The organism is Streptomyces sp. NPDC003379 (assembly GCF_053589195.1).
Window position 1 is genome coordinate 1 of the sequence record NZ_JBSFRK010000052.1, and the last position, 55576, is coordinate 55576.

46 protein-coding genes and 1 riboswitch are annotated in these 55576 nt (G+C 71.8%); of the genes, 17 read left to right on the forward strand and 29 right to left on the reverse strand.

Features of this window, described 5'->3' with window-relative positions; genetic code table 11:
• Positions 1-69: 69 nt before the first annotated feature.
• On the reverse strand, positions 70-1731 hold the full coding sequence (locus ACWDVB_RS34165) for an amidohydrolase (RefSeq protein WP_451612019.1): 1662 nt from the start codon (positions 1729-1731) through the stop codon (positions 70-72).
• Between the two features lie 82 nt (positions 1732-1813).
• Positions 1814-2254: an Lrp/AsnC family transcriptional regulator gene (locus ACWDVB_RS34170; protein WP_451518538.1), complete on the reverse strand. Its 441-nt coding sequence runs from the start codon at positions 2252-2254 to the stop codon at positions 1814-1816.
• Positions 2255-2465: 211 nt separating this feature from the next.
• Here ACWDVB_RS34170 and ACWDVB_RS34175 point away from each other — a divergent pair, with 211 nt between their 5' ends.
• Positions 2466-2894, forward strand: coding sequence for a hypothetical protein (locus ACWDVB_RS34175; RefSeq protein WP_451518539.1), 429 nt, complete (start codon positions 2466-2468; stop codon positions 2892-2894).
• Between the two features lies 1 nt (position 2895).
• Here the strand turns inward: ACWDVB_RS34175 and ACWDVB_RS34180 are convergent, their stop codons facing one another.
• On the reverse strand, positions 2896-3996 hold the full coding sequence (locus ACWDVB_RS34180) for a phosphotransferase family protein (RefSeq protein WP_451518540.1): 1101 nt from the start codon (positions 3994-3996) through the stop codon (positions 2896-2898).
• Between the two features lie 29 nt (positions 3997-4025).
• Positions 4026-5153 (reverse strand): hypothetical protein, encoded by a 1128-nt coding sequence (locus ACWDVB_RS34185; protein ID WP_451518541.1) that lies wholly within the window; start codon positions 5151-5153, stop codon positions 4026-4028.
• Positions 5154-5804: 651 nt separating this feature from the next.
• Between ACWDVB_RS34185 and ACWDVB_RS34190 the strand changes: the two genes are divergently transcribed.
• A complete protein-coding gene (locus tag ACWDVB_RS34190; protein ID WP_451518577.1) occupies positions 5805-6008 on the forward strand; it encodes a hypothetical protein in 204 nt (67 codons plus the stop codon).
• On the opposite strand, the gene ACWDVB_RS34195 is transcribed toward ACWDVB_RS34190, so the two are convergent.
• A complete protein-coding gene (locus tag ACWDVB_RS34195) occupies positions 5971-7143 on the reverse strand; it encodes an acyl-CoA dehydrogenase family protein (protein WP_451518542.1) in 1173 nt (390 codons plus the stop codon). The two genes, ACWDVB_RS34190 and ACWDVB_RS34195, sit on opposite strands and share 38 nt — an antisense overlap.
• 240 nt (positions 7144-7383) lie before the next feature.
• Positions 7384-8007 (reverse strand): TetR/AcrR family transcriptional regulator, encoded by a 624-nt coding sequence (locus ACWDVB_RS34200; RefSeq protein WP_451518543.1) that lies wholly within the window; start codon positions 8005-8007, stop codon positions 7384-7386.
• A gap of 140 nt (positions 8008-8147) precedes the next feature.
• Here ACWDVB_RS34200 and ACWDVB_RS34205 point away from each other — a divergent pair, with 140 nt between their 5' ends.
• Genes ACWDVB_RS34205 through ACWDVB_RS34215 form a run of 3 tightly spaced genes read left to right on the forward strand, consistent with a single transcriptional unit; the run spans position 8148 to position 10670 of the window.
• On the forward strand, positions 8148-8762 hold the full coding sequence (locus ACWDVB_RS34205) for a DUF6230 family protein (RefSeq protein ID WP_451518544.1): 615 nt from the start codon (positions 8148-8150) through the stop codon (positions 8760-8762).
• The gene (locus tag ACWDVB_RS34210) at positions 8753-9748 is read left to right on the forward strand and encodes a DUF6114 domain-containing protein (protein WP_451518545.1); all 996 of its coding nucleotides are present in this window, start codon (positions 8753-8755) and stop codon (positions 9746-9748) included. The genes ACWDVB_RS34205 and ACWDVB_RS34210 overlap by 10 nt, the downstream gene beginning before the upstream one ends.
• Positions 9749-9758: 10 nt before the next feature.
• A complete protein-coding gene (locus tag ACWDVB_RS34215) occupies positions 9759-10670 on the forward strand; it encodes a hypothetical protein (protein ID WP_451518546.1) in 912 nt (303 codons plus the stop codon).
• On the opposite strand, the gene ACWDVB_RS34220 is transcribed toward ACWDVB_RS34215, so the two are convergent.
• Entirely contained in the window at positions 10648-10794 is a 147-nt protein-coding gene (locus tag ACWDVB_RS34220; RefSeq protein ID WP_451518547.1) for an SCO1431 family membrane protein, read from the reverse strand. The genes ACWDVB_RS34215 and ACWDVB_RS34220 overlap by 23 nt on opposite strands.
• A 178-nt stretch (positions 10795-10972) precedes the next feature.
• Between ACWDVB_RS34220 and ACWDVB_RS34225 the strand changes: the two genes are divergently transcribed.
• On the forward strand, positions 10973-12451 hold the full coding sequence (locus ACWDVB_RS34225) for a M1 family metallopeptidase (RefSeq protein ID WP_451518548.1): 1479 nt from the start codon (positions 10973-10975) through the stop codon (positions 12449-12451).
• A gap of 16 nt (positions 12452-12467) precedes the next feature.
• On the opposite strand, the gene ACWDVB_RS34230 is transcribed toward ACWDVB_RS34225, so the two are convergent.
• Positions 12468-12734 (reverse strand): hypothetical protein, encoded by a 267-nt coding sequence (locus ACWDVB_RS34230; RefSeq protein ID WP_451518549.1) that lies wholly within the window; start codon positions 12732-12734, stop codon positions 12468-12470.
• Between the two features lie 37 nt (positions 12735-12771).
• The gene (locus ACWDVB_RS34235) at positions 12772-14181 is read right to left on the reverse strand and encodes a peptidase C39 family protein (RefSeq protein ID WP_451518550.1); all 1410 of its coding nucleotides are present in this window, start codon (positions 14179-14181) and stop codon (positions 12772-12774) included.
• A 223-nt stretch (positions 14182-14404) separates the two neighbouring features.
• Here ACWDVB_RS34235 and ACWDVB_RS34240 point away from each other — a divergent pair, with 223 nt between their 5' ends.
• Positions 14405-15070, forward strand: coding sequence for a uridine kinase family protein (locus tag ACWDVB_RS34240; protein ID WP_451518551.1), 666 nt, complete (start codon positions 14405-14407; stop codon positions 15068-15070).
• Positions 15071-15514: 444 nt separating this feature from the next.
• Positions 15515-17452, forward strand: coding sequence for an AAA family ATPase (locus tag ACWDVB_RS34245; protein WP_451518552.1), 1938 nt, complete (start codon positions 15515-15517; stop codon positions 17450-17452).
• Between the two features lie 28 nt (positions 17453-17480).
• Here the strand turns inward: ACWDVB_RS34245 and ACWDVB_RS34250 are convergent, their stop codons facing one another.
• The 10 genes from ACWDVB_RS34250 to ribD all read right to left on the reverse strand — a co-directional run bounded on the left by ACWDVB_RS34250 (position 17481) and on the right by ribD (position 25973).
• Positions 17481-18569, reverse strand: coding sequence for a hemolysin family protein (locus ACWDVB_RS34250; protein WP_451518553.1), 1089 nt, complete (start codon positions 18567-18569; stop codon positions 17481-17483).
• A complete protein-coding gene (locus tag ACWDVB_RS34255; protein WP_451518554.1) occupies positions 18566-19915 on the reverse strand; it encodes a hemolysin family protein in 1350 nt (449 codons plus the stop codon). The genes ACWDVB_RS34250 and ACWDVB_RS34255 overlap by 4 nt, the downstream gene beginning before the upstream one ends.
• A 198-nt stretch (positions 19916-20113) precedes the next feature.
• A complete protein-coding gene (locus tag ACWDVB_RS34260) occupies positions 20114-20554 on the reverse strand; it encodes a PH domain-containing protein (RefSeq protein ID WP_451518555.1) in 441 nt (146 codons plus the stop codon).
• A gap of 21 nt (positions 20555-20575) precedes the next feature.
• On the reverse strand, positions 20576-21424 hold the full coding sequence (hisG, locus tag ACWDVB_RS34265) for an ATP phosphoribosyltransferase (protein WP_451518556.1): 849 nt from the start codon (positions 21422-21424) through the stop codon (positions 20576-20578).
• A 56-nt stretch (positions 21425-21480) separates the two neighbouring features.
• On the reverse strand, positions 21481-21753 hold the full coding sequence (locus tag ACWDVB_RS34270) for a phosphoribosyl-ATP diphosphatase (protein ID WP_451518557.1): 273 nt from the start codon (positions 21751-21753) through the stop codon (positions 21481-21483).
• A gap of 35 nt (positions 21754-21788) precedes the next feature.
• Positions 21789-22274 (reverse strand): 6,7-dimethyl-8-ribityllumazine synthase, encoded by a 486-nt coding sequence (gene ribH, locus ACWDVB_RS34275; RefSeq protein WP_451518558.1) that lies wholly within the window; start codon positions 22272-22274, stop codon positions 21789-21791.
• 31 nt (positions 22275-22305) lie between these two features.
• Positions 22306-23604, reverse strand: coding sequence for a bifunctional 3,4-dihydroxy-2-butanone-4-phosphate synthase/GTP cyclohydrolase II (locus ACWDVB_RS34280; protein WP_451518559.1), 1299 nt, complete (start codon positions 23602-23604; stop codon positions 22306-22308).
• Positions 23601-24188: a nicotinamide mononucleotide transporter family protein gene (locus ACWDVB_RS34285; RefSeq protein WP_451518578.1), complete on the reverse strand. Its 588-nt coding sequence runs from the start codon at positions 24186-24188 to the stop codon at positions 23601-23603. Before ACWDVB_RS34285 ends, ACWDVB_RS34280 begins: the two co-directional genes overlap by 4 nt.
• A gap of 56 nt (positions 24189-24244) precedes the next feature.
• The gene (locus ACWDVB_RS34290; RefSeq protein ID WP_451518560.1) at positions 24245-24865 is read right to left on the reverse strand and encodes a riboflavin synthase; all 621 of its coding nucleotides are present in this window, start codon (positions 24863-24865) and stop codon (positions 24245-24247) included.
• 1 nt (position 24866) lies between these two features.
• A complete protein-coding gene (gene ribD, locus ACWDVB_RS34295; RefSeq protein WP_451518579.1) occupies positions 24867-25973 on the reverse strand; it encodes a bifunctional diaminohydroxyphosphoribosylaminopyrimidine deaminase/5-amino-6-(5-phosphoribosylamino)uracil reductase RibD in 1107 nt (368 codons plus the stop codon).
• 212 nt (positions 25974-26185) lie between these two features.
• Positions 26186-26316: riboswitch (FMN riboswitch) on the reverse strand.
• Positions 26317-26651: 335 nt separating this feature from the next.
• On the opposite strand from ribD, the gene ACWDVB_RS34300 reads away from it, so the two are divergent.
• Positions 26652-28967 carry a chitinase C-terminal domain-containing protein gene (locus tag ACWDVB_RS34300; protein ID WP_451518580.1) on the forward strand — a complete coding sequence of 772 codons (2316 nt, stop codon included), beginning with the start codon at positions 26652-26654 and terminating at the stop codon, positions 28965-28967.
• A 12-nt stretch (positions 28968-28979) separates the two neighbouring features.
• Here the strand turns inward: ACWDVB_RS34300 and ACWDVB_RS34305 are convergent, their stop codons facing one another.
• A complete protein-coding gene (locus ACWDVB_RS34305) occupies positions 28980-30179 on the reverse strand; it encodes an ROK family transcriptional regulator (RefSeq protein ID WP_451518561.1) in 1200 nt (399 codons plus the stop codon).
• Positions 30180-30276: 97 nt separating this feature from the next.
• On the opposite strand from ACWDVB_RS34305, the gene ACWDVB_RS34310 reads away from it, so the two are divergent.
• The 5 genes from ACWDVB_RS34310 (at position 30277) to ACWDVB_RS34330 (ending at position 36306) form a co-directional block, all read left to right on the forward strand.
• The gene (locus ACWDVB_RS34310) at positions 30277-31485 is read left to right on the forward strand and encodes an MFS transporter (RefSeq protein WP_451518562.1); all 1209 of its coding nucleotides are present in this window, start codon (positions 30277-30279) and stop codon (positions 31483-31485) included.
• A 77-nt stretch (positions 31486-31562) separates the two neighbouring features.
• Complete coding sequence (locus ACWDVB_RS34315) at positions 31563-32957, forward strand: uracil-xanthine permease family protein (RefSeq protein WP_451518563.1); 1395 nt, start codon at positions 31563-31565, stop codon at positions 32955-32957.
• Between the two features lie 261 nt (positions 32958-33218).
• Positions 33219-34406, forward strand: a complete 1188-nt coding sequence (locus tag ACWDVB_RS34320; protein ID WP_451518564.1) for a Cmx/CmrA family chloramphenicol efflux MFS transporter — start codon at positions 33219-33221, stop codon at positions 34404-34406.
• 134 nt (positions 34407-34540) lie between these two features.
• The gene (locus ACWDVB_RS34325) at positions 34541-35305 is read left to right on the forward strand and encodes a DUF5995 family protein (RefSeq protein WP_451518565.1); all 765 of its coding nucleotides are present in this window, start codon (positions 34541-34543) and stop codon (positions 35303-35305) included.
• A gap of 71 nt (positions 35306-35376) precedes the next feature.
• A complete protein-coding gene (locus ACWDVB_RS34330; protein WP_451518566.1) occupies positions 35377-36306 on the forward strand; it encodes a TIGR03619 family F420-dependent LLM class oxidoreductase in 930 nt (309 codons plus the stop codon).
• A gap of 101 nt (positions 36307-36407) precedes the next feature.
• Here ACWDVB_RS34330 and ACWDVB_RS34335 read toward each other — a convergent pair whose 3' ends face one another.
• Together ACWDVB_RS34335 and ACWDVB_RS34340 are read right to left on the reverse strand one after the other, a co-directional pair.
• Positions 36408-38102 carry a flavin monoamine oxidase family protein gene (locus ACWDVB_RS34335; RefSeq protein WP_451518567.1) on the reverse strand — a complete coding sequence of 565 codons (1695 nt, stop codon included), beginning with the start codon at positions 38100-38102 and terminating at the stop codon, positions 36408-36410.
• A 49-nt stretch (positions 38103-38151) separates the two neighbouring features.
• The gene (locus ACWDVB_RS34340) at positions 38152-38949 is read right to left on the reverse strand and encodes a carbon-nitrogen hydrolase family protein (RefSeq protein ID WP_451518568.1); all 798 of its coding nucleotides are present in this window, start codon (positions 38947-38949) and stop codon (positions 38152-38154) included.
• 334 nt (positions 38950-39283) lie between these two features.
• Here ACWDVB_RS34340 and ACWDVB_RS34345 point away from each other — a divergent pair, with 334 nt between their 5' ends.
• Positions 39284-39937 carry a Repetin gene (locus ACWDVB_RS34345; RefSeq protein ID WP_451518581.1) on the forward strand — a complete coding sequence of 218 codons (654 nt, stop codon included), beginning with the start codon at positions 39284-39286 and terminating at the stop codon, positions 39935-39937.
• Positions 39938-39986: 49 nt separating this feature from the next.
• On the opposite strand, the gene ACWDVB_RS34350 is transcribed toward ACWDVB_RS34345, so the two are convergent.
• The 3 genes from ACWDVB_RS34350 to ACWDVB_RS34360 form a co-directional block, all read right to left on the reverse strand.
• Positions 39987-40442 carry an Lrp/AsnC family transcriptional regulator gene (locus tag ACWDVB_RS34350; RefSeq protein ID WP_451518569.1) on the reverse strand — a complete coding sequence of 152 codons (456 nt, stop codon included), beginning with the start codon at positions 40440-40442 and terminating at the stop codon, positions 39987-39989.
• A gap of 24 nt (positions 40443-40466) precedes the next feature.
• Complete coding sequence (locus tag ACWDVB_RS34355; RefSeq protein WP_451518570.1) at positions 40467-41939, reverse strand: amino acid permease; 1473 nt, start codon at positions 41937-41939, stop codon at positions 40467-40469.
• A gap of 325 nt (positions 41940-42264) precedes the next feature.
• A complete protein-coding gene (locus ACWDVB_RS34360) occupies positions 42265-43731 on the reverse strand; it encodes a GuaB1 family IMP dehydrogenase-related protein (RefSeq protein ID WP_451518571.1) in 1467 nt (488 codons plus the stop codon).
• A 459-nt stretch (positions 43732-44190) separates the two neighbouring features.
• Here ACWDVB_RS34360 and rfbA point away from each other — a divergent pair, with 459 nt between their 5' ends.
• Both rfbA and rfbB read left to right on the forward strand, forming a co-directional pair.
• Positions 44191-45060, forward strand: coding sequence for a glucose-1-phosphate thymidylyltransferase RfbA (gene rfbA, locus ACWDVB_RS34365; RefSeq protein ID WP_451518572.1), 870 nt, complete (start codon positions 44191-44193; stop codon positions 45058-45060).
• Positions 45061-45070: 10 nt separating this feature from the next.
• On the forward strand, positions 45071-46048 hold the full coding sequence (gene rfbB, locus ACWDVB_RS34370) for a dTDP-glucose 4,6-dehydratase (RefSeq protein WP_451518573.1): 978 nt from the start codon (positions 45071-45073) through the stop codon (positions 46046-46048).
• Positions 46049-46134: 86 nt separating this feature from the next.
• Here the strand turns inward: rfbB and ACWDVB_RS34375 are convergent, their stop codons facing one another.
• The 4 genes from ACWDVB_RS34375 to ACWDVB_RS34390 all read right to left on the reverse strand — a co-directional run bounded on the left by ACWDVB_RS34375 (position 46135) and on the right by ACWDVB_RS34390 (position 55565).
• On the reverse strand, positions 46135-47697 hold the full coding sequence (locus ACWDVB_RS34375) for a hypothetical protein (RefSeq protein ID WP_451518574.1): 1563 nt from the start codon (positions 47695-47697) through the stop codon (positions 46135-46137).
• The gene (locus tag ACWDVB_RS34380) at positions 47694-50063 is read right to left on the reverse strand and encodes a hypothetical protein (RefSeq protein WP_451518575.1); all 2370 of its coding nucleotides are present in this window, start codon (positions 50061-50063) and stop codon (positions 47694-47696) included. Before ACWDVB_RS34380 ends, ACWDVB_RS34375 begins: the two co-directional genes overlap by 4 nt.
• Entirely contained in the window at positions 50060-51847 is a 1788-nt protein-coding gene (locus tag ACWDVB_RS34385; RefSeq protein WP_451518576.1) for a carbamoyltransferase family protein, read from the reverse strand. The genes ACWDVB_RS34380 and ACWDVB_RS34385 overlap by 4 nt, the downstream gene beginning before the upstream one ends.
• Positions 51848-51917: 70 nt before the next feature.
• Positions 51918-55565: an alpha/beta fold hydrolase gene (locus tag ACWDVB_RS34390; protein WP_451518582.1), complete on the reverse strand. Its 3648-nt coding sequence runs from the start codon at positions 55563-55565 to the stop codon at positions 51918-51920.
• Positions 55566-55576 lie beyond the last annotated feature (11 nt).

The window sequence follows — 55576 nt, forward strand, 5'->3', positions numbered from 1 at the left end:
TGGTCGCTTCTTCGCGTGCGGCGGCGCGCGGGGGGGGGCGGCGGCCGGCCCCCCCCCACCGCCGTGACATCACTCGTCCGGCCCCACGTACACCGGCTGTCCGGCCACCACGGTGCGCAGGCAGGCGGGCAGCGGGGCGCCCGGCGACAGGTCGGGCAGGCCGGGCGTGCCCGAGCGCGGGTCGGTGGACCAGCGGGCCACGCGGTCGTCGGGGGCCTGCACCACCAGATCGGAGGTGCGCCACACGGCGTAGTCCGCGGGTGCGCCGGGCACCAGGACGCCCGCGTCGTCGCGGCCGACGGCGCGCCAGCCGCCCCGGGTGTGGGCGGTGAACGCGGCGCGCACGGAGACGCGGTGCTCGGGTGTGCGGTGGAAGGCGGCGGCGCGGACCGTGCCCCAGGGGTCGAGCGGCGTGACGGGGCTGTCGGAGCCGAAGGCGAGGGGCACGCCGGTGCGCAGGAGGGCCGCGTACGGGTTGAGGGTGCGGGCCCGTTCGGCGCCGAGGCGCTGGGCGTACATGCCGTCCTCGCCGCCCCACAGGGCGTCGAAGGCGGGCTGGACGGACGCGGTGAGCCCGAACTCGGCGAACCCCGCGATCGTCTCGGGGGTGAGCATCTCCGCGTGCTCCACGCGGTGCCTGGCGGCGCGCACGCGGGCCAGGCCGACCTTCTCGGCGGCCAGCCGCAGCCCATCCACCACAGAGCTCACCGCGGCGTCCCCGATGGCGTGGAAGCCCGCCTGGAGGCCCGCGTCGGTGCACGCCACGACGTGGGCGGCGACGGCGGCGGCGTCCAGGTGGGCCGTGCCGGTGTGGGCGGCGTCGGTGTACGGCTCGTGCAGGCAGGCGGTGTGCGAGCCGAGGGCGCCGTCCACGAAGAGGTCGCCGGCGGCGCCGACGGCGCCCAACTCACGGGCGCGGGCCACGCCTTCGTCGCCCTGCTCGGCCCAGTAGCCGAGGACGCGCGGTCCCGGCTCGTCGGCGGCGAGCCGCAGCAGCCCGGTGAAGTCGTCCTCGCCGGAGATCTCGGGCCCCCCGCACTCGTGCACGGAGCCGATGCCGAGCGAGGCGGCGCGCCGCAGGGCCGCGCGCTGGGCCTCGGTGCGCTGCCGGGGCGTGATCGCGGCCAGGGCGGCGGCGCGCACCCCGTGGTGGGCGTCGGCGGTGAGCGGGGCGTCCGGGTGGAAGCCCGCGCGCTCGGTGATGCCGGGCACCAGGTCGAGCAGCGCGGTGCTGGCCACGGCCGAGTGGACGTCGATGCGGGAGAGGTAGAGCGGCCGGCCGCCGGTGGCTTCGTCGAGCTGCACGCGCGTGGGGGGCCGGCCGCCGGGCCAGCGGGCGGCATCCCAGCCGTGGCCGAGCAGGACGGTGTCGTGCGGACGTGCGGCGGTGTGTTCGCGTACGAGAACGAGCGCGTCGTCCAGCGACCGGGCCCCGGACAGGTCCAGGCCCGTCAGGGCGAGGCCGGTGGCCGTGGTGTGCACGTGGGCGTCCGTGAACGCGGGGGTGACCAGGGCACCTTCGAGATCCACGACCTCGTCGACACCGTCGGCGAAGGCGTCCGCGGCGCCCTCGGAGCCGACCCAGGCGACGTGGCCGCGTTCGACGACCATCGCGGTGGCGAACGGATCGGCGGGGCTGTGGACGTCGCCGCCGCGCAGCAGCACGGTGCGGTGGTTCTGGGGGGCCTCGGGGTCCTGGGCGTCGTTCCAGGGGGCGGTGCTCTGGCTCATGGGTCCAGTCTCACCCCTGTGGGCGGGCGCCCGGCGCGGGGGGCACCGGGTACGGCCGTACGTCCGTAGAAAGCGCGTGCGCTCAGAGCTGTGGCGGGCGGGCCTCATAGGGCGTGGAGAGCACGACGGTCGTACGCGTGGAGACACCGGCGAGCGCGCGCAGACGGCTCAGCAGGTGCTCCAGTTCCAGTGGTGTGGCGACGCGCACCTTGAGGATGTAGTTCTCGTCGCCCGCGACGCTGTGGCACGCCTCGATCTCCGGGACGCCGGCGAGGCGTTCGGCGATGTCGTCGGGTGCGCTGGGGTCGAACGGCTTCACCGAGATGAACGCCGTGAGCGGGAGCCCCACGGCCTCGGGGTCGACGACCGCGGCATAGCCGCGGATGACTCCTCGCTGCTCAAGGCGGCGCACCCGCTGATGCACGGCCGACGTGGACAGGCCCGTGGCCTTGCCCAGGTCGGTGTAGCTCGTCCGCCCGTCCTTGACGAGCAGCTGCACGATCTGTCGGTCCAGCTCCTCCATGCGCCGAACCTACAGGGCTCTTGATCCCCCCGGATACCCGAGCGCCCGAAGGGTCCGTGCGGAGGAGCAACTCCCCTGGGCATGTGACGAACACCACACCCCCTTGCCCGTGTCCGATGGGATGCCACGATTACCTCTACGACGGGACGGGAAGTGCTTGCTGTGGTCGAGGCCGCAGCGCCTTGTCGGCCCACCCAAGGGGGAGAGTCCCATGCAGAATTTGAAGCGCCCCGGCAGGTCCACTCGCGCCAAGCAGCAGCAGGTCGCCGAGCCCGAGCCGGAGGGCGTCGAACCGGCTGACGCCCTTCTCGACGCGTACGACACCTTTGAGATGTACCGCGTGAACTGCCCCGACTGCGGGCAGCCGATCGCACTCCTGGCCGACGAGGACGTCCTGCCCGAGCACGCGCTGTGCCCCAATCCGTGGAACCCGTTCGGGCTCACGGTCTGTGGCGGTACCGGCCGCGCCGCCACGGACGCCACACCCACCGACGAGTCGATGGAGGCTCAGGAGCAGGACACCGCCCTGCTGTTGACGCTCCCTCAGGGACTCGACTGGCGGACGAAGCCGTTCTCGCACGCGGGCGGCGCGGACTCGCGCCCCATCCGCGTGCCCGGACAGCAGCGGCCCGCCGCCTGATTCACCAGTAGCTGCCCTGCACCATGGCCGCGAGGCTGCCGTGGTGCAGGATCAGCGTGTCCGCGTCCTCGGGAGCCGCGGGCGCCGCGGCCTCGCCGAAGTGGACCTGGCGGTAGGCGACGCGCAGCATGACGATCGCGTGCCGCAGCGCCGCGTACAGCGTGTAGAAGTCCATGGCCCGCGGGGTGTGGCCGGTGAGCCTCGCGTACGCCTCCTCGACGCGGTCGCGGCGCAGGAAGTCCGGCAGCCCCGGCTGGCCGGAACTCACCGTCAGATCCTGGAAGAAGCGGTGCAGATAGACCGTCCAGCCGAGGTCGACCTCGCGCGGGGCGAGGGCCGCCATCTCCCAGTCGAGGACGGCGGCGGGCTCGAAGCCGTCGTAGACGATGTTGCCGATGCGCGCGTCGCCCCAGTTGAGCACGGGAGCGCCCTCGGTGTGCGGCCACAGTTCCTCAAGGCGGTCGAAGGCGCTCTCGATCAGGGGTGAGCGGGGCAGTCCGCGCACCACCCATGCGTAGTAGGCGCGCTGGGCCCGGACATGGCGGCGCAGCGGGCCGCCCTCGCCGGGCAGTGCGAGGAACCGCGCCTCGCCGACCGGGACCTGGTCGTGCAGCCGGGCCACGATCCGGACCGAAGCCTCCTCCAGGTGCGCGCGTTCGCCGTCCGTCGCGGCGTGCAGCCAGTTTCCCTCGTACGTGTAAGGCATGACGTCCGGCGGGACGCGGCCCTCGACCCGCTCCATGACGAAGAAGGGCGCACCGAGCGGCCCGGGGTCCTTCTCCAGCCACAGCACGCGCGGCACCGGCAGGTCCGTGCGGTCGGCGACGAGCCGCATCGTGCGGTACTGGCGGGGCATGTCGTAGACGGGGAAGATCGTGTACGCCGCCGGGTCGGCCGCCAGCCGTAACGCGCAGGCCCGCAGGGGCGGTTCGGGGTGCTCGACGGTGAAGAGCAGGGTCTCGCTGGACATGCCGTTGGACGCGGGGACGCTCACGTCGACCGCTTCGGCGCCGGGCAGGCGGGTGTCGAGCCAGGCGGTGAGGCGGCGGGCGAGTTCCTCCGGGTCGCGTGTGGTGGTGCGGGGGCGGGGCGCCGATGCCATGTCCGTACTCCTTCCTCCTGCCCGTGTCCTCAGGGCGCCACGGAGTCGAATCCCGTGAAACCGCTCGGGTCGTGGCGGCCGAAGCTGCCGTGCTCGAAGATGCCGTATCCGGTGCGCCCACCCAGGGTGAAGCGCGCGGCGTGGTCGATGACGCCGTACGCGGCCAGGGCGTGGGCCGCGGGGTCCGAGAGGTCGTAGGTGCGCCGGTCGGTCCAGTCGCGGCCGCGCCAGGTGCCGTGCTGCCAGTCGTCGGCGGGCGGATAGCCGGCGCCCACGGCCAGCGGGAGCGAGGCCAGGGTCTCCACGCCGAGCTCCAGGGGCTTGCGGTCGTCGGGGTCGGTGAGGTGGATGACGGCGTGTTCGGGGTGGCGGGTGCCGGAGCGGTAGGTGATGTCGGCCCGGGGCCAGCCGAGTTGGCGGTCGCGCAGGCCGGGGCGGACGAGGGTGGCGTCGTTGAGCGTGCGGTAGCCGTCCGCGTCCTCCTGGGCGATGACCATCAGGAAGCGGTCGTCGAAGCGCACCGGGCACCAGATCCAGTGGAAGCCCTCGGTGGCGAACTCCTCCTCCAGGCGCCCGCGCTCCTCGCCGGGGATGGGCCGCACCCCCCAGCTGCGGTCGCGGGTCGCGGTCCACTCCCCCGCCGCCACGGGTATCTCCGCGCCGCCCGCGCGGATCACTCCGGAGGGGCGGCCCGCCTGGACGAAGCGGCGCCCTTCGAGGGTGAGCCGGGCGCCGCGCCGCTGGATGTGGTGCGGCTCCCACAGGGCGGGGAAGTCGGCGGTCCAGGTGAGGTCGTACGACAGGGCCGCCGGGTCGTCCGGATCGGCGGCGCACCGCAGACGCAGGCGGCGCAGCGGTTCGTCGACGGTGATGCGCAGCGGCCCGACGGAGAGGTTCGTCCGGTCGTCACCGAGGGCGTCGCTGGCGCGTACGGCGTGGAGCGTGTCGCCGGTGCGGAGGGTGGCGTAGGCGTCGATGACACCGGTGTTCGGATAGACGCCGAGGCCGAGGATGAGCAGGGCGTGGCCCGTGTGGTCGAAGAGGTGGAAGATGCACCGGTCGTAGGCGTTGCGGTCGCCCGTCGCGACGTGCTTCATCGACAGGGGGACCTGGTGCACGGGGTACTCGTCGAGCGGTACCGGACGGTCGTCTTCCACGGCAGACCTCCCTGGGCGCACGGCAGTTCAGGGTGGCGGGAGGCGGTGGGCCCTCCGGCGCGGGGATGACGGTACGTCAGTTCGCGGAACGGAGCCATACGCGTGTCGGCCGGGTTCCTGGGCGTCCGCGCGGCCACACCCCAGGACCGTCCGCGCGACCACGCCCCAGGACCGTCCGCGTGACCGTGCTCCGGCGCACGCCGCCCGACACGCGGACGCCGTGGACTGACGCCCTAATCCGCGGGGCGGTGACTTCGGCGCCGCGGTGGGCGTTGGCCCGGCATGACCCCCACGGACATGGGCCCCACGCACGTCCCCACCGCCCATCGGCGGCGCACCCTGGTGACGGTGCCCGCCTCCGCAGAATCGGTTTCCCAGCGGTCTCAGCCGGTCGACCCGCGCCAACAGCCGTATCAGCAGCCGCGCCAGCATCCGTATCAGCAGCCACGCCAGCCCCCCATGCACCAGCCTGCGATGCACCAGGCCGCGGTGCACCCACCCGCGAGGCACCAGGCCCCGGTGCACCAACCCGCGGTGCACCAACCCGCGAGGCACCAGCCCCCGGTGCACCAGCCGCCCCAGCACCAGCCGCCCCAGCACCAGCCAGCTCCACCGCAGGCATACCAGCAGCCACGCCGGCCCCAAACGCACCTGCCACCCCACCCGCAGCCGCCACGCCCCCAGCAGCCCCAGCCCCACGACCCGCCGATCTACCGCGCCCTGCTCCGCCACTGGGCCGACCGCGGCCGGACGCTGCCCGGGCGGCACGACCCGGAGTGGGTCCGGCTCGTGTCGCCGACCGTGTCCCGCGGCCAGTTCAGCGCGTTTCGGGACCCGCGAGGTGACGGGCGATGACCATGCGCTGGATCTGATTGGTGCCCTCGACGATCTGCAGCACCTTCGCCTCGCGCATGAAGCGCTCCACGGGGAAGTCGGCGGTGTAGCCGTAGCCCCCGAGGACCTGCACGGCGTCCGTCGTCACCTTCATCGCGGCGTCCGTGCACAGCAGCTTGGCCATGGCCGCCTGCTTGGCGAACGGCCTGCCCGCGTCGCGCAGCCTGGCCGCCGACAGATAGAGGGCACGGCCCGCCTCGATCTGCGTCGCCATGTCCGCGAGCATGAACCGCAGACCCTGGAAGTCCGCGATCGGCCGGCCGAACTGCCGCCGCTCGGTGGCGTACGCGAGCGCCTCGTCCAGCGCCGCCTGGGCCACGCCGATGGCGCAGGCCGCGATGCCGAGGCGCCCCGAGTCGAGCGCGGAGAGCGCGATGGCGAAGCCCTGGCCCTCGTCCCCGATGCGGCGGGAGTCCGGGACGCGGACACCGTCGAAGTGGATCTGGGCGGTGGGCGAGCCCTTCATGCCCATCTTCTTCTCGGGCGGCGCGGCGCTCAGCCCCTCGGCGTCGCCCGGCACCAGGAAGGCCGTGACGCCTCGGGCGCCCTCGCCGCCGGTGCGGGCCAGCACGGTGTAGAAGTCGGCGACTCCGCCGTGCGTGATCCAGGCCTTGGTACCGTCGACGACCCAGTTGTCGCCGTCCCGCACGGCCTTCGTGCGCAGCGACGCGGCGTCCGATCCCGACGCGGGCTCGGAGAGGCAGTAGGCGCCGAGGAGGCCGCCGCCGAGCATGGCCGGCAGGTGCTCGGTCTGCTGCTCCTTGGTGCCGTACCCGGCGAGCGCGTGGCAGGACAGGGAGTGGACGCTGACGCCGAGGCCGACGGTCAGGCGCGCGGCGGCGAGCTCCTCAAGGACCTGGAGGTACACCTCGTAGGGCTGATCGCCGCCGCCGAATTCGGAGTCGTACGCGAGTCCGAGCAGGCCGGACTCGGAGAGCAGGGTGAAGACCTCGCGCGGGAAGCGGCCGGCTTCCTCTTCCTCGGCCGCCCGCGGGGCGATCTCACGCCGGACGAGGTCCCGGACGAGCGAGAGCAGATCCCTGGCCTCATCCGTGGGCAGCTGACGGTCCACCGGCTGCGGGGCGTGGTCGGGCATGACGCTCTCCTCCCTGTGGGGCTACGGCGGACGCCCGCGCAGGGTGAGGCGGCGACGCCGGAAACAGTGCCGAGCCAGGGTCCTCGTTCCGGGTCACGGAAGCGGCTGACCAGCGGCTGCGGCGCGTTGAGTATGCCCGATCGGCGGCACCCCGTCACTAGTTAACGACCGCTTACTCGAAAGATGTCTCCGGATCGACACGCGCCGCCGAGTTGGTACGAACCATTGCTCCGGGCCGCTTCATGGGCGCGACGGCGCCGGGTAGGACGGCTCGAAGTCCTCGATGACGCGCAGCGTGTCCCCGAGCGTGCGCACGAGCAGTTCGCGGACCGTGTTGCGCGGCAGGCCCCGGTGGGCGATCCAGTCGAGCGTGATGCCCTCGACGCTGCACAGCCAGCCGAGCAGCGCGGTGCGGGCGAGACACGGGATGTCCTTGCGGCCGTACGTCCCTTCGGCGATCGTCCCGATCATCGCCTCCCGCACGCCGTCCCGTATCGCGAGCACCTCGGCGTCGAAGCCGACGCCGCCGCTGACGATCGCGCGGTAGGCCGCCTGGTGGTGCTCGGCGTAGCGCAGATAGCCGTCGATGGTGCGCTGGACGCGCTCCACGGGCGGGAGGTCGTCGTGGCGCCCTGCGCGCGCGACGAGGTCGGCGACGGAGTCCTCGATGATGGCGAGGTAGTAGCCGCGCTTGGACTTGAAGTAGTAGTAGATCAGCCCTTTGGCGACGCCCGCCTGCTTCGCGATGTCGTCCATCGACAGCGCGTCGTAGGACGTGTCGGCGAACAGCTTCCGGCCGGTGGCGATGAGTTCGGCGCGCCGCGCCACGGAGCGGTCGGTGCCGCGCTGTTGACTATTATTCAATTTCGGCCCTAGTCTCCAACTGCCTCGGGATGTCCGCAGTATGGCAGAACCGCGCCACCCGCCGGCCGGCTCCCGCAGGCGCTTCACGCACTCCCCTTACGCACGCTTGACGACGCGGAACGACGTACGGGAGGAAGACAGTGAGCGCAGCACGCGACGCGTTACGCGAGGGCAGAACCTCCTGGAAGAAGACGGCCGTGGTGGCCCTGCCGGCCGTCCTGGCCGTCGGTGTGATGGCCTCCGTGATGGCCGAGGGGGCGCTCGCCGCGTCCTTCGCCGTGTCGGGCACCAGCTTCCAGGTCTCGTCGGGCAAGCTGACCAGCGACGGCTTGTCCTCGTACGTCCAGACGGACCGGGACATCGACGGCAAGGGGCACCCGGTGGCGCTCCTCGGGATCGGTGACGCCACCCTCTCCGACATCTGCCAGGCCGCCGAGGTCAAGACGCCCGTCGGCACCGTCGTCTTCAAGCTGACGGCGGGCGGCGACGCGGGCGAGGTCACCGCCAGCAACCTCATCATCGACGGCGAGGACCTGGTCGGCGACGCCCGTTTCGGCACCGCGCAGATCGGCCGGGACGCCTCGACGCTGGACGCGGTGCCCGGGGTGAAGGGCGAGCGGGGCAAGTTCGGGCTCCAGGCCGGGGACATCACGGTCTCCGGGGTGAAGTCGCACGCCTGGTCGGCGACCGGCGGGAACTTCCGGCTCAAGGGCATGCGGGTCGACGTCAGCCTCGGCGGCAAGAAGTGCTTCTGACCGGCGGCGGCAGAGGCGGCGTCAGACCCTTCCGCAAGGACGGCGGCGGCCCGCTCGACCGGCGGCTGCCCTGGCCCGAGCAGCGGCGGACCGTCCGCAGGTGGCGGCGGACGCGGCCCTTCTGGGGCGGGCTGCTGCTGATCCTCGGCGGCGCCGAGCTGCTGCTCGTGCCGCTCTCCCCGCTGACGGTCCTGGTGAGCCTCGGGCTCGGCGGGATCGCGGCGCTCGGCATCGGGATCGCGCTGGTGGTGGCGGGCCTGTTCCTGTGGTTCCTGCCGCACACGCACCACTACGTGAGTCTCAACGCCCTGATCCTCTCGGTGCTGTCGTTCGCGGCCACGAACCTCGGTGGGTTCCTCGTCGGCATGCTCCTCGGCATCGCGGGCAGCGCCATGGGCTTCGGCTGGACGCCGGTGCCCGAGGACGCCGAGGAGGACCCGGCGCGGCCGAGGGCCCGGGACGGGCAGGGCACGCGGACGCTCGCCGTGCTGCTGCCCGTGGTGATCGTCGCGGGGATCGCGAACGGGAGCCCCGCGAAGGCCGTTCCGCGCGCCGCCCCGGGCGCCGCCGAGTCGATCGTGGCGCCGAGGACCCCGCCGACCGTCACCACCACGCTCTTCGCGCCGCAGGGCTTCACGCTGGCCGGTGTCACCGAGATCCGGACCGCGGACGGCCCGCTGAAGGTCATGGTGCTGCGGATGAGGGCCGCCTCGCTCACCGACTACGAGCTGAGGACACGGGACGGAGGCGAGGAACTCGCCCTGGGGGCGGACACGTTGGACCTGAGCGGCTCGGTCACGCTCTATCTGACCAAGTTCAAGGGGTGCCTCGAAGGTCTCCTCTGCCTGACCTTCACGCCCGACAAGCTGCCGGTGCCGCCCATCATTCCGCCGTTCGTCTTCATGACGGACGTGAGCGCCGAGCAGGCGCTGGTCACCTCGGACTCGATCGTGGCGGGCGGTCTCTCCCTCAGGGCCTCGGCATGAGGGGCGCGACATGATCCAGATCCAGGCCGCCCTCTTCTGGGCGTACGCGGTCGGCGCGACGTTCGCGCTCTCCGCGGGGCGCCAGTTGCAGGTGTGGGAGCGGATCAACGCGGGCGAGGGGCCGCGCACGCGCAGCCGGGCCGCCAATCCGTATCTGGCGCTGACCGCGCTGTTCGCCGCCGTCCTGATGGTGCCGACGGGGCTCTTCCTGCTGTGGCAGAACCCCGCGTGGGCGACCATGCACGTCGCGGACGGCCAAGAGGGCGTGTGGGCGGGGTTCGTGCTCTTCTACGCGGGCGGGATCCCGGTCGCCGCGATCCTCGGTTTCCTCGTGGCGCAGGCGCTGGTGCTCGTGGGGGCGGGCTACTGGGCGTACCTGAACTGCGTGGGCGGGTACTTCCTGCTGTTCGGGACGCTCGTCCACGGCTGGGACGGCCGGGGGTACGAGCGTCTCCTCTCACCCGGCGCCGAGGACTTCGCGGACTGGCGAAGGGACAGTGTCGTCAATCACGTACTGGACTTCCTGACGTCCGGGACGTTCCTCGCGCTGCTGCTCTTCGGGGCCGCGGTGATCGGCACCATGCTGATGACCGAGATCGGCTGGCTCATGGAGGGCTGGTCGCTGCCGGGTGCCGACGAGGACCGCAAGGTGCCGAGGATCCTCGGCATCGCCATCGCGGCCGCCGGCGTCTACGGCCTGCCGTTCGTGGGCGCGCTCTTCGCGAGCGTGCTGGTGCGCCTGGTCGGCGGGTGGCTCGGCCTGCCGCTGTTCGCGGTGGTGGCGGGGCTCACACTCCTGCACGGGCGGTCGCCGGTGCGGTGGCTGTACGGCCTGGTGGGCGTCCCGCACCGGCACTGGCGGGCCGACGCGGACGACACAGGGGGTTACGGGAGCGGGGTCACAGCAGACCGGCCTGCGTGACGAGCATCGCGAGGACGACGACGAGGGTCCAGCCCGCGAGGTGTTCCAGGATGGTGGGCCCGTCTTCCTTGGGGCCGCCGGTGCGGGCGCCCGCGCGGATGGCGGTGGCAGAGGTCGCGGTCATGTCTTCTCGCTGACGTTCGGCTGGCAGTGGGTCTCCCCCACTCGGCCTCTCCACCATGCCAGCCGGACGCGGCCTTGTGGGAGAGAGCTTGGTCACCCACAACTCGGGCGGAGCGCCGTGCGTCCAGGACGGGACACGACGTACGTCCGTGCAGCAGCATCCGACCGAGAGGTTCTTGATGAGCACCAACCGGACGACCCACCGCCGGGCGCGGTTCTCCCTCGTGGCCGCGATCACCGCGGCGGCCGCCCTCACCGCGCCCGTCTCGCAGGCCGCCCCGGCCGCCACCGGGAAGCCGTCGCCGGGCGCGCCCGGCCTCGGCGACCCGATGTTCCCGCTGGACGGGAACGGCGGGTACCGGGTCGACCGCTACTACCTGGACTTCGACTGGCAGGCGCCGAAGACGCCGTTCGAGGCGACGACGACCATCAGGGCCACCTCCACGCAGGCGCTCTCCCGCTTCAACCTGGACTTCGCGGGCAACACCCTGCACGCCGTGACGGTGAACGGCTCGAAGGCCGGCGCGTCCCGTGAGGGCGACGAGCTGACCGTGACGCCCAAGTCCCCGATCCGGGAGGGCGTTTCCTTCACGGTCAAGGTGACCTACACCGCCGACCCGACCCAGACCCGGCACCGCGACGACGCGATCGAGGACTACGGCTGGATACCCACGCCCGACGGCGCGGTGGTCTACCCCCAGCCGAACGGCGCCCGGCTGATCTTCCCGGCCAACGACCACCCGAGTCGGCGCGCGCCGATCACCTTCCGCATCACCACGCCGGGCGACCGCACGGCCGTCGCCAACGGCAAGCTGGTCTCGCGCACCCAGGCCCCCGGCGGCCGGGTGCGCTGGACGTACGACTCTGAGCAGCCGCTCTCCACGCAGCTGGTCCAGCTGGCGGTGGGGAAGTTCGAGCTCGTCGACAGCGAGGGGCCGGGCGGGCTGCCGCTGCGTGACGTCGTCCCGGAGGCCCTGGTCGAGCCGACGGCCGAGTACCGAAAGCTCACCCCCGACCACCTGAAGTGGCTGGAGGAGAGGCTCGGCCCCTACCCCTTCGACCGCTACGGCGTCCTGGTCGGCGACACCGACCTCGGTGTGGCCCTGGAGACGCAGACGCTCTCCCTCGTCCCCAAGGCCGATCTGCTCGGCACGAAGGTCGACGCCGAGCGGAACCTGGTGCACGAGCTGACCCACCAGTGGTTCGGCGACAGCGTGGCCCTCAAGAGCTGGTCGGACCTGTGGGTGAGCGAGGGACACGCCCGCTTCTACGAACGTCTGTACTCCGAGGCGAACGGCGGCGACAGCTTCGAGGCCGCGATGAAGACCGCGTACGCGGCGCACGACCAGTGGCGCGAGGACTTCGGCGCCCCCGCCGAGCCGACCGAGCCCAACCTCTTCAAGCGCATGCGCTACGACGGCTCCGCGCTCGTCCTGTACGCGCTGCGCGAGCAGGTCGGCGACGCGGCGTTCCAGAAGATCGAGCGCGCCTGGGTGAGCGGCTTCAAGGGGCGCGCGGCGAGCACCCAGGACTTCGTCGACCTGGCGTCGAAGGTCGCCGGCGAGGACCTGGAGGGCTTCCTGCGCCCCTGGCTGTACGGCGCGAAGACCCCGCCGATGCCGGGGCACCCGGACTGGGTGGTCGATCCGGTGACGTGAGCGGCCCCTGTCGGGGTCAGAAGTCGTTGTAGCCCCGGGTGTGGTCGTAGATGTCGACCTCCACGATGATCACGGCGTACGTCGTCGCCACGTACTCCACCATGACGTGGTCCTCGCAGACGGAGCGGGTGATCGAGTCCGCGATGTTGGCGAGGTCGGTACCCGGGCCCTCGGGGTCGGCGACGATCCTGTCGACGATGCGCAGGAGCTTCTCGCGGTCGCCGGGCGGTATGTGGTCGCGGAACCGCCCGGCCTGCTCGGTGAACTGCACATGTCGCCTCATCAGGCCGGATTGTAGGGACATGGCCCTCCGGCTCAGCTCAGCGGATCCCTACGGCGGCCAGCGCCTCACGTTGGCGCGCGGAGAGCTTGACGGGAAAGTACAGGTAGCAGACGCCGCCGGTGCCGGAGACGACCCTGCCGGTGGCGTTGTAGCGCTTGGTCCGCAGCCAGATGTTCTCCCACTCGCGCCGCTCGTACACGCGGCGCACCGCCGGGTTGCTCGGCGACGCCGGGTCGTTGGCGATCACGTCACCGTCGGCCGTGAAGCCGATGACCGTCATCAGATGGCCCGCCGTGCCGTACCCGGCGCCCGTCAGCTCCTCCCTGAGGAACGACTGGGACGTTATGGCCGGGATGCCCGCGGCGATCAGCGACTCCAGCTCGGTCAGCGAGGCGAGGCGCGTCACGACGCCCTGGAGGTCCTTGTACGTCGCCGCGTACGCCGCGTTGAAGGGCCAGTTGCCGCAGCCGTCGTACTGGTAGTCGAAGGTGTACCGGGCCGCGTGGCAGACCTGCGGGTCGTCGTAGGAGGGGTCGACCCAGGCCAGGTCCTCGGGCTCCGGCTCGCGCCCCCAGTACTCGATGACCATCTGCGAGGAGGTGGGGCTGCACCAGGCCTCGCCGCCGTTGTCGTACTCCGGGTACTGGCCGATGTGGATGTCCTGCGAGTACCGCGGGACCGCCAGCTCCTTGGCGAGGCCCGGCTCCGAGGCGGGGACCGTGAAGCGGTCGGGGACCGCCGAGGCCATCGCGCCGAGCCGCCAGACGGTGGGGGTCGCGGTGGCGCCGGGCTTGCGGTACAGCGTCAGGCGCAGCTGGTACGAGACGACGTGCGGCCCCGCGTCCGCGTCGTCCACGGAGAGCGTGTCCGTCCAGACCGTCGACTTGCCGTCACTCTGGTCGTCGACCGAGGTCCGCCGGATGTCGGTCTCCTTGTCGTCGCCCGAGGCCCAGCGGCCCATCACGTACCAGGGGCTGTCCGTCCCGTCCGTGTACGTGCCCCGCAGCTCGACCTGGAGCCAGGTCCCGGCGGGGGTGCGCGCGTTCCAGGAGGCGATGAGTTCCGTGGCGGGGGTGGTGGGGCGGTGCGTGGACGAGGTCCACCGGGCGTACTCCCAGGTGGCGGACTTGCCGGTGTGCGGGTCGGTGTAGTCGGTGCGGCCCGCGGGCTTCGCGATCCGCAGGCCGGGGCGTGATCCGGTGACGGCGGTGGTGCCCTCGGCGGTGCCGGTGCGCCAGTCCGCGCACGAGGTCCAGAAGCGGTTGTCCACGAGGCGGTCGGCGCGAGGCGTGCGGCGCGAGCCCGTCGGGGCGCCCGCGGCCAGGGCGGGGGCGGCGGTCGCCGCGAGGGCGGCCACCGCGGCGGCCGTGGCGAGCACGGTTCTGCGGGACATGTCGTCAGCTCGGTCGAAGCGGTCGGCTCTGTCGAAGCGGTCAGCTCGGTCCATCGGGGGACCCCCAGTCGACGTGGTTTCCGGCGGGATCCGGAAGGGGCGGATCAGGTACGGGGAGTGGGCCAGGTGCACGGAAGTGGGCCAACTATGGCCGGTCCCGGCCGACTTCTGCCAGCGCTTCGGGCACCGCCGTGCGCACCAATATTGGCCTCTACCACTGGCATGACCAGCGGCGGCGCGCGGAACACCTGCTTCCGCGGTCGTACGCTTGCCGGTGATGACCCCTGACCCGCGCGCCCCGCAGACCCCGCCGGCCTCGCTCCCCCGTCTCGCGGCCGCCCTGCGCCGCCTGCCGCCCTCCTGCGGCCCGGTCCGGCTGATCGCCGTGGACGGACACGCGGGCTCGGGGAAGTCGACGTTCGCGCGGCGCCTGGCCGAGGCGCTCGGCGGCGCGCCGGTGCTGCGGCTCGACGACATCGCGAGCCACGACGAGCTGTTCGGCTGGACGGAGCGGCTGCGGCGGCAGATCCTCGGACCGCTCTCCCGCGGCGAGACGGCGCGCCACGCCACGTACGACTGGAACGAGCGCCGCTTCGGCCCCGCCGGGGAGACCGTGGAGCCCGCGCCCGTGGTGATCGTCGAGGGGGTCGGCGCGGGCCGCCGCGCCCTGCGGGCGCACCTCGCGGCCCTGCTGTGGATGGACGTGGCGCGTGAGGAGGCGTGGCGGCGGGGGCGCCACCGGGACGGGGTGGTCCAGCGGGACTTCTGGGACGGATGGGAGCCGGCGGAACTCCGGCACTTCGCCGATGACCCGTCCCGGCCCTTCGCCGACCTTTTGGTACGACAGTGCCCAGAGGGATACGTGGTGCTGCCGGGTCCCAGTGGGGCGCCGGTCGGAACCGAAGTCGTCACACACGGTGATGAGTCATCGGCGATCCGCTGAACCCTCGGAAAGCCGTCTCCACTCGACCCGGCGAGTTTTCATGAGTGCCCCAACTCCGCTTGACCGAGGGGCCTTACAGGACTTACGTTCTGAATGTGCGGTCTTTCGAGGCCGCCCGCAGACGCGAAGCCCCCGGTTGTTCCCCCGTGATCGGGGGCTTCGTTCTGCCTTTCGCGCCCGATTTCCGACCGCCACGAGCCGCCATCCGCTCACCCTCGGTCACCATCAGGGCCACTCCTCAGCGGCCTTTCCCGGCCGATCTCCCCGTGCGGCACCCTACGGCCGACCGCTCCCCCGCAGGTACGATGCCTATCGGTGCGCCTTTTCGGACGGCTGCTCTGCGCGCCGAATCAACTCCCGTCCGCAGCACGGCGGTTCAGCGAAGTGGCCGGCGGGCACCGGCCCGGTGGTACGCAAACGGGGGCACGGTTTGTGGGGGACGTGATGGACTTCGACGCGGTGGGCTCACCCGCCCCGGCCGACCTCGCCTGGCTGAGGGGCGTCGACGCCTACACGATGGGCGCCTATCCACAGGCGGAGGAGGAGTTCCGTACGGCGGTCCGGATGGATCCCGGGATGGCCGACGGCTGGCTCGGGCTGCACGCGCTGCGCATCGACACGACGACGGCGCTGCTGCGGATGTTCCAGCACCGGGACCGGTTCGGGGAGCAGCGGGCACGGCACAGGCGCACCCTCAACTCCTGGTACTGGCTGGGCTGGTGGGTCCAGCCCGTCCTGGAGAGCGCACGCGATCTGCTGCTCGCGCACGCCTCGCACTGGCTGGACGGCCGCCACGTCCCCGAGCTCGACCGGGCCCTCGCGGGTCTGCCGCCCGTCGACGCGGACCCCCAGGTGCGCTTCCTGCACGCCTGCCGCTCCTACCTGGTCAAGGACTGGGAGCAGCTGGTGCGGCACACGGACCCGGTGATCGACGACCCGATGCTGGGCATCGAGGCCGGCCTCTTCGGCGGCATGGCCCGGGTGCGCCTGGAGATGTACGGGCAGGCGGAGCCGCTGCTGTCCGCCGCCCTGATGCGGTGCCGCAGCGAGCAGCCCCAGCGCAAGGAGCTGCGCTACTGGCTGGCCCGCGCGCACGAGGGCACCGGACGCTCGGCCGCGGCCCTGCCCCTGTACCGGGCGGTGCACCGGGTCGACTCCTCCTTCATGGACACCTCCGCGCGGCTCGCGGCGATCGCCGAGGGCGACGGCTACGACGAGGCGGCCGACCTGGCCGCCGCGATCAGCCTGGCCGGCGGGGGCCAGGACGCACTGGAGGGGCCCGACGGGATCGACGTCCTGTTCGGCGCCGAGGGCCGCGACGTGAAGGTCACCGACCCCGAACCGCCGACGGGCGGCGGCCCGGCCGGACCCGACGGCCCGCCCGGACAGAACGGGCCGCCCGGGCAGAACGGCTCCACGGGGCCCTCCGAGGCCGACACCGTCCGCGAGAAGGCGGTCATCCCGATCAAGCCGGGCCCCTCGCAGCTGCCGCCGGGTCCCACCGACCCCGCGCTGCTGGAGGCGGCGCTCTCCGAACTGGAGGGCATGGTGGGCCTGGAGCCGGTGAAGCGCCAGGTCAAGGCGCTCTCCGCACAGTTGCACATGGCGCGCCTGCGGGCCGCGCAGGGCCTTCCCGTGCAGCCGCCGAAACGACACTTCGTCTTCTCCGGCCCCTCGGGCACCGGCAAGACCACCGTGGCCCGCATCCTCGGCCGGGTCTTCTACGCGCTCGGGCTGCTCGGCGGCGACCACCTGGTGGAGGCGCAACGCGCCGACCTGGTCGGCGAGTACCTCGGCCAGACCGCCGTGAAGGCCAACGAACTGATCGACTCGGCGATCGGCGGCGTCCTCTTCGTCGACGAGGCGTACTCCCTCTCCAACTCCGGCTACGGCAAGGGCGACGCGTACGGCGACGAGGCCCTCCAGGTCCTCCTCAAGCGCGCCGAGGACAACCGCGACCACCTCGTCGTGATCCTCGCGGGCTACCCCGAGGGCATGGACCGGCTGCTCGCCGCGAACCCCGGACTGTCCTCGCGCTTCACGACGCGCGTCGACTTCCCCTCGTACCGCCCTCTCGAACTGACCGCCATCGGCGAGGTGCTGGCCGCCGACAACGGCGACGTATGGGACGAGGAGGCGCTCGAAGAGCTGCGCTCCATCAGCGGGCACGTCGTCGACCAGGCATGGATCGACGAGCTGGGCAACGGCCGCTTCCTGCGCACCCTCTACGAGAAGAGCTGCGCCTACCGCGATCTGCGGCTCTCCGGATACCCGGGCGAGCCGGGCCGCGACGACCTGTCGACGCTGCGGCTCCCTGATCTGATGCAAGCGTACGGAGAGGTGCTCTCGGGGCGGGGGCCGCAGGACACGCCGGGGATCTGAGCCCCGGGCGCGGCCCGCGTCCCATCGGTCATCCCACGAGGGCGCCGTCCAGGGTTTCGCGGGCGCCCTCGGGCTCCTGGGCCCTGCGGGGCACCGCGACCCGGTGCGCCGGGTCGCGGACCTCGCCGACCAGGAGTTCAAGGACGTCCTCCAGGGCGACCAGGCCGAGCACCTTGCCCGAGGCGTCGGCGACCTGCGCCAGGTGCGTCGCGGCGCGGCGCATCACGGTCAGGGCGTCGTCGAGCGGGAGCTCCGCCCGCAGCGTCGTCATCGGGCGCCAGACCTGCTGCGGCACGGCCCGGTCGGTCTCCTCCAGATCCAGTACGTCCTTGACGTGGAGGTAGCCCATGAAGGCGCCGTTCTCCGCGCGGATCGGGAAGCGGGAGTAGCCGGTGCGCCCGGTCAGCCCGATGACCTGGCCCGGGGTGACCGCGGCGTCCACCGTCACCAGCGACGCGCGGTCGAGCAGCACGTCCGTCACCGGGCGCGAGCCCAGCTCCAGGGCGTCCTCCAGGCGCTCCTGCTCCTCGGGGCCGAGCAGACCCGCCTGGCCGGAGTCCTCCACGAGGCGGTTGAGCTGCTCGCTGGTGAAGACCGCCTCGACCTCGTCCTTGGGCTCCACCCCGAAGAGCTTGAGGACGACCCGCGCGCACGCCCCGAGCGCCACCGTCACCGGCCGGCACAGGCGGGCGAAGGCGACCAGGCCAGGACTGAACCAGAGCGCGGTCTTCTCAGGGGCCGCCATCGCGAGGTTCTTCGGGAGCATCTCGCCGATGACGAGGTGCAGGAAGACGACGACGGCGAGCGCGATCACATAGCCGAGGGGGTGGATCATGCCCTCGGGAAGGTGGACCGCGTGGAAGAGCGGCTCCAGGAGACGCGCGACGGTCGGCTCGGCGACGGCGCCGAGCGTCAGCGAGCAGACGGTGATGCCGAACTGGGCGGCCGCCATCATCTGCGGCAGGTGTTCGAGGCCGTAGAGGACCTGGCGGGCCCGCTTGGAGTCCAGGGGCTCGATCTGGCTGCGGCGCACGGAGACGAGCGCGAACTCGGCGCCGACGAAGAAGCCGTTGGCGAGCACCAGCAGGAGGGCGAAGAGGAGTTGCAGCAGACTCATCGGAGTGCCTCCGCGGCTACGGGGGCCGGGGCCTCCGCCGTTCTGACGGTTTTGACGATCCTGACGCGCTCGGCGCGGTAGTGCCCGACCTGCCGGACCGCGAGCCGCCAGCCCGGCAGTTCCGCCCGGTCGCCGGGGGCCGGGATGCGGCCGAGCAGGTCGGCGACCAGGCCCGCCACGGTCTCGTAAGGGCCCTCGGGCACATCGAGCCCGATGCGCCGGAGCGTGTCGACGCGGCAGCTGCCGTCGGCGTCCCACGCGGGCCTGCCGTCCTCGGACGGCGCCGCGCACAGCTCGGGCACATCGAGCAGGTCGTGCTCGTCGCGCACCTCGCCGACGAGCTCCTCGACGATGTCCTCCAGGGTGACCACCCCCGCCGTGCCGCCGTACTCGTCGACGACGACGGCGATCGGCTGCTCGCTGCGCAGCCGCCCCAGGAGGGGCTGCACGGGCAGCGTCTCGGGGACCAGGAGCGGGGACCGCGCGATGCGGCTCACCGGGGTGCGCAGCCGGTCGTGCGCGGGCACCGCGAGGGCGTCCTTGAGGTGCACCATGCCGACGATCTCGTCGATCCGCTCGCGGTAGACCGGGAAGCGGGAGAGGCCGGTGGCGCGCGTCAGGTTCACCACGTCCTCGGCGGTCGCCGACGACTGCAGCGCGCTGACCTTCACGCGCGGCGTCATCACGTGCTGCGCGGTCAGCTCGCCGAGGGAGAGCGTGCGTACGAACAGGTCGGCCGTGTCCTGTTCCAGGGCGCCGGCGAGCGCCGAGTGCCGGGCCAGGGAGACCAGTTCGCCGGGGGTGCGGGCCGAGGCCAGCTCCTCGGTGGGCTCGACGCCGAGGGCGCGCACCAGACGGTTGGCCACCGCGTTCAGGAGGGCGATCACGGGCCTCAGCAGCCGCGAGAAGGCGTGCTGCGGGCCCGCGACGAACCGCGCGACCTGCAGCGGCCTGGAGACCGCCCAGTTCTTGGGCACCAGCTCACCGATGACCATCTGCACCGCGGACGCGAGCAGCATGCCGACGACCACGGAGACACCGCCGACGGCGCCTTCGGGGACACCGATCGCCGTGAACGGGCCCGCGAGCAGGTGCGCGAGGGCCGGTTCGGCGAGCATGCCGACGACGAGCGAGGTGATGGTGATGCCGAGCTGGGTGCCGGAGAGCTGGAAGGACAGCTCCTTGAGGGCACTGACGACCGTACGGGCGCGGCGGTCGCCGTCGGCCGCGGCCTTCTCCGCGTCGGGCCGCTCCACGGTGACGAGGCCGAACTCGGCCGCCACGAAGAAGCCGTTGGCGAGAATCAGCAGGAATGCCGCCCCGAGGAGCAGGAGGGGGACTGTCATGCCGCCGCCTCCCAGGTCGTACGGGTCCCGGTATGTCGGGAGGGGGCGGCGCAGGTACTACAGGACGATCCGTCCATCGCCGGAGGGAGTCACTCCTCGGATAGCAGGAGCCCCTGTGGGCCGGGCGGGCCCGTCAGGGGCGGGGCGGCACACCTTGCGTACCCCGCCCCCAGATTAATCAAGACCCGACGCGGAACGTCAGTCCCCCAGCGCCGAACGGGCGTCCACGAGTGCACGCAGGGCCCGGGAGTCGGCGATGGCCTGCTGCCGGGCGATGCCGGGCTGGATGCCAAGGACGGGCAGGCTGGTGCCGTCGCTGAGGTTCAGGAACACCCAGGGGTCGCCGGGGCGGAGGGTGACCTGGACGATCTCGGCCCAGGCCAGACGGCGGCCGGTCACGATGTTGACGACGGTCACGCCGGACTCGTCGGCGACGACCCTGGGCCTGCTGAGCAGGGCGAGCACGCCGAAGAGCAGCGCGCCGGTGAAGACGAAGCTGGTCCGCTCCCCCGGGCTGAGCTTGGGCAGCAGCAGGGCGATCACCGTGAGGACGACGAACAGCACGGCCCCCGCGGTGAGCAGGACGGCCCGGGTCCGCTGCGGCCGGAAGGTGACAGGAAGCTCGGGAAGGTCAGACATGAGGTGCGTGCTCCGGCCTGTTCAGAGACGGCAGGCGTGGATGGCGGTGGTCAGGATGGCCCGCGCGCCGAGGGCGTACAGGTCGTCCATGACGCGCTGCGACTCCTTGGCGGGGACCATGGAGCGCACGGCCACCCAGCCTTCGTTGTGCAGCGGGGAGATGGTCGGCGATTCGAGGCCCGGGGTGAGGGCGACGGCCTGCTCCAGGTGCTCGGCGCGGCAGTCGTAGTCCATCATCACGTACGACCGGGCGACCAGGACGCCCTGGAGACGGCGCAGGAACTGCTGCACCTTCGTGTCGTCGCCGTCGGCGCCGGCGCGCCGGATGACGACCGCCTCGGACTTCATGATCGGCTCGCCGAAGACCTCGAGGCCCGCGTTGCGCAGGGAGGTGCCGGTCTCCACGACGTCCGCGATGACCTGGGCGACGCCCAGCTCGATGGCGGTCTCGACGGCGCCGTCGAGGTGGACGACGGAGGCGTCGACGCCGTGGTCCGCGAGGTGCTTGGCGACGATGCCCTCGTAGGAGGTGGCGACCGTCTTGCCGGCGAGGTCCTCGATGGTGCTGGCCGTGCCCGGCTTCGCGGCGAAGCGGAAGGTGGAGCGGGCGAAGCCGAGCGGCAGGATCACCTCGGCGTTGGCACCGGAGTCGACCAGCAGGTCCTGGCCGGTGATGCCGATGTCGAGCTTGCCGCCCGAGACGTAGATGGCGATGTCCTTGGGGCGCAGGTAGAAGAACTCGACCTCGTTCTCGGGGTCGACGAGGACGAGTTCCTTGGACTCCTTGCGCTGCTGGTATCCGGCCTCATGGAGCATCGCCGACGCAGGTCCGGACAGTGAACCCTTGTTGGGCACGGCGATGCGCAGCATGAGGTCGGATTCCTTTGCTTGGTAGGTGGGTCGAGCCGGCTCGGGTGGCGTACGGCTCAGAGGTGGGCGTACACGTCGTCGAGGGAGATGCCGCGGGCGACCATCATCACCTGGACGTGGTAGAGCAGCTGCGAGATCTCCTCGGCGGCGGCTTCCTTGCCCTCGTGCTCGGCGGCCATCCAGACTTCGGCGGCCTCCTCGACGACCTTCTTGCCGATGGCATGGACGCCCTTGTCCACCAGCTCGGCGGTGCGGGAGGTCGCGGGGTCGCCGGTGGCGGCCTTGTGCTGGAGCTCGGCGAAGAGCTCCTCGAAAGTCTTCTTGGACATGATGTCGTTCACTCTACGCGCCCGCGCCGCGCCGCTCAGCGCCAGGGCTCGGAGACGGTACGGAGCGTGGTCGCGGTCGCCACGGCCGCGGTGACCGCTTCGTGCCCCTTGTCCTCGCTGGACCCCTCGATGCCCGCGCGGTCGAGGGCCTGCTCCTCGGTGTCACAGGTCAGCACGCCGAAGCCGACCGGGACGCCGGTGTCCACGGAGACCTGGGTGAGGCCCTGCGTCACGCCCTGGCACACGTACTCGAAGTGCGGGGTGCCGCCGCGGATGACGACGCCGAGCGCCACGATCGCGTCGTAGCCGCGCTCGGCGAGGACCTTCGCGACGACCGGCAGCTCGAAGCTGCCCGGCACGCGCAGGACCGTCGGCTCGCTGATGCCCAGCTCGCCCAGGGCGCGCAGGGCGCCGTCGACGAGGCCGTCCATGACCTTCTCGTGCCACTGCGCGGCGATCACCGCGACCCGCAGGTCGCCGCAGTTCTTCACGCTCAGTTCGGGTGCGCCCTTGCCGCTCACGCGCTTCTCCTTCGGTCCGGTTGCTCGTTGCTTACTGGTTGCCGCAGGCGGAGACGCCGGGGGCGTCGAGCCAGGGCAGGTCGTGGCCCATCCGGTCCCGCTTGGTGCGCAGGTAGCGGAGGTTGTGCTCGCCGGCCTGGACGGGCATCGGCTCGCGTCCGGTGACCTTCAAACCGTGCCGCAGGACGGCGTCGACCTTGTCGGGGTTGTTGGTCATCAGGCGTACGCCCCGCACGCCGAGGTCGTCCAGGATGCGCGCGCCCGCGCCGTAGTCCCGGGCGTCGGCGGGCAGGCCGAGCTCCAGGTTGGCGTCGAGGGTGTCGCTGCCGCGCTCCTGGAGTTCGTACGCGCGCAGCTTGGAGAGCAGGCCGATGCCGCGCCCCTCGTGGCCGCGGAGGTAGACGACGATGCCGCGTCCCTCCTCGGTGATGCGCCGCATGGACTCCTGGAGCTGCGGGCCGCAGTCGCAGCGCAGGGAGTGGAAGACGTCGCCGGTCAGGCACTCGGAGTGGAGCCGGGCGAGGACGTCCTCGCCCTCGCCGATGTCGCCGTGGACGAGGGCGACGTGCTCGACACCGTCGACGGTGGAGCGGTAGCCGTACGCCGTGAAGTCGCCGAAGGCGGTGGGCAGCCGGACCTCGGCCTCGCGGCGGACGGTGGGCTCCGAGGAGCGGCGGTAGGCGATCAGGTCCTCGATGGAGATGATCGTCAGGCCATGCTTGCGGGCGAAGGGGATCAGCTCGGGCAGGCGCAGCATCCTGCCGTCCTCGCCCGCGATCTCCACGATGGCCCCGGCGGGGCGCAGGCCCGCGAGGCGGGCGAGGTCGACGGCGGCCTCGGTGTGGCCGTTGCGGGCGAGCACGCCGCCGGACCTGGCGCGCAGCGGGAAGATGTGGCCGGGCCGCACGAAGTCGTCGGCCGTGGCCTCGCCGCCGGCGAGGAGCTGAAGGGTGGTGGCGCGGTCGGCGGCGGAGATGCCGGTGCTCACGCCGTGCGCGGCACAGGCGTCGACGGAGACGGTGAAGGCCGTGCTCATCGACTCGGTGTTGTGCTCGACCATCTGCGGCAGGCGCAGCCGGTCGAGCTCCTCGGCCTCCATGGGCGCGCAGATCAGACCGCGGCACTCGCTCATCATGAAGGCGACGATCTCGGGGGTCGCCTTCTCGGCGGCGACGACGAGGTCGCCCTCGTTCTCGCGGTCCTCGTCGTCGACGACCACGACGGGGCGGCCCGCCGCGATGTCGCGGATCGCCTGCTCGACGGGGTCCAGGGAGAGGTCCGAGACGTCCTCGTCGTGGGCGGTGCTGTACCAAACCGGTGCCACACTCATGCGGGGGCTCCTTCCATGACGGGCTGAGAGGCCGCCGCGCGGGAGCGCAGCCACCAGTCGCGCATGCCCCACAGGACAAGGGCGAGGTAGACGACGTAGACGAGGCCGGAGAAGGCCAGGCCGCTGCTGAAGGCGAGCGGCACACCGACCACGTCGACGAGCAGCCAGGCGAACCAGAACTCGACGAGGCCGCGGGCCTGGGCGACCATCGCGGTGAGCGTGCCGACGAAGATGTAGGCGTCCGGCCAGGGGTTCCAGGAGAGCGAGGGGACGGCGGTGAACAGGGCGCCGACAGCGAGCGTGCCGACGGCGGTGCCGCCGAGCAGGATGCCCCGCTCCTTCCAGGTCGCGAACCGGATGGCGATGGAGCCGTCCTGCGCCTGCTGCCTGCCGTGCGTCCACTGCCGCCAGCCCCACAGGGCGACGACGATGACGAGCAGCTGCTTGCCGACGCCGCCGGACAGCTCCGCGGAGGCGTACGCGGCGACGAGGATGACACCGGAGAGGAGCTGGGCGGGCCAGGTCCATATCGAGCGCCGCCAGCCGAGCGCGAGGGCGAGGAGGCCGACGGTGTTGCCGATCATGTCGGACCAGATGATGCGCTGGTCGAAGGCCGTGAAGGCTTCGGCGTTGAGCCAGTTCACTTGGTGGCCTCCTGAGCGGGCACCTGCACGCGGTCGCCGAGCAGGCGCTCCACGTACTTGGCGATGATGTCGACCTCAAGATTGACCGGGTCGCCGGGCTGCTTGATGCCGAGCGTGGTCAGCGCGAGGGTGGTGGGGATGAGGCTGATGGTGAAGAAGTCGGGGCCCGCGTCGACCACGGTGAGGCTGACGCCGTCGACGGTGATGGAGCCCTTCTCGACGACGTAGCGGGCGAGGTCGGCGGGGAGGGAGACCTTGACGATCTCCCAGTTCTCGGAGGGCTTGCGCTCGACGATGGTGCCGGTGCCGTCGACGTGTCCTTGCACGATGTGGCCGCCGAGGCGCGCGCCGACCGAGGTGGGGCGCTCCAGGTTGACGCGGGAGCCGACCGTGAGCGCGCCGAGGCCGGAGCGGTTCAGGGTCTCCGCCATGACGTCGGCGGTGAACTCGTCGCCCTCGTACTCCACGACCGTCAGACACACGCCGTTGACGGCGATGGAGTCGCCGTGCTTGGCGCCCTGGGTGACCACGGGGCCGCGCAGGCGGAACCGGGACGCGTCGGGGAGGTTCTCGACGGCGGTGATCTCGCCCAGCTCTTCGACGATTCCGGTGAACACGTCAGTGCTCCTTCGCTACGAGGGTCGCGGTTACAGGGGTCACGGTCACAGGGGGCGCGGTCACGGGGGTCGCGGTGATGCGCAGGTCGGGTCCGATGCGGACGGTCTCGCTCACGTCGAGCCGCAACGCTTCGGCGATGGTGGTGATTCCGCCGCCGGTCAGGGCGGCGGGGCCCGCGCCCAGCAGGGCGGGGGCGAGGTAGGCGACGACGCGGTCGACGGCGCCGGCGGCGACGAAGGCCCCGGCGAGCGTCGGGCCGCCTTCGAGGAGGACGGACCGCACGCCACGCGCGTGCAGCACGGCGAGCAGGGTTGGAATGTCCAACCCGCCTTCTTCCGCGCGCGGCAGCCGGACGGTCTCCGCGCCTTCGTACGCGGGCGTGGCGTCGTCGGCGACGGCGATCAGCGTCGGCGCCTCGCCGTCCAGGACGCGGGCGCCGGACGTGACGGCGGTGCCGTTCGTGTCGACGACGACCCGCAGCGGCTGGACGGCGCCCTGGATGCCGCGCACGGCGAGGTGCGGGTCGTCGGCGCGCTGGGTGCCGGAGCCGACGACGACGGCGTCGCACTCGGCGCGCAGCCGGTGCACGTCGGCGCGGGAGTCGGCGGAGGTGATCCAGCGGCTGGTGCCGTCGGCGGCGGCGATCCGGCCGTCGAGCGTGGCGGCGTACTTCCAGGTGACGTGGGGGCGGCCGAGCCGTACGGAGGTCAGCCAGGCGGCGTTCCCCTCGGCGGCCTCCGCCTCCAGCAGGGCGGACTCGACGGAGATCCCGGCCGTACGGAGGGTCTGCGCGCCTCCGGTGGCGGTGGGGTCGGGGTCGCCGACCGCGTAGACGACGCGGGCGATCCCGGCGTCGATGAGGGCCTGCGCGCACGGGCCGGTGCGGCCGGTGTGGTTGCAGGGTTCGAGGGTGACGAGGGCGGTGCCTCCGCGTGCCTTGTCGCCCGCCGCGCGCAGGGCGTCGACCTCGGCGTGCGGGCCGCCGGCGCGCCGGTGCCAGCCCTCGCCGACGATCTCGCCGGACGCGTCGAGGACGACACAGCCGACTACGGGGTTGGGGCTCGTGGAGCCGAGGCCGCGGGCGGCCAGCGTGATGGCGCGCCGCATGGCGGCTGCTTCGGCTACGGCGGTGGCCACCGGGTCCTCCTGCCTCTTCGGGCACGGACTCCGGGGCTGTCGATGACGACGACATGTACGGGCAACGGCATCGGGAGACACGTCGACGCCGAAAGAGACCTGTCCCCAGGAGATCCCGGAAACCGCCCCTGGCCGAGGCCAGGAACAAGCCAAGACGGCGGCGTGCACAAGATGCCCGCCCGCCGCGCACTGCCTCCCATCCGGACTTTCACCGTCGGTCCAGGAATTTCACCTGGTCAACCGGCCGCTGGAGGCGGCCGGGTCGCGGACTGTAACCGCCGGTTCGGAATTGCACCGACCCCGGAGTGCGCTGCTTGTGGTACGAGGCCAGTGTGCCACGCCTGATCGACGGCCAGGCGAGTGATCGGCTGTGGGCTGGCTCACAGCAGCAACGTTCCCTCTTCCGTTCAACAACTTGGTCCAGACCTATTGACCGACTGGTCTAGTCCTCTTAACGTCTGCGTCACCTCCGAGGAGCCGGAGCCGACGGTGTGCGCACACCGGGGCCCCAGAACGATCCACCTCTGTACCGGCTGTGTTGTTCCGCCCCGTCCGTGTTCCACTCCGCCCCTGGAGGCTCCCTTGCCGTCCCTCAACCGCGCGAGATCCACTTTGCTCGCGACCGGTGCCGCCGTCGCCGTCGCCGGAATGCTGCTCGGCGTGGTCTCCGGCGGCGCCTCGCACGCCGCCGACAAGGCCACCGACAACGCCGCCGACAACGCGTCCTGCCGCCCCGACGGCCTCTACCGGACGCCCGGCGTCGACGTTCCCTACTGTTCCGTCTACGACAGCGACGGCCGCGAGAAGATGGGCGCCGACCACCAGCGGCGCGTCATCGGCTACTTCACCGGCTGGCGCACCGGCAAGAACGGCGAGCCGGCCTACCTCGCCCCGGACATCCCATGGGGGAAGGTCACCCACGTCAACTACGCCTTCGCGCACATCGACAAGAGCAACAAGCTCTCCGTCGGCTCCGACGGCGAGAAGAACGCCGCCACCGGGATGACCTGGCCCGGCGTCGCGGGCGCCGAGATGGACCCCGCGCTGCCCTACAAGGGCCACTTCAACCTGCTCAACAAGTTCAAGAAGAAGCACCCGAACGTCAAGACGCTCATCTCCGTGGGCGGCTGGGCCGAGACGGGCGGCTACTTCGGCGACGACGGCGAGCGCGTGAAGTCCGGCGGCTTCTACTCGATGGCGACCAACGCCGACGGCTCCGTGAACCAGGCGGGCATCGACACCTTCGCCGACTCCGCGGTCACCTTCATAAAGAAGTACGGCTTCAACGGCGTCGACATCGACTACGAGTACCCGACCTCGATGAAGGACGCGGGCCACCCGGCCGACTTCCCGATCTCCAACGCCCGGCGCGGCGGCCTCGTCAAGGGCTATGCGGCCCTGATGAAGAGCTTGCGCGAGAAGCTCGACAAGGCGGGCGCGGCCGACGGCAAGCACTACATGCTGACCGTCGCGGCCCCCTCGTCCGGCTATCTGCTGCGCGGCATGGAGACCTTCCAGGTCCAGAAGTACCTGGACTACGTCAACATCATGTCGTACGACCTGCACGGCGCCTGGAACGAGTACGTCGGCCCCAACGCCTCGCTCTTCGACGACGGCAAGGACGCCGAGCTCGCCGCGGCGGGCGTCTACGGAAGCCAGCAGTACGGCGGCATCGGCTATCTGAACACCGACTGGGCCTACCACTACTTCCGCGGTTCGATGCCCGCCGGGCGCATCAACATCGGCCTGCCGTACTACACGCGCGGCCACAAGAACGTGCAGGGCGGCACGGACGGACTGTGGGGGAAGGCCGCGGCGACCAGCTGCCCGGCCGGTGCGGGCCTGACCAAGTGCGGTGACGGCGCGGTCGGCATCGACAACCTGTGGCACGACAAGGACGACAACGGCAAGGAGTCCCCGGCGGGCTCCAACCCGATGTGGCACGCCAAGAACCTGGAGAAGGGGATCGTCGGCGACTACGTCACCAAGTACGGCTTCCCCTCGGACACCAAGCTGACCGGCACCTACGCCCGCAAGTACAGCTCCTCGCTGGTCGCGCCGTGGCTGTGGAACGCGGACAAGAAGGTCTTCCTGTCCACGGAGGACGAGGAGTCGGTGGCCAAGAAGGCCGACTACGTGGTCGACCGGGGCATCGGCGGCACGATGATCTGGGAGATGGCGGGCGACTACGACTGGAACGCCGCCAAGGGCCAGTACGAGATGGGCTCCACGCTCACCTCGCTGATGCACGACAAGTTCAAGGCGGCCAAGCCCTACGGCGCGAAAGTCTCCAACAAGGAGCTGCCCACCAAGGCCGTCGACATCGGCGTGGAGTTCGGCGACTTCAAGCTCGGTGACTCCAACTACCCGATCACGCCCAAGGTGAAGATCACGAACAACACGAAGACAGCGCTGCCGGGCGGCACCGAGTTCCAGTTCGACTACTCCACCTCGGCCCCGGGCAACGCCTCCGACCAGTCCGGTTTCGGTACGAAGGTGATCAGCAGCGATCACACGGGCAGCAACGTCGGCGGTCTGAAGGGCGACTTCCACCGGGTCTCGCTGAAGCTGCCGGCCTGGCAGTCGCTGGCACCGGGCGCCTCCGTGGACCTCTCCTTCAACTACTACCTGCCCGTGTCGACCCCGTCGAACTGGACGGTGGACATCAGCGGCACGACGTACGCGCTCGCCGGTGATCTGGCGCGCGGCACCACGGTCGTCGAGCCGGGCTCGGGCGGCCCCGGGCCGACGGACCCGCCTGGCCCGACGGATCCGCCGGGCCCGACCGATCCGCCCACGCCCGGCAAGTGCACCGCTCCCGCGTGGAGCACGTCGTCCGAGTACGGCTCCGGTACGACCGTCTCCCACAAGTCCCGCACCTGGAAGGCCAAGTGGTGGACGAAGGGCGATGAGCCCGGCGCCGGTGGCGAGTGGGGCGTCTGGCAGGACCTCGGCGCCTGCTGACCGCCTGAACGCTCACGTCCACGCGGGTCCGGCACCCTGTGGGCGTGAGCGGTACGCATCACGCGGCGGGCCGAAGAGGTCGTCCTGGACCGCGTCCATGGCGGCGAGCAGCGCACCGTGCGACACCGCGGAGCCGCCCAGCACGCTCGCGCGGACCTCCGTGGGCAGCGGCGACATGGCGGTGACGCGCCGCGCGACGCGGTCGGCGAGCGCGGCGCCGCCCGCGCGGCCCACCTCGCCGCCGAGGACGACGCACCCCGGGTCCAGGATCGCGGCCATCGCGGCGGCGCCCACCGCGACGCGGTCCGCGACGGCGTCCAGGAAGGCCCCCTCCCCCGCCTCCACCGCGTGACGCACGACGTCGGCGGCGGACATGTCCGGCGCCAGGAGCCCGTGCTCCGCGCCTAGTTCCCGGAGCGCGGCGGCGCAGGCCAGCGAGTGGAAGCCGCCCTCGCAGGCGGTGGCGGAGGGCAGCCCGCCGGTGCCCGGCACCGGCAGGAAGCCGATCTCTCCGGTGCCGCCGGAGGCTCCCCTGCGCAGCGCCCCGTCGAGCACGACGGCGGCGCCCACGCCCTCGCCGAGCCAGAGCAGCACGAACGTGTCCCGGTCGTGCGCGGCACCGTCCCGCTGTTCGGCGCGGGCGGCGAGGTTGGTCTCGTTCTCCACCAGGACGCGCGCGCCGAGCCGCTCCTGGAGGGCGCCGGCGAGGCGGCGGTGCCAGGCGGGCAGGGAGGTCGTGTCGTGCAGATCGCCGGTGGCGGGGTCGATGAGGCCGGGCGCGCCTATGCCGATGGTGTGCAGCCGCTGGGCGCCGCCTTCCCGCGCGGCGTCCTCGACGAGCGCGACGGCACGCTGCACCGCGGACCCGGTGTCGCCGCCGATGGCCGCCGAGGCCTCGGCGAGCACCGCGCCGAGCAGGTCCGTCACGACGACGGAGACGCTGTCGGTGCGTACGTCGAGCGCGGCCAGGTGGGCGCGGGCGGCGACGATCCCGTAGAGCCGGGCGTTCGGGCCGCGCCGCTGGGCACCCGCCTCGCCGACGACGGTGATGAGCCCGGCGCTCTGGAGGCGCTCGACGAGGTCGGCCACCGAGGGCCGTGACAGGCCCGTGAGCTGCTTCAACTGGTTGGCGGTCAGGGGCCCTTCGCTCTGCAGGAGGCCCAGCGCGAGCCGGTCGTTGATGGCCCGAGCGGTACTCGGTGAGGCAGGCATGCCGGGATCCTTCCACAGAGCGCTTCTATTTATTAGGCAGGCTTCCTGATAGTTTACGTCGCCGTATCGAGGCACACCTCGGAGGGGCGGAACGGACATGAGTGAAGTGGTCTACGACAAGAGCCGGTTGCGGCGCGCGCGGATCGCCGTGGCCGCCGTCTTCTGTGTGCACGGCGCGGTCACCGGTTCCTTCGCGACCCGGGTGCCGTGGATCCAGGAGCACGCCTCGGTCAGCGCGGGCATGCTCGGCCTGGCGCTCGCCTTTCCGGCGATCGGCGCCTCCGTCGCGATGCCGCTCGCGAGCCGGATCAGCCACCGCTTCGGCGCCCGCAACGCGCTGCGCGGACTGCTCGCGATGTGGACGCTCGCTCTGATCCTGCCGTCGCTCGCGCCGAACCTGCTCACGCTCTGCCTGGCACTGTTCGTGTACGGCGCGACCTCGGGCATGTCGGACGTGGCGATGAACGCGCTCGGCGTCGAGACCGAGAACCGCCTCCAGAAGTCGATCATGTCGGGCCTGCACGGCATGTGGAGCGTCGGCGCCCTGATCGGCTCGGCGGCCGGCACGGTAGCCGCCCATCTGGGGTCGGACGCCCGGCTGCACCACGCGCTGGCCGCCGCGGCGCTCACCGGGCTCGGCCTGGCCGCCTGCCAGGGCGTCCTCGACCTCCAGGCGGCCCCCGAGGAGGAGGCGCCGCCGCGGTTCTCCCTGCCGCCCAAGTCGGCGCTGCTGATCGGCGCGGTCGGTTTCTGCGCGGTCTTCGCGGAGGGCGCGAGCCTGGACTGGTCGGCGGTCTATCTGCGTGACGTCCTCGACTCCTCGGCCGGTGTCGCCGCCGCCTGCACCACCGGATTCACGCTCACCATGGCGATCGCGCGTCTTGCGGGCGACGCGGTCGTCAACCGGTTCGGCGCGGTGCGCACGGTGCGCGCGGGCGGGGCGCTCGCGGTGCTCGGCGGGCTGCTCGTGGTCGTCGCGTCCCACCCGGTCATGGCCATGGGCGGCTTCGCGCTGCTCGGCCTCGGCATCGCGGTCGTGGTGCCGCTCGCCTTCGCCGCCGCCGGGCGCAGCGGCCCGAACCCCAGCCAGGCCATCGCGGGCGTCGCCACCATCACGTACACCTCGGGTCTGATCGCCCCCTCGGCGATCGGCACGCTGGCGGACGCGACGAGCCTGGTGACCTCCTTCGGTCTGGTGACGCTGCTCGCCTTCGGCCTCGTGGCCTTCGCGGGGGTGCTGCGCACGGACGGCCGCGAGGCGGCGCAGGCCGAGAACCCTCAGCCCGCCGGGGAGAAGTCGCACTGACGTCGCATTAACATGGCGTCGATCATTTCGGGCCACGCACCACGGCCCGGTTCGGCGCACAGAAAGCGACACTCACCATGGATCTCGGCGTGCGCTGGAAACTCCACGGCGACGGCCGCACCCCCGCCCCGGGTGCGGTCGTCCGGCCTGATGAGCGGCTCTCGTGGCCGCGGACCTTCGGGCTCGGCGCGCAGCACGTGGTGGCAATGTTCGGGGCGTCGTTCGTGGCGCCCGTCCTCATGGGTCTTGATCCGAATCTGGCCATCATGATGTCGGGCGTCGCGACCGTCATCTTCCTGCTCGCCACGCGCGGCCGGGTTCCCAGCTACCTGGGGTGCTCGCTCTCCTTCGTGGGCGTCGCCGCCGTCATCCGCGCGCAGGGCGGCTCCAGCGCGACGGTGACCGGCGCGGTCCTCGTGGTCGGTGCCGTGCTGTTCCTGGTGGGGCTCGCGGTGCAGAAGTTCGGGGCGCGGATCATCCACGCCGCGATGCCGCCGATCGTGACCGGCGCCGTCGTCATGCTGATCGGCTTCAATCTGGCGCCGGTCACCGCGTCGACGTACTGGCCCCAGGACCAGTGGACGGCCCTGCTGGTGATGCTGTTCACCGGATTGGCCGTGGTGTGCCTGCGCGGCTTCTGGTCGCGCGTCGCGATCTTCCTCGGTCTGATCTTCGGTTACGGCATCTCCTGGGCCCTCGACCGGATCTTCGGCAGGATCCACTCGGCGGACGCCTCGGGCAAGGTCGTCGACCACTGGCGTCTGGACCTGTCCGCCGTGGGCCATGCCGACTGGATCGGCCTGCCCTCCTTCCACGCGCCGAGCTTCGAGTGGTCGGCGATCCTCGTGGCGCTGCCCGTCGTCATCGCGCTGGTCGCGGAGAACGCGGGCCACGTCAAGGCCGTCGGCGAGATGACCGGCGACAACCTCGACGACAAGCTCGGCACGGCGATCTCCGCCGACGGCGCCGCCTCCATGCTCTCCACCGCGGTCGGCGGCCCGCCCAACACGACGTACTCCGAGAACATCGGTGTGATGGCGGCGACCCGCGTCTACTCCACGGCCGCGTACTGGGCGGCGGCCTGCTTCGCGCTGCTCTTCGGCCTCTGCCCCAAGTTCGGCGCGGTCGTCGCGGCGATCCCGGGCGGCGTCCTCGGCGGCATCACCGTCATCCTGTACGGCATGATCGGCCTGCTCGGCGCGCAGATCTGGATCAACGCCAAGGTGGACCTGCGCAATCCGCTGAACCTCGTGCCGGCCGCGGCGGGCATCATCATCGGCGTCGGCGGCGTCTCGCTGAAGTTCACCGACACCTTCGAGCTGAGCGGCATCGCGCTGGGCACGATCGTCGTCATCACGGGCTACCACGTGCTGCGCGCGTTCGCCCCGCCGCACCTCAAGTCCCAGGAACCGCTGCTGGATTCGGGCACGTCGACGTATGACGAAGAGGGCGAGCCGAGCGGCACGCGCTGATCGGCCGGCGCGTCAATCGGCTGGACGTGGTGCGTGGCGCCTGATTAGGGTGCGCACCATGTCCAGTCCCGAGTCCGACAGACTCCGGCCACCGGTCCTCCGGTGGCTTCTCGCGCCGTCGCACTGACGCGTTCGCCGCACTGACGCGTCTGTCGTGCCGCTGCCCTCCGCAGCCGTCCGCGACTTTCCGCTCCGCCGCCACCGGATCACCGCTTCGTGCCCTGATCCCCGCGTTCTTCCTCGTGGTTGCGGAGTCTTGCTGTGCCCTTTGCCCTCTACCTCCTCGGACTTGCCGTCTTCGCGCAAGGCACCTCCGAGTTCATGCTGTCCGGCCTGGTGTCGGACATCGCCCGGGACCTGGACGTCTCCATCCCGTCCGCAGGCCATCTCACCTCGGCGTTCGCCGTCGGAATGATCGTCGGCGCACCGCTGATGGCGCTCGTGAGCCGTCGCTTCTCGCGGCGGAGCGCGCTCCTTTTCTTCCTGATCGCCTTCCTTCTGGTCCACGTCGTCGGCGCGCTCACCACGAGCTTCGCGGTGCTGCTCGCGACGCGCGTCGTGGGCGCCCTGGCCAACGCCGGGTTCCTCGCGGTCGCCCTGGTGACCGCCACGAGCATGGTCGAGCCGAACGCCAAGGGGCGCGCCACCTCGGCGCTGCTCGGCGGCGTGACGGTCGCCTGTGTCGCGGGCGTGCCCGCGGGCGCGCTGCTCGGCGAGGTGTGGGGCTGGCGCTCGGCGTTCTGGGCCGTGGCCCTGATCTCCGTGCCCGCCGTCGTCGCCATCGCGCGGGCCGTGCCGGCCGGGGCGCCGGACGCCGCCGGGCCGGGCGCGCTCGGTGAGCTGCGGGCGCTGCGCGGGCCGCGGCTCCTGCTGACACTGCTGCTGGGGGCGCTGGTGAACGGCGCGACGTTCTGTACGTTCACCTTTCTGGCGCCCCTGGTCACCGACGTCACCGGGCTCGGCTCGGCCTGGGTGCCGGTGGTCCTCGCGCTCTTCGGCATCGGCTCGTTCGTCGGCGTCAGCCTGGGCGGTCGCGTCGCCGACGCGCGGCCGGTGCCACTCCTGGTCCTCGGTTCCCTCGCACTGCTGGCCGGCTGGGTCCTCTTCGCGGTGACCGCCGGGAACCCGGTGGCCGTGGTCGTACTGGTCTTCGTACAGGGCGCGCTGTCCTTCGGCGTCGGCTCCACGCTGATCTCCCAGGCCCTCTACGCGGCGGCCGACGCGCCCGACCTGGCGGGCGGCTTCGCCACGGCCGCGTTCAACGTGGGCGGCGCGCTCGGCCCCTGGTCCGGCGGCCTCGCGATCTCCGCGGGGCTCGGCTACCGCTCCCCGCTGTGGGTCAGCGCGCTGCTCGTGGCGCTGGCGCTGACCGTCGGCGGCGCGGCGCTCGGCCTCCGACAGCGGGGCACGCCCACCTCGGCTCGGCCCCGCTCCGACTCGGAGGCGTGAGCGGGAGCGGGGGTGCCGGGTCGTGTGCCGCTCCCCGCCACTGCGGCACACGGCATCGCCGGTCGTTCCCTCGTTTCGGGGAAGCGCCCGGTGCGCTGACGCCCCGACCGGGCCGGGGCTGGGACCCTGCCCCCATGGCACGGTTGCAGCGGTTCGCAGAGACCATGACCCCGGAGCACGGGGCCGACGGCGTGGTGCCACAGGCGTCCAGGGTCGACAGCGTGGTCACGCGGGCGCCCGGCGTTGACGGCGTCGTGGCGCGGATGCGGATGCTTGGGGGTGGGTGGCCGTCGCGGGATGGGGTGGGTGTTTTCAACCGGGTCTATCTGTCGGTCACCGAGGAGGTCGGTCGGCGTATCGGTCTGGGTGGCTTCTCCGACACGCGGGCCGCGGCCACGCTCGGCGTTCGGTTCGCCGAGCGCTATCTCGCGGCCGTCGACGCCGCCGCCGACGGGCGGCGGACGCCCGCCTGCTGGCGCCCGCTGTTCCAGTACCGGCGCCATCCCGGCGTACGCCCGCTGCAGTTCGCCCTCGCGGGCATCAACGCACACATCGGCCACGACCTGGCGCTCGCCGTCGTGGACGCCTGCCATGCGCTCGACTGCGAACCGGCCGACCTGGAGGACGAGTTCGACGGCGTGGGCGACATCCTCGTAGCGCTGGAGGAGCGCATCCGCGAAGAGCTGATGCCCGGCCCCGACCTCCTCCAGATCGGCGATCCGCTGACGCATCTGGCGGGTTCCTGGAGCCTGGAGCGGGCCCGCGACGGCGCGTGGGCGGCGGCCCGCACCCTGTGGGCGCTGCGCGAACTGCCCGGCATCGCCGAGGAGTTCACGGAGCGGCTGGACGGCGCGGTGGGTCTGGTGGGGCGGATCCTGCTGACGCCGCTGCCGGACTGAGCGAGCCGCCCCCGGCTCCCCCGCAGTCGTTGTACGTTGCATCGACGACCCCGACGCGAAGGAGCACCGGCATGGCGATCCGACTCGGACTGAGCCTCCCGCAGGGCAGGCAGTACGCGATCGGCGACGACGTCCCGGCGGTGGCCCGGGCCGCCGAGGACATCGGCTACGCGAGCCTGTGGGTCTTCGAGCGCGTCCTGTACCCCGACCCCGCCACGCAGGGGCTCTTCGGCATCCCGGGCCGGGCCTGGCCCGACCACTACCGCTCGGTGGCCGACCCGCTCATCACCCTGACGCTCGCCGCCTCGGCCACGGACCGGGCCCGGCTCGGCACCAGCGTCCTGGTCGCCCCGCTGCACATGCCGTTCCAGCTCGCCCGCTCGCTGGCCTCGCTGGACGCGGCAAGCGGGGGCCGGGTCGTCGCGGGCCTCGGCACGGGCTGGTCCGTGGACGAGTACGCGGCCGCGGCGGTGGCGCCGTTCGCCCGGCGCGGCGAGGTCCTGGACGAGCTGATCGACGTCTGCCACGCCGTGTGGGGCCCGGACCCGGTGGCGTACGAAGGGGAGTTGACGGCCATCGTGCCGTCCGCGGTCGGCCCCAAGCCCGCCCGGCCGATCCCGATCCTGCTGCCCGCGAACAGCCCGCGCGCGCTGCGCAGGCTCGTCGACCGCGCCGACGGCTGGATGCCGGTGGCCATGGGCGCCGACGTGCTCGCCGCGCAGTGGGCCAAGGTCCGCGAGGCCGCCGCCGAGCGGGGCCGCGAGCGGCCCGTCCAGAGTGTGGTGCGGGCGAACGCGCGGTACACGGCCAGGGCGTACGACGGTGCGGACCGCGCCCCCTTCCAGGGCAGCGCCGCGCAGATCGCCGAAGACCTGGCGGCGCACGCCGCGGTCGGCGTAGACGAGATCATCCTGGAGCTCGCGGCGTCGGCACGGGACGCGCGGGAACTGAAGGACGTCGCCGCCGAGGTGTACGAGGCGGCACGGGCGGCCGGGGTCTGAGACACCGCCCCGGGCCACGAAGGGGCGCGGGGAAGTGTGTGGCGACCGGTCACAGAGAACTCGCACACTCCACGCGCCCCGGCCACGGTGACACCCGCCGGTCAGTCCTCCGGCAGTTCCACCGGCGCGATCTCGTCGTAGACATCGCCGGGCCCGGGGTTCGTGGCGTCCGTGCCGCCGCCGAAGTGGTTCATCACGCCCCACACCGCGTTCAGCGCGGTCTGGATCGCGCCCTCGGCCCAGCCCGCCGTCCAGGAGATGTCGTCGCCCGCGAGGAAGATGCCCCGCTTGTCCTCGGGCAGCCGGTCCTGCATGAAGTGGGTGAACAGGCGCCGCTGGTAGCGGTAGTGGCCCGGCAGGTTCGCCTTGAAGGCGCCCATGAAGTAGGGCTCGTTCTCCCACGAGACGGTGACCGGGTTGCCGATGATGTGGCTGCGGATGTCGACCTTCGGGTAGATCTCGCCGAGCGACTTGAGCATGACCTCCATGCGCTCGTTCGCCGACAGCGGCAGCCACTTCAGGCTGTCGTCGCACCAGGTGTAGGAGAGGCAGATGACGGCGGGCTTGTCCGGGCCGTCGTCCAGGAGGTAGGTGCCGCGCGTCATGCGGTCGGTGAGCGTCATCGACATGACGTCACGGCCGGTCTCCTCATCCTTGTCCAGCCAGAACGGACGGTCGACGGGCACGAAGAGCTTGCTGGACTCCATGTAGTGGGTCCGCTCCATCGCCGTCCAGTGGTCGATGGGGAAGAGCGAGTCGTCGCACTCGATCTTGGAGAGCAGCATCCACGACTGGGCTGTGAAGATCGCCGCCTGGTAGGTGCGGATGTCGCCGGAGGCGTCGGTGACGGTGACGCGGTTCCCGGCGGTGCGGGCCAGGCGGGTCACGGCGGGCTTGGGCTCGCCGCCCTTGTGCAGCGACTTCAGGGACGTACCGGGCGCCCAGTGCACGATCTTCTGCGGCTCGCGCTCCCACATGCGCAGGGGCAGCTGCTGGCTGCCTCCGACGATGCCGCGGTGGTGGTCGTCGGCCTCGGTGTAGACGACGCGCAGGATCTCCAGGATGGAGTTCGGGAAGTCGGTGTCCCAGCCGCCGGTGCCGAAGCCGACCTGACCGAAGATCTCGCGGTGCCGGAACGACTTGAAGGCCGCGGAGTCGCAGAGGAAGCCGTAGAAGGTCTGGTTGTCGAGCTTCTCGACGAGCTTCGACCAGATCTCGCGGATCTTCGGTACGTCACGCTCGCGCAGGGCGCGGTTCATGTCGGAGAAGTCCGCGCCCTCTTCGAGGCAGTCGGCCCACGCCTTCGCGACATCGCGGTAGACCTGCGGCAGGTCAGCGACGGTCTCGGCGTAGTGCGACTCGCCCTTGAGGTCCACGACCGTCGAGGGGGTCGACTCGGCGAGCGGGTTGGGGAACGCGCTCGTCTTCAGGCCCACCAGGTCGATGTAGTGCTGGAGCGCCGTCGAGGACGGCGGGAAGCGCATCGCGCCCATCTCGGCGGTCAGGTCCGCGTCACAGCCCTCGAACCCGACGGTGCGCAGTCGCCCGCCGATCTGGTCGGCCTCGTAGACGACGGGCTTGAGGCCCATCTTCATCAGTTCGTACGCGGCGACGATGCCGGAGAGGCCGCCGCCGATGACGGCGACCTCGGTGCCGTGCTCGGTCGCGGGTATCTGGCCGAGGCCCGCGGGGTGCGCGAGGTAGTCGTCGTACGCGTAGGGGAAGTCCGGACCGAACATGGTGATCGGCGGCTGGGCGTCGGTGTGCTGGATGGCGGTGGGCACCGTGGACGTCATGGGGTACGGACTCCTTGCACGGAACTGAAAAGGCAGGTGGGGGGTGAGCTCAGACGAGGGACGCGTACAGGCCGGGGCGGCGGTCGCGCAGATAGGGGTTGGCCTCGCGGGACGCGGCCAGGAAGTCCGGGTCGACGTCGCCGACGACCAGCTCGGTGCCGCGGCCGGCGCGGGCGCGGGCCACGCCGTCGGGACCGGCCAGCGTGGAGAGCCCGACGAACTCGAACTCCCCCTCGGGCCCGACCCGGTTGACGTACGCGACGTACATCTGGTTCTCGAAGGCACGCACCGGCACGACGGACTCGGCGACGAACTGGAAGGGGTGCATCTGCGCGGTGGGGACGACCAGGAGGTCGGTGCCGGCGAGGGCGTGCGCGCGGACGTTCTCCGGGAACTCCACGTCGTAGCAGATCATGAGGCCGATGCGTACGCCGCCCAGCTCGGCCTGTACGACGTGCTGCTCACCCGGGGTGAAGGAGTCGCGCTCGAAGCAGCCGAAGAGGTGGGTCTTGCGGTAGTTCGCGAGGCGGGTCCCGTCCGGGCCGATCAGCTGGGAGGAGTTGAAGACGAGGTCGTCCTCGCGCTCCGGGTAGCCGTAGACGACGCCGACCCGGTGGCGGACCGCGATCTCGGCGATCGCCTTCGCGGACGGTCCGTCGGCGGACTCGGCAAGACGGGCCACGTCCTCGCCGATCGCGTACCCGGTGAGGAACAGCTCGGGCGCCACCAGCAGCCCGGCCCCCGCGGCGGCGGCACGGCCCGCCGCCTCGTCGAGTGCCGTGAGGTTCTCGGCGACGGATCCGAGACGCCCGGAACTCTGGAGCAGGGCGGTGCGCAGCGCAGGCATGGCTGATCCTCAAGGCGTACGAAGGGTCGGGTGGGGTCCGTTAGACGGTACGGTCGGGGGCCTCACCGGGACAAGGCACGACCGTTGCGGGCAGCCGCGCGATCCGTTGCGCGTGGCGGGCCCGGGCCGGCGATTTGTTGCGTGGTGTCGTGCACCTCACGTCGCAGACGGTGTCCACCCGTAGGCGCAGGCCCCCGGCGGTCTTCCCCGCCGCGCGGCGGAAGCGGAGTGCCGCCCGTGGCCGGACGTGCCGGATGCCCCTTCCGCGAGAGCGTGATCTCACTCGGAGAGACCGGGTGAACACCTCGCAGACGGAGGACTTCCCATGAGCCGTATGAGCCGTATGAGCGGTATGTGCCGCATCACCACCACCGACCGCACCCTCCACCGCCGACGCGCCCTGGCGGTGGGCGCCGCGCTCCTGATGACCGCGGGGGCGGCGGGCGCGGCCGTCGCTTCCGCCGACGACACGGCGCGCCCCGGCACGTCGGCCGCCGCGTCGCATGCGGCCGCCGACCACGCAGAGAAGCGGGAGGCCGCCGCGCTGACCGGCTCGGCGAAGATGTACCGCAAGACCACGGAGGACGTGACGTTCACCTTCGACGCGCATCTCGCCGCGGAGAACAACGGCGACCCGTCGAAGGCGACCGGCACCTTCCGCTTCGTGCACCTCGACAAGCCGGGCGGCAAGGGCGGCTGGGCGAAGGGCCGCATCGACTGCCTGATGACGGGCGGCAAGGTGGCCACGGCGACCGGCGTCATCACCGACACCAACCTGAAGCAGATCAAGGGCGGCCGGGTCGGTTTCACCGTCCACGACCAGGGCAGGATCGACCGCGTCGGCTACAGCTGGGCGGCGGTGGGCGGCCCCGACAACACCAGGAAACTCCCCAAGTGCACCAGCTCAGCCCCCCACGAGAAGGTCAAGAAGGGCACGGGCGACTTCCACGTGCTCCCGTGGAAGGTCCCGTACCCGACAGCCCAGTAAGGGGCGCGGGGAGCTGCGCGACCAGCCACAACGAGCCCCCAGCGAGGGTCTAAGCCGGGGACCCCGAAGAAAATCTCCGCATCAAGGGCGACAGCACGAGCACGGACTTCGTCCGCTCGACGAACGGCTCCCCGGCGATTCGCTCAAGCACCCGCTCGAAATGCCGCATATCCGCGGCGAACACCTGGACGATCGCGTCCGCGTCCCCCGTAACGGTGGACGCGGACGAGACCTCGGGATACCGCTCAAGACCGCGCTTGATCGCCTCCGGCGAGGTGTTCCGGCGACAGTAGATCTCGATGAACCCCTCGGTCTCCCAGCCGAGCGCCGCCGGGTCCACCCGCACCGTGAAGCCGGTGATGGCCCCCGTCGCCCGCAGCCGGTCCACGCGCCGCTTCACGGCGGGCGCGGAGAGTCCGACCAGCTGGCCGATGTCGGCGTAAGAGCGGCGGGCGTCCTCGGCGAGGGCGTGCACGATGCGTTCGTCGAGATCGTTCAGTCGCACGGGCGGTCGATCACTTTCGGTGGATCACTTCTCTGCGGTGGCCAAGCGGGAGCGGCTCATGCCGTACAGGAAGTAGAACACGAGGCCGACGGCCATCCAGACACCGAACACGACCCAGGTGACGGAGTCGAGGCTGAACATGTTGTACGCGCAGAAGCCGAAGCCGAGCACCGGGAAGAGCCAGCCCAGCGGCACCCGGAAGGTGCGCGGCATGTCCGGACGGGTCCGGCGCAGCACGATGACGGCGATGTTGACGAGGCCGAAGGCGAAGAGCGTGCCGATGCTGGTGGCGTCGACGAGCTTGCCGAGCGGCACGACCGAGGCGAGCGCGCCGCAGAACAGCGAGACGATGACGGTGTTCACGCGGGGCGTGCCCGTCTTCTTGCTGACCCTGCCGAAGACCTTGGGGACGAGGCCGTCGCGGGACATGGCGAACAGGACGCGGGTCTGGCCGTACAGCACCGTCAGGACGACGGAGGCGATGGAGATGACCGCGCCGGCGGCGAGGATCGTGCCCCACACGCTCTGTCCGGTGACGTCGTTCATGATCGCGGCGAGGGTGGCCTCGGAGCCCTCGAAGTCGGTCCAGTTCCAGGCACCGACGGCGACGGCCGCGACCAGGACGTAGAGCGCCGTGACGATGATCAGCGACAGCATGATGGCGCGGGGCAGGTCGCGCTGCGGATTCTTGGCCTCTTCACCGGCGGTGGAGGCGGCGTCGAAGCCGATGTACGAGAAGAAGAGGCTCGCGGCGGCGGCGCTGACGCCGGCCGTGCCGAGCGGCATGAAGTCCGCGTAGTTGCCGGACTTGAAGCCCATGAAGCCGATGGTGCAGAAGAGCACGAGCGCGGCGATCTTCACGATGACCATGATCGTGTTGGCCGTCGCCGACTCCTTGGCGCCGCCGAGCAGGAAGACCATGGCGAGCAGGACGACGATCAGGCCGGGCAGGTTGATGATGGCGCCGTCGACCTCGCCGGGCGCCGCGGAGAGCGCGTCGGGGATGGTGACGCCGATCGTCCCGTCGAGGAGTTCGTTGAGGTATTCGCCCCAGCCGACCGCGACGGCGGCCACGGACACGCCGTACTCCAGGACGAGGCACCAGCCGCAGACCCAGGCGATGAGTTCGCCCATCGTTGCGTACGCGTACGAGTACGAGGAGCCGGCGACCGGTATGGAGCCCGCCAGCTCGGCGTACGAGAGGGCCGAGAAGAGGGCGGTGAGACCGGCGATCACGAAGGAGATGGTGACGGCGGGCCCGGCCTTGGGGACGCTCTCGCCGAGGACGACGAAGATGCCGGTGCCGAGCGTGGCGCCGATGCTGATCATGGTCAGCTGCCACATGCCGAGGGAGCGGCGGAGCGAGCCACCCTCGCCCTGACCACCCTCCGCGACCAGGGCTTCGACCGGCTTGCGGCGCATGAGACGGCGGCCGAGGCCAGGGGCGGCGCCCGGGGGGCTCGGGCGGTTCTGCGGGGGTGCGCCTTGGTCGAGCACGCGCTGGCTCCTTCATCGCTGCCGGTCGGGCGGCGAGGGACCCGTGGCACCCGCGCTAGGAGACGGGAACCACCGAGCAGGCAGTCCCCGCCACACCACGTACAGCGGTTGACTCTAAGGCCGCGCCTTCCCGACCGTAATGCAGCAACCTTGCGCACCGGCGACTGATCATTGCGCGGTTCGGGGTTCGGCGTCGGTTCGTTGCGCGGTCCGTTTCGTCCGTTGCGTTCGGGGGGTCGCAGCGGAACGACGAGGACCCCGGCGGGGTACGCCGAAGGCCCCCGCGGAGATCACCGCGGGGGCCTTCGGCAGGTACGGGGAGCGGCTAGCTCCAGCTGGCGTGCAGGGGCTTGCCCTCCGCGTAGCCGGCGGCGCTCTGGATGCCGACCGTGGCCTTCTCGGCGAACTCCTCCAGGGAGGCCGCACCCGCGTACGTGCAGGAGGAGCGGACGCCCGCGATGATCGAGTCGATCAGGTCCTCGACGCCCGGACGGGTCGGGTCGAGGAACATGCGGGAGGTGGAGATGCCCTCCTCGAAGAGCGCCTTGCGGGCGCGGTCGTACGCGGACTCCTCGGACGTGCGGTTGCGCACCGCGCGGGCGGAGGCCATGCCGAAGGACTCCTTGTACGCGCGGCCCTGGGCGTCGTGCTGGAGGTCGCCCGGGGACTCGTACGTACCGGCGAACCAGGAGCCGATCATGACGTTCGAGGCGCCGGCGGCCAGTGCCATGGCGACGTCACGCGGGTGGCGGACACCGCCGTCGGCCCATACGTGCTTGCCGTACTTCTTCGCCTCGGCGGCGCATTCGAGCACCGCGGAGAACTGCGGGCGGCCGACGCCGGTCATCATGCGCGTGGTGCACATGGCGCCGGGGCCCACGCCGACCTTGATGATGTCGGCGCCCGCCTCGATCAGGTCGCGCACGCCCTCGGCGGCGACGATGTTGCCCGCGACGACGGGAACCTGCGGGTCGAGTCCGCGTACGGCCTTGACCGCGGCGATCATCGACTCCTGGTGGCCGTGCGCGGTGTCCACGACGAGCGTGTCGACGCCCGCGTCGAGCAGCTGCTTGGCCTTGCCCGCCACGTCGCCGTTGATGCCGACGGCGGCGGCGATGCGCAGGCCGCCCTTGGCGTCGACGGCCGGGGTGTAGAGCGTCGCGCGCAGGGCGCCCGTACGGGTGAGGATGCCCGCGAGGCGGCCGTCCTTGTCCACGGCGGGGGCGTACCGGCGGTTGGCGTGGTCCAGCTTGTTGAACGCGTCGCGCGGGTCGATGTCGGCGTCCAGGAGCAGCAGGTCCCTGGACATGACCTCGGAGAGCTGCGTGAACCGGTCGACGCCGCTCAGGTCGGTGTCGGTGACGACGCCCACGGGCTTCTGGTCGGCGTCGACGACGACGCCGGCGTTGTGCGCGCGCTTGGGCAGCAGGGCGAGCGCGTCCGCGACGGTCTGGGTGGGGGCCAGCACGATCGGGGTGTCCAGGACGTGGTGGCGCGTCTTGACCCAGGAGACGACGTCGGTGACGACCTCGATCGGGATGTCCTGGGGGATGACGACCAGGCCGCCGCGGCGGGCGATGGTCTCGGCCATGCGGCGGCCCGCGATGGCGGTCATGTTGGCGACGACCAGCGGGATCGTGGTGCCGGTGCCGTCGGGCGAGGAGAGGTCGACGCCCTGGCGGGAGCCGACGGCGGAGCGCCTCGGGACCATGAAGACGTCGTCGTACGTCAGGTCGTAGGGAACCGGAGGACTCGATACATGCCGACCCGTACCGGGCTCAAGAAAACGCATAAGTCTCACATTTTCACGCGAAACGGCGCAGGTCACTCCCACAAAGGCACAGCAAAACGCCCCCGACCATGTGTGGTCCTCCAAAGAGGTACGGGGGCTGATGCACAGGACAGTGGGCCTGCCTTACGACGAAAGGTTACCCGAGGTCGAACAGATCGGCGAGCCGACACCGGCCTCGGGGCCACGGGCCGACCCCGGCACCACGGGCCGGGCCGGACCGGCGGGGCTCCCCGCTCGCCGCACCCGTCTCCGCGAGGCCGGAATACGGCCCCCCGCGGGCGTCGCCAACCCCACTGCGGGAGAACCGAGTTGGGTTATCCAGGTTTACAACTGGAAGAGTCCGGAGTCACATTGACAGCGGCGATCACGGAAGCCTACGCTCGCGCTTGAACAACGGTAAAGTAACGCAGCTTTGGGAGATGTCCGGCCCTGCCCAGCCGTTTACGGAGGTCCTGGTCGATGAAGGGCATAGTTCTGGCCGGGGGAAGTGGCACCCGGCTCTACCCGCTGACGTATGCCATATCCAAGCAGATACTTCCGGTCTACAACAAACCGTTGATCTACTATCCGCTCTCGGCCCTGATGCTGGGTGGGATACGGGACATTCTGATCATTTCCTCGCCCCGTCATCTGGGCACGTTCCGTGACCTCCTCGGGGACGGCAGTCAGCTCGGCCTGAACATCGAGTACGCCGAGCAGACCGAGCCCAACGGAATCGCCGAGGCATTCGTCATCGGCGCGGAATTCATCGACAACGACCCGGTGACGCTGATCCTGGGCGACAACATCTTCCACGGCCCCGGATTCGGCAGGCTGCTCCAGGCCGAGATGCGGGACCTCGACGGCTGTGTGCTGTTCGGCTACTCCGTCGGGGATCCCGAGCGCTATGGCATAGGCGAGGTGGACGGCGACGGACGACTGGTCTCCCTGGAGGAGAAACCGGCGTTACCCAAGTCCAATATGGCCATCACGGGCCTGTATGTGTACGACAACGACGTCGTGGACGTGGCCAAGAACGTCCGGCCGTCGCACCGCGGCGAGCTGGAGATCACCGACGTGAATCGCGTCTACCTGCAGCAGGACCGGGCCAGGATGGTCAACCTCGGGCGCGGGTTCGCCTGGCTGGACACCGGGACCCACGACTCGCTCCTACAGGCCTCGCAGTTCGTGCAGACGCTGGAGCAGCGTCAGGGAGTACGGATAGCGTGCCTGGAGGAGATTTCTTTCCGTATGGGATTCATCGACGCCGCGGCCTGTCATGAGCTGGGCAGTCAACTGGGCAAGACTGATTACGGGAAGTATCTGATGGAGATTTCCCACCAAGGCTGAAGGGTGTCCAGTGCGCATTGTTGTCACCGGAGGTGCCGGCTTCATCGGCTCGCATTTTGTCCGGCAGACGGTACAGGACGAGTATCCGGCTCTCGCGGGAGCCGAGGTGACGGTCGTCGACAAACTCACGTATGCGGGCAGAAGAGAGAACCTCGCGCCGGTCTCCGGCAGTCCGCGGCTCCGTTTCGTCGAGGGCGACATCTGTGACACGGAGCTGATGCGCGACACGCTGCGCGGCGCCGAACTCGTCGTGCATTTCGCCGCCGAGTCACACGTCGACCGCTCCATTGCCGGAGCCGGTGAATTCGTACGGACCAATGTGCTCGGGACACAGACGCTGCTGACCGCCGCGCTGGAGTCGGATGTCGGTAAATTCGTCCATGTGTCGACCGATGAGGTGTACGGCTCGCTGGATGCCGACGGCACGCCGTGGACGGAAGAGGAACCCCTCTCTCCCAATTCCCCCTATGCGGCTTCGAAGGCTTCCGCGGATCTCCTGGTCCTTGCCTTTCACCGCACCCACGGACTGCCGGTCTGCGTCACCCGCGGGTCCAACACCTACGGCCCTTACCAATACCCGGAGAAGATTGTCCCGCTGTTCGTCTCCAACCTGCTGGCCGGCCGGAAGGTCCCGCTGTACGGGGACGGCGCGAATGTCAGGGACTGGCTGCATGTCGACGACCACTGCCGTGGTGTCGCGCTGGTGGCGGAGGGCGGAGAGCCCGGCGAGGTCTACAACGTGGGCGGTGGTACGGAGTTGACCAACCGCGCGCTGACCGAGCGGCTGCTCGGACTGCTCGGCGAGGACGCGTCGATGGTGGAGCGGGTCGCCGACCGCAAGGGGCACGACCGGCGGTACGCGATGGACATCTCCAAGATCTCCGGCGCCCTGGGCTACAAGCCCGCGGTGCCGTTCGAGGAGGGGCTCGCGGCGACGGTCGACTGGTACCGGCAGCACCATGGGCTCTGGAGCGGCGGCGGCGCGTAGCGCTCCCCGAGGCGGGTGGGCGGGCGGTGCCGGGCCATGGCCTTACGGCTGTGGCCCGGCACCGCCTTCGCGTCCATCGGGTCCCGTCAGTTCGGCAGGCGGGCTCCGGTGGTGACGCCGGTGCCGGTGGCCTCAAGGACCCGGTCGCACGGCGGGAGTTGAGCGCCGACGCCCGCGATCAGCCAGCAGGCGCGGTCCCGGGTGAGCGTGGTGAACAGGGCGGCCAGCCGCGGGTCGGCGCCGAACGGGTCGGTACCGGCGGTCGCGTCGACGACCACCAGCGAAGGATCGCCGCGCAGCGCACGCAGCAGCGCGAGCCGCCAGCGGTCCCGCTCGGACAGCGCGGCGGCGGCGTCGGTCTCCTCCGCCACCGCGGCACGCAGCCGGTCGAGGCCGTCCCGTACGCCGGGGCGCTCCGCCAGCTCCTCGGGGAAGGAGTCGAGCAGCCGGGCCGCCTCCTCGCGGGTGAGGCCCGGGGCCGCCGGGGAGACCCGGGCGATGTGCCGCTCGACGACCGCCGGGGCGAGGGTGGCGACGTCCACACCGCCGACGCGCACCTGCCCGGACGTGGGCGTGACATCGCCGGTCAGCAGGTCGCCGAGGAGCAGCCGGGTGCCGTCGGGGGCACCGACGAGCGCCGTGGTGGTGCCGTCCGGGAGCTCGAACGAGACCTGGTCGATCACCGCCGTGCCCTCGACGTGCAGGCTGACGCCGTCGAAGGTGATGTCGGTGCGTCCGGGCCAGTCGGCGGTGGACGCTTCGGATGCTTCGTACGCGCCGGACGCGTCGGTGCCGAGCAGTTTGCCGATGATGGCCATCACTGCGCGCGCGTTCATGATGGTGCTGGTCAGCAGGACCGCCTCCATCATGGGCCGGTAGGTGAGTACCGACAGCACGATCAGCGCGACACCCTTGGTCGCCGAGAGGCCGTCGCCGGAGGCCAGCGCGGCACAGACGCCGACGGCGGCGCAGGCGGCGAGTTCGACCACCCGCCACAGGAGCACCTCGCCGGTGGCGGGCAGCGCATGGCCGCCGTGGCCGCCGGAGTGCGGGGCGCCCGGCTGTTCGTAGGTCCGGCGGAGCCACTCCGCCCCGTCGGCCTCCTCGCGCCGGGCGAGCAGGCGGGCCACGAGCAGGGAACTGAGCGCGAGCACGAGCAGCCCCGCGGCCAGCGTCAGCGCGACGCGCACGTCGAAGAACGCGCTGATGACGATCACGGTCAGCGGCGTGGCGACGGCCGCGACCGCCGGGCGCAGCACGTGTGCGGGCAGTCCCATCAGGACGACGACCGCGGTGCCGTCGAGCGCGGCGAGCCGGTCGGAGTGGCCCGCGCCGAGCGCGCGGTTGGGCAGCTTCTCCGTCCGCTCGGCGACCGCCCTGTGCAGGGTGGTCACCAGCTCGGCGCCCAGGTCGTTGCCCATGGGCACGCTGCGGTAGTGCAGCACCGCGTACACCAGGCCGATGGCCGCGAGCACGGCGATCCACGTCCACGGCACCGCCGCGTCCGGGGTGAGCAGGTCCTCGGTGATGGGCACCACCAGGGCGAAGGCGATGCCCTGGGTGACGGCGCCGAGCAGCAGGAACAGACAGAGCGACCGCACTGCCCGGACCCCGGTGGCCTGGAGAAAGTGAGCGAGTACGAGTCTCATCGAGACACCTCCTGAGACACTGCGGACGCTGTGGTCCCCGCGGACCTTGCGGGTGCCGTGGTCAGGGGAGCGGACCCCGCCGGGTCGAGCAGACCGGCGTACGGACTGCCGGGACCGGCCAGCTCCCCGTGGCCGCCGGACGCGACCACCTGGCCTCCCTCGGTCACCACGAGCCGCCCCTCGGTGACCGCGGGCGGCCCGGTGGCGACGACCACCACCACGGCCCGCTCCCGCAGTTCGGCGATCGCCGCCCTGAGGGTGCCCGGGTCGCCCGGGAAGGCGCGCTGGTCCAGCAGGACGACCTCAACGTCTCCGCGGTCGGCGGCGAGCAGCCGGGCGAGCGCGAGGCGTTGGATCTCCGGGTAGGACCGCGGGGCCTCGGTGCCGACGACCGCGTGGTAGCCGCGCGGCAGCGCGGCGATCGACTCGTGGCAGCCGGCGGTGCGCGCGGCGCGCTCGGCCTCCTTGGCGTCGCCGTCGGCGCGGTCGGCGGTGATGTACGCGCCGATGGGGTCGATGACGACCGCCGGGTCGGCCTCCACAGCGGCGAACCGCTCCGCGGGGGTGTCAGCCGTGATCCGGTCGATGACGGCGTCGGCGCCCGCGTCGCTGGTGGCGACGACGGTCAGCACGCCGCCCCGCTCGGGCAGCTCCAGCGCGGGGGCCGGGTCTGCGGTCCGCTCCGACGCGGCGTTCGGCTCCGGCTCGGCGTTCCGCCCCGGACCGTTCGGCCTCGGCTCGGCGTTCGGCCCCGGCTCGGCGTTCCGCCCCGGCTCGGCGTTCCGCCCCGGACCGGCGTTCGGCCTCGGCTCGGCGTTCGGCCCCGGCTCGGCGTTCCGCCCCGGACCGGCGTTCCGCCCCGGACCGGCGTTCGGCCCCGGCGCGGCGTTCCGCCCCGGACCGGCGTTCGGCTCCGGCGTGCGGTTCCGCTCCGGCGCGGCGTTCGGCTCCGCGTGCGCGGAGCCCTTGGCGTGCGCGACAGCCTTGGCGTCCGCGTCGATCTCCCCGCCCACGTCGGCCTTCGCGTCTGCGGTGCCCTGGGCGTGCGCGCCGCCCTGGGCGTCCAGGTGGGCCTTCCCGTGCGCGGAACGCTGGGCGTCCGCGTAGGCCTTCCCGTGCGCGGCACCATGCCCGTGCGTGGCGGCCTTCCCGTCCTCGGCGCCCTGGGCGTGCGCGCCGCCCTGGGCGTCCAGGTGGGCCTTCCCGTGCGCGGAACGCTGGGCGTCCGCGTAGGCCTTCCCGGGCGCGGCACCATGCCCGTGCGTGGCGGCCTTCCCGTCCTCGGCGCCCTGGGCGTCCAGGTGGGCCTTCGCGTCTGCGGTGCCCTTCCCGTTGCCGTCGGCGGCAGCACGTGTCGACGTCTCCGGTCCGGCCGGGGCGGTGCTCGCGGAGGTGAACTGGGTCAGGCGGGTCGCGGCCTTCTTGCCCTCTCCGACCTCTTCCAGGAAGTAGGTGATGGCCAGTAGGGGCGCGGCAAGACCCGCGCCGAGGAGTAGGAACGGTACGAGGTCGGCGGGCGTGAGTCGGTCCGAGCGGATCAGCAGCGCTCCCCCGCACAGCACGAAGATGAGCACGGTCAGCGGCGAGAAGGCGATCTCGGCGAGGGCCCGGCCGCCGAGCAGCGAGCCGATGCGGACGCGGAAGAACTCGCTGAACTCGTCGGTGACGTCCGCCAGCCGGCGGGCGGAGTCCCGGGTGGCGGCGGCGGTGTGGGCCCGGGTGCCCGTCGGATTGACGCGCCGGTGGAGGTCGATGGTGGGCCGCACCGCGTCGATGCCGCCGATGCTCGCCGCGTAGTCGGTGGCCATCTCGCGGAAGAAGCGGGCGGAGATGACGCCGAAGACGGCGAAGCCCAGCAGGATGGGGGCCAGCGTGATGAGCGCCATCAGCCAGTCGACCCAGAACAGATAGCCGATCGACAGGACGAACACCAGCGCGGCCGCGATGAGTTCCGAGCCCGCTCTGCCCACCATCACGCCGACGGAGGCGATGTCACGGCCCAGGGTGGTGCCGTGCTCCTGCCAGGCGGCGTGCAGCGGGCGGGCCGCGCGGGCGCCGCGCAGCCTGCCGGTGACCGCGAGGAGCAGGGCCCGCTGCGTGCGCGCCCCCGCTTCCTTGCTCAGTACGCGTCCCACGAGCTGCGCGGCGAACCCGGCGACCGCCGCGGCGGCGACGACGAGCACAAGACGCCCGAGCCGCCCGCCGTCGGGGTCACCGGCGAGCAGCTCCCTGCACACCTCGATGACGGCGATGACGGGCCCGACGGTGGCCACCGCGCCGGCCGCTTCGAGCACGAGCGCCGTACGGGCGCGCCAGGCGATTCCATTGGTCCCGGCGGTGTTGGTGGTGTCGGTGGTGTCGCTCATCGCTTGGTGACCAGGAAGTCGCCGAGGACCAGGTAGTCGATGTCGGTACCGAGGAAGCACTCGATCGCGTCCTTCGGGGAGCACACGACCGGCTCGCCCGCCACGTTGAAGGAGGTGTTGACCAGGCACGGCACATCGGTGAGCGCGGTGAACTCGCGCAGCAGCCGGGCCAGTCGCGGGTTGCTCTCGTCGGTGACGGTCTGGATGCGCGAGGTGGCGTCGACGTGTGTGGCGGCCGCGATGGTGTCGGTGTACTCGGGCTTCACGGGGAACACGAAGGTCATGTACGGCGAGCGTTCCTTCTTGCCCATCTCGAAGACCTGCGGTGCGTTCTCCTCCAGGACGATGGGGGCGAACGGGCGGAACGGCTCGCGGTGCTTGACGCGGGTGTTGATGATGTCCTTCATGTCCGCGTGGGACGGGTTGGCCAGGATGCTGCGGTTGCCGAGGGCGCGCGGTCCGTACTCGGTGCGGCCCTGGAACCAGCCGATGACCGTCTTGCCGCTGAGCAGTTCGGCGGTCTTCGTCACGATCGCGCCGTCGGGCACCTCTTCCCAGGCGACGCGGTCGGCGTAGGTGTCCAGGGTGGTGCGGATCTCCTCGGTGGCGTACTCCGGGCCGAGGTAGGGCGACTTCGTGGGCACGAGCGCGACGTTCTTCTCACGGGCGACGTGTGCCGCCGCGCCGATGGACACCCCGGGGTCGCTGGCGCCGAAGCTGACCTCGGCGCGCTCGAAGGGCAGTTCCTCCAGGAGCTTGGTGTTGTTGACGCAGTTGAGCGCCACACCACCCTCGTAGATGAGGTCGCGCAGGTCGGTGGCGTCGGCCAGGGCGCGCAGCTGGTGGGCGGTGACCACTTCGAGCATCTGCTGGGCCGCGCTCGCGACGCGGACCTGGAAGTCGAAGTCGTTGCGGTTGCCGTCGTCGCCGCCGAAGATCTCGTCGAAGAGGCCGAGGTAGGCGCGGGGGCCGCGCGGGTCGTTGGCCAGGGCCAGCGAGTAGCGTCCGGGCGCGTCCAGGCTGACGACGTCGCTCAGGAACGGGTTCTTCTCTGGCGGCTCGCCGAAGCCGCCCAGACCCATCACCTTGTACTCGTCGTTGTTCGGGGTGAATCCGAGGTAGCGGGTGACCTCGGCGAAGAGCTGCGCGATGGAGTTCGCGGAGTCGATGGTGAACTCGTCGAAGACCTTGACCTGGCCGTCGCGGATCTCGCCCATGATGGCGCTGTCCTGCTCGGCCTGGCCGTCGCTGATGAAGAAGGCGGCGTCGCCGAAGCCCGCGAAGGTGCGGCCGCAGGCGAGGTGGGCCCGGTGGTGCGGGACGGTGGTGAGCTTCTCCTCGGGCAGGGCGTACCCGGTGTTGCGTACGAAGTCCTCAAGGATCGCGGTCTTGCTGAAGGCACCGGTGTAGAGCTCTCCGAAGCCGGAGATCGCCTGGAACTTGTACTCGGGAGGTAGGGGCGCGCTCGCGATCCGGGAAATGGCGGAGTCGGCGAACTCCGTGCTGAACTGCCAGCCGAACGCGTAGTGGTCGACGTCCGCGTAGTCGAGCCCCGCCTGGTCCAGGCACCAGCGCATGGCGTTGGCCGGGAAGGCGGTGGTTTTCTTCTGCCGGTTCATCCGCTCTTCCTCGACGGCGGCGACCAGCTTGCCGTCGATGAACAGGGCCGCGGCCGCGTCGTGTCCGAGGAAACTGTGCCGGTCGACGCTGTCCTGGGTGTAGCCGTAGAGCTTGCCGAAGAGTTCGGCGACGCGGGAGAAGCCGTTGTAGCCAAGGATTATCACTGAGTTGTCTCCTCCGGAGCACGGATCTGTGTGAGCGGGTCGTACGAGCGCGGGTCGTGTGAGCGCGGGGTCAGATGTCCCGTTCCGCCAGCCAGCCGCGGATCGTGGCGGTGGTCGCGGCGATGTTGTCCTCCATGATCGTGAAGTGGTCGCCGGGGGTGGTGACCAGCGTGTGGGGGAAGGACCAGGACGCCCGCCAGCCGTCGCCTTCGTGGTTGTCGGCCTGGTGCGGCAGGGGGTCCTCCGCGCGCAGGAAGAGCGTCGGCGTCACGGTCGGCGCGATCGCGCACTCGTCCATCAGCGTGTGGTAGTGGCCCATCGCGCTGAGCCGTACGCCGCTCAACGCGCCGCGGCCGAAGAGGTGTTCGCGGGCGAAGAGGGCGTCCATCATGGCGCGGCTCAGCTCGGCGGAGAACTGGGTGCCTGCCTGGAAGGTGTCCAGGATGACGGTGGCGGCCGGGGAGAGCCCCGCCTGTTCCGCCCGTGCGGTCAGCGCGTGGCCGATCAGTCCGCCCGCGGAGTGCCCGAGCAGCACGTACGGCCGGGAGCCGAGGGCCGAGCGGACCGCGGCGAGCTGGAGTTCGAGGAAGGCGTCGAACGTCCCGGGCACCGGCTCCCCCTCCTCGAAGCCGGGGTTGACCAGCACCAGCACGTCCCGCTCGCCCTGGACGCGCTGGGCGAGACCGACGTACTGGAGCGGTCCGGCGGTCGCGGTGATGGCCGGGACGCAGACGAGTGCGGCCAGGTTCTCGTCGCCCTTGGCGAGGCGGACCGGTTCCCGTACGTGGTCGGCCGCGCTCTCGGCGCCGAAGGAGGCGCGGAGCCGGCCGGCGGCCTGGATGAGGTCCATGCCGGCCGAGCCCGCCTTGCCCAGGGCGTGGGACTGGCGGTAGAGGGCCTCCAGGCTGTCGAAGGGCGAGGCGGGGGCGGCGGCGCCCGGGCCGGCCGTGCGGGCCTCCCCCGGCTCCGGTGCGGTGCCCACGAGGCCGATCAGGTGCTCGGCGAGCAGGGCCGTCGTCGGGTGCTCGAACAGTGCGGCGGCCGGGAGCTCCAGGCGCAGCAGGGAGCCGAGCCGGGAGCGCATGTCGATGCCCGCCATCGAGTCGACGCCGAGGTCCAGGAACTCGGCGTCCACGTCGATGGCTTCGGCGCCGCCGTGCCCCAGGACCTCGGCGAGCTCGGTGCGGATGTAGTCCTCCAGCAGCCGGGCCCGCTTGTCCGGCTCGGCGCCGAGGACCCGGGCGACGGCGTCCTGCGCGGACTTCGCGGGCTGCGCGGGGCGGCCTGGACGGGCGGGCCGGGGCGCGGGGCGTTCCTGACTCCGGGAGGCGTCGGGGACGCGCCGGAAGTCGGCGGTGGACACCGCACGCAGGGTCAGCCTGCGCACCTCGGCCACGGGCCGTCCGGTGGTGTCGGCGAGATACAGAGACACGACTCGCCGCCCGACGCCGACCGACGGGGCCTCGCCGTGGCCGACCTCGCCCCGGCCGGCTCCATCGCGGCCGGACCCGTCGCGGCCGATCCCGTCCTGGTCCGCGAAGGACAGCCGTACCCGTAGGCTCGTAATGTCGCCCGTGTCGAGTACGCGTACGTCTTCCATGTCGGCCGGGAGCCATACCCTTGCGCCGGCCGTGTCCTCGGGCCGCGTGTCGGCAATGGCGTGCAGCGTGGCGTCGAGCAGGGCCGGGTGCGGGCCCTCGAAGCCGTGGGGCGTGGTGGCCGTCTCCTCGGGCAGCGTCACCTCGGCGAGGATGTCGGTGCCGCTGCGCCAGGCGGCGCGCAGGGCGCGGAACGCGGGCCCGTAGGCATGGCCCTGCTTCTCCAATGCCGCGTAGAGATCCGCGGGTTCCAGTGCCTCGGCGCCGGGCGGCGGCCAGGTGCCGGCCAGTGGGCGGAAGCCCTCGGGTTCCACGAGGTTCCCGAGGGGCGGCTCGACGACGGCGCGGGCGTGGCAGGTCCACTCCCCCGCGGCCGCGCCGGAGGTGGGCTCCGGCTCGGGCCTGGAGTGGACGGTCAGGCTGCGGCGCCCCTCCTCGTCGGGCGGGCCGGCCTGGACCTGGACGTGCGAGGCCACGTGCGCGTCCAGTACCAGCGGCGCTTCCAGGGCGAGCCGGGATACCTGCGGGCAGCCGAGCCGGCGCCCCGCGTACAGCGCCCAGTCGAGCAGGACGCTGCCGGGCAGCAGGACGGTGTCCGCGACCGCATGGTCCGCGAGCCAGGGCGCGGTGGCCTGGGAGAGCCTGCCGGTGAGCAGGGCCGTGCCGCTCTCCGCGAGCTCGACCGCACCGGCCAGCAGCGGGTGGTCCGCCGCCGTGAGCCCCACGGTGCCCGCGTCACCGGCGGGGGCGGGCGCCTCCAGCCAGTAGCGCTGCCGTTGGAAGGCGTACGTGGGTACGTCGACGGGGCGCGTCGGCAGGTCAAGGAGCGCCGCCCAGTCGACGGTGCCGCCGCGTGCCCACAGCGCGGCGGCCGTGCGCAGCAGCGCGGGCCGCGCCTCGTGGCCGGGCCGCAGCGTGCTGGTCACCAGGATGTCCCGCCCGGTGGCCGCGGCCTGATCCACGGCGGCGGCGACGGCGGTCGACGGACAGCCGCCGGGGCCCACCTCTACGAACGCCTCCACGCCGTCGTCCAGCAGCGCCTTCACAGCGGCGTCCGGCCGCACCGGCTCGCGCAGGGTCCGGTACCAGTGCTCGGCGTCCACGTCGGCGGGGGTGAGCCGCGAGCCCGTGACGGCCGAGTACATACGTACGCGCCCGTTGCCCGCGTCGACCTGGGCCGCCAACGCCAGCAACTCCTCGCGCAGGGACTCCACGGGCGGAGTGTGCGGAGTGTGCGGAGTGCGCGGAGTGTTCGGAGCGTTCGTCTCGGCGTCCGCGAGCAGTCGGCCCTGGCCTGCGGCCAGCCGCGCGCCGTCGGCGAGGGGCAGGATTCCGGCGGCGCAGGCCGCGGCGATCTCGCCGCCGCCGAGGCCGACGACGGCGGCCGGGGTGACACCGGCGGCCGACCACACCTCGGCGAGGGACACCGTCACCGCCCACAGCGCGGGGCGGCCGACGTCCGCGCTCCGGAGCCGTCCCGGTTCGTCGCGCAGGACGTCGAGGAGGGCGAAGTCGGTGTGCGGGGCGAGGGCCGCGGCGCACTCGGCCATGGAGGAGGCGAACACGGGGGAGGACGCGAGCAGCTCGTTCGCCGCCTCGGCCCAGCCGTCCGACTCCTCGGGGAAGACGAACGCGACCTTGAGCGCCGAGCGTGCCACGCCGCGCTCGATGGAGTCGCCGGGGGCATCCCCGCCGGCGGCCAGTGTGTCGAGGAGCGCCGCGAATCCTTCGGTGTCCTCGGCGAGGACCACCGCGCGGTGTTCGAACGCCGTACGCGTGGTGGCCAGTGCCACCGCCGTCCCGGCCACGTCCGTGACCTGCGTAGCAGCGTGCTCCCGCAGCCGGGCCGCCTGATCGCGCAACGCGGCGGGCGACTTGGCCGACACCAACCACGGCAGTACGCCGACGCAGCCCTGCCCCTTGGGGCTGTCCTGCACCTCCTGCGGAGCCTGCTCCAGAATCACGTGCGCGTTCGTGCCACTGATCCCGAACGAAGACACCCCCGCACGCCGCAGCCCCTCCCCCGGCCACGCACACCGCTCCCTCGCCAACTCCACCGCACCCGACGACCAGTCCACATGACTGCTCGGCTCATCCACATGCAACGTCGGCGGCACCACACCATGCCGCA

Bases quoted from the DNA above. Each gene is read 5' to 3' on its own strand.
- ACWDVB_RS34285 (WP_451518578.1), bottom strand. From the start codon at position 24,188: ATGATCGGCAACACCGTCGGCCTCCTCGCCCTCGCGCTCGGCTGGCGG.
- ACWDVB_RS34170 (WP_451518538.1), bottom strand. From the start codon at position 2,254: ATGGAGGAGCTGGACCGACAGATCGTGCAGCTGCTCGTCAAGGACGGG.
- ACWDVB_RS34375 (WP_451518574.1), bottom strand. From the start codon at position 47,697: ATGAGACTCGTACTCGCTCACTTTCTCCAGGCCACCGGGGTCCGGGCA.
- hisG (WP_451518556.1), bottom strand. From the start codon at position 21,424: ATGCTGCGCATCGCCGTGCCCAACAAGGGTTCACTGTCCGGACCTGCG.
- ACWDVB_RS34380 (WP_451518575.1), bottom strand. From the start codon at position 50,063: ATGAGCGACACCACCGACACCACCAACACCGCCGGGACCAATGGAATC.
- ACWDVB_RS34335 (WP_451518567.1), bottom strand. From the start codon at position 38,102: ATGACGTCCACGGTGCCCACCGCCATCCAGCACACCGACGCCCAGCCG.
- rfbA (WP_451518572.1), top strand. From the start codon at position 44,191: ATGAAGGGCATAGTTCTGGCCGGGGGAAGTGGCACCCGGCTCTACCCG.
- ACWDVB_RS34255 (WP_451518554.1), bottom strand. From the start codon at position 19,915: ATGACAGTCCCCCTCCTGCTCCTCGGGGCGGCATTCCTGCTGATTCTC.
- ACWDVB_RS34215 (WP_451518546.1), top strand. From the start codon at position 9,759: ATGATCCAGATCCAGGCCGCCCTCTTCTGGGCGTACGCGGTCGGCGCG.
- ACWDVB_RS34235 (WP_451518550.1), bottom strand. From the start codon at position 14,181: ATGGACCGAGCTGACCGCTTCGACAGAGCCGACCGCTTCGACCGAGCT.
- ACWDVB_RS34250 (WP_451518553.1), bottom strand. From the start codon at position 18,569: ATGAGTCTGCTGCAACTCCTCTTCGCCCTCCTGCTGGTGCTCGCCAAC.
- ACWDVB_RS34175 (WP_451518539.1), top strand. From the start codon at position 2,466: ATGCAGAATTTGAAGCGCCCCGGCAGGTCCACTCGCGCCAAGCAGCAG.
- ACWDVB_RS34260 (WP_451518555.1), bottom strand. From the start codon at position 20,554: ATGTCTGACCTTCCCGAGCTTCCTGTCACCTTCCGGCCGCAGCGGACC.
- ACWDVB_RS34225 (WP_451518548.1), top strand. From the start codon at position 10,973: ATGAGCACCAACCGGACGACCCACCGCCGGGCGCGGTTCTCCCTCGTG.
- ribD (WP_451518579.1), bottom strand. From the start codon at position 25,973: ATGCGGCGCGCCATCACGCTGGCCGCCCGCGGCCTCGGCTCCACGAGC.
- ACWDVB_RS34270 (WP_451518557.1), bottom strand. From the start codon at position 21,753: ATGTCCAAGAAGACTTTCGAGGAGCTCTTCGCCGAGCTCCAGCACAAG.
- ACWDVB_RS34315 (WP_451518563.1), top strand. From the start codon at position 31,563: ATGGATCTCGGCGTGCGCTGGAAACTCCACGGCGACGGCCGCACCCCC.
- ACWDVB_RS34230 (WP_451518549.1), bottom strand. From the start codon at position 12,734: ATGAGGCGACATGTGCAGTTCACCGAGCAGGCCGGGCGGTTCCGCGAC.
- ACWDVB_RS34330 (WP_451518566.1), top strand. From the start codon at position 35,377: ATGGCGATCCGACTCGGACTGAGCCTCCCGCAGGGCAGGCAGTACGCG.
- ACWDVB_RS34220 (WP_451518547.1), bottom strand. From the start codon at position 10,794: ATGACCGCGACCTCTGCCACCGCCATCCGCGCGGGCGCCCGCACCGGC.
- ACWDVB_RS34325 (WP_451518565.1), top strand. From the start codon at position 34,541: ATGGCACGGTTGCAGCGGTTCGCAGAGACCATGACCCCGGAGCACGGG.
- ACWDVB_RS34360 (WP_451518571.1), bottom strand. From the start codon at position 43,731: ATGCGTTTTCTTGAGCCCGGTACGGGTCGGCATGTATCGAGTCCTCCG.
- ACWDVB_RS34300 (WP_451518580.1), top strand. From the start codon at position 26,652: ATGCTGCTCGGCGTGGTCTCCGGCGGCGCCTCGCACGCCGCCGACAAG.
- ACWDVB_RS34310 (WP_451518562.1), top strand. From the start codon at position 30,277: ATGAGTGAAGTGGTCTACGACAAGAGCCGGTTGCGGCGCGCGCGGATC.
- ACWDVB_RS34180 (WP_451518540.1), bottom strand. From the start codon at position 3,996: ATGGCATCGGCGCCCCGCCCCCGCACCACCACACGCGACCCGGAGGAA.
- ACWDVB_RS34165 (WP_451612019.1), bottom strand. From the start codon at position 1,731: ATGAGCCAGAGCACCGCCCCCTGGAACGACGCCCAGGACCCCGAGGCC.
- ACWDVB_RS34245 (WP_451518552.1), top strand. From the start codon at position 15,515: ATGGACTTCGACGCGGTGGGCTCACCCGCCCCGGCCGACCTCGCCTGG.
- ACWDVB_RS34305 (WP_451518561.1), bottom strand. From the start codon at position 30,179: ATGCCTGCCTCACCGAGTACCGCTCGGGCCATCAACGACCGGCTCGCG.
- ACWDVB_RS34240 (WP_451518551.1), top strand. From the start codon at position 14,405: ATGACCCCTGACCCGCGCGCCCCGCAGACCCCGCCGGCCTCGCTCCCC.
- ACWDVB_RS34280 (WP_451518559.1), bottom strand. From the start codon at position 23,604: ATGAGTGTGGCACCGGTTTGGTACAGCACCGCCCACGACGAGGACGTC.
- ACWDVB_RS34345 (WP_451518581.1), top strand. From the start codon at position 39,284: ATGAGCCGTATGAGCGGTATGTGCCGCATCACCACCACCGACCGCACC.
- ACWDVB_RS34340 (WP_451518568.1), bottom strand. From the start codon at position 38,949: ATGCCTGCGCTGCGCACCGCCCTGCTCCAGAGTTCCGGGCGTCTCGGA.
- ACWDVB_RS34195 (WP_451518542.1), bottom strand. From the start codon at position 7,143: ATGCCCGACCACGCCCCGCAGCCGGTGGACCGTCAGCTGCCCACGGAT.